This is a genomic window from Arthrobacter sp. 05T420, assembly GCF_056396305.1.
Genome location: NZ_JBFTLG010000013.1, coordinates 1 through 57,671, shown reverse-complemented (window position 1 = coordinate 57,671; position 57,671 = coordinate 1). Strand labels below are relative to the sequence as shown.

The window sequence follows — 57,671 nt, the reverse complement described above, 5'->3', positions numbered from 1 at the left end:
ATTACAGGCTTGTTATTCAGCTACATGTAGTCGTAAACTGGGGACACAGGGCAGCGCTGACTGCACTGTTTCAGCACTGACTGATACAGCACTGACTGCGGATTGCGACAGGGGAGGAACCGACATGTATTGCCCGTTCTGCCGAAACCCTGATTCGCGCGTTGTGGACAGCCGGATCGCCGACGACGGCTCCGCCATCCGCCGCCGCCGTCAGTGCCCCGAATGCGGCCGTCGGTTCACCACCGTGGAAACCACCAGCCTGACCGTCATCAAGCGCTCCGGCGTCGGCGAGCCCTTCAGCCGCAGCAAGGTCATCAACGGCGTCCGCAAGGCCTGCCAGGGCCGTCCGGTCACCGAAGACGATCTGGCCCTGCTGGCGCAGGAAGTCGAGGAAACGATCCGGGGCTCAGGCGCCGCCGAGATCGACGCCCACGAAGTCGGGCTGGCAATCCTGGAGCCGCTGCAGCGCCTGGACGAGGTCGCCTACCTGCGGTTCGCGAGCGTCTACCAGGCCTTCGAATCGCTGGAGGACTTCGAATCGGCGATTTCCCTGCTTCGCCACGAGGCCGAGACCAAGGGCCGGGACGGCAAGAGCCCGGACAAACGCCCGCTTCAGGCGCCGTCGTAATTCATTTGATTCATCTGACCTAGTGACTGTTTCGTGACTAGATCCTAGGATCCACCACAGACTCCGGTGGTGGCAGCGGAGGGGAAGCCGCGGCCACCACCGGCTCCAAAAAATTGAGCTATCACTCCGGGTCGTTCCCAGCGTTCAGAACGACCCGGAGTGATAGCTCATTTGGCTTTTACAGCCCATGGGGCCTTATTTGGCCAGCTTGTGCTTCAGCGCAATCTCGATGGCCGCGCCCACGATCCCGGCGTCGTTCTTCAGCTCGGCCGGGACGATCGGAGTGCGGAGCTTCAGGTGCGGCAGGTACTCGTTGGCGCGCTTGGAGATGCCGCCGCCCACGATGAAGAGTTCGGGGGAGAACAGGAACTCCACGTGGGAGAAGTAGCGCTGCAGCAGCACGCTGTACTGTTCCCAGCTGAGGCCGTCGCGCTCACGTGCCACGGCCGAAGCCTTGGTCTCGGCGTCGAAGCCGTCGATCTCCAGGTGGCCGAGCTCGGCGTTGGGGACCAGCTTGCCGTCGAAGATGAAGGCTGAACCGATGCCGGTGCCAAGGGTGATGACCAGGACGGTGCCGTCGATCCCCTCGCCGGCGCCGAAGCGGGCCTCGGCGAGGCCGGCGGCGTCGGCGTCGTTGATGACCTCCACGGGGCGGCCCAGACGTGCCGTGAGCATGCCATCGATGTCGGCTTCCAGCCAGGACTTGTCCACGTTCGCGGCCGAGTGGACCACGCCGTGCTGAATGATGCCGGGGAAGGTGACTCCCACGGGGCTGCTGGCATCGGGGGCGTCAGGACGTGCCGTGAGCTCAGCGACAACCAGTGCGACGACTTCGGCCACTGACTCGGGGGTGGAGGGCTGCGGCGTGGGGAAGCGCACGCGGTCACCGATCAGCTTCCCCTTCTTCAGGTCCACGATCCCGCCCTTGATACCGGTCCCGCCGATGTCAATGCCGATCAGGGGTGCGTGCTTCTTCGACTTTTCGTCCTTCTTGGCCAATGTCGTTCCGTTCGTGGCAGGGGCGGGCTGTGGTGACCGGGCGGGCCGGCAGGTGAAAGAGCGGGAGGTTCAGGGAAACAGCGTGTGGAGCGGGCGGTCAGGGCAGCGTGAGGACCTCGGCCCCGGACTCCGTGACGAGCAGGGTGTGCTCGAACTGGGCAGTGCGCTTGCGGTCGCGGGTCACCACGGTCCATTCATCGGCCCACATGTCCCAGTCAACGGTGCCCAGGGTCAGCATTGGCTCGATCGTGAACACCATACCGGTTTCTATGGTGGTGTTGTATGCGGGCGCGGCGTCGTAGTGCGGAATGATCAGCCCGGTGTGGAAAGCTTCGCCGACGCCGTGGCCGGTAAAGTCACGGACCACGCCATAGCCGAAGCGTTTTGCATAGGACTCGATGGTCCGGCCGATCACGTTGATCTCGCGTCCCGGAGCTACGGCCCGGACGGCGCGGTTCAGCGATTCCCGGGTGCGCTCGACGAGGAGGCGGGATTCCTCGTCCACCTCGCCGACCAGGAAGGTGTAGTTGGTGTCGCCGTGAACGCCGCCGACGAAGGCCGTGATGTCGATGTTGAGGATGTCGCCGTCCTGGACCACCGTGCTGTCCGGGATCCCGTGGCAGATGACCTCGTTGAGGGACGAACACAGGGATTTCGGAAAGCCCCGGTAGCCGAGGGTGGACGGGTACGCGTTGTGGTCCAGCAGGAACTCGTGGCCCACCCGGTCCAGGACGTCGGTGGTGACGCCGGGTTCGATGTGCTTGCCGACCTCAACGATTGCCTGGGCAGCTATTTTGGAGGCGATCCGGATCTTTTCAATGATCTCTGCCGACTTGACCTCTGAGCCGGTGAACTTTGCCGGCGCCGGCTTGCCCACGTATTCCGGACGCGGGATGGACGGCGGTACGGGAAGTTGCGGGCTCACTGTCCCCGGGACAAGCGTGCCGATGGGTGCAGTTGAGGCTAGAGAAGGCATAGATTGATCATATAAGCCCCCGGGCTTTGCCCGGAAAACAGTGACCGGAAAACAGTGACCGGAAAACAGAGCCCGGAAAACAGAGCCCGGAAAACAGTGACCGGAAATTACCACCGGAAACAGCAGGAATAACCGCAGGTAATCAGCGGGACAAACAGTGGAGGAAGCCCGATGCCCGAATACTGGTACAACGTCAACACTCATGAGATTGAGGAAGACGCGATGTCCGACTGGAGTCAGCTGATCGGGCCGTACAAGACCCGTGAGGAAGCCGAACATGCGCTGGAAAAGGTCAAGGCGCGTAACGAGGCGTGGGACAAGGACGACGACGACTAGCCCGCTCCGCCTCTCGGGTCAGTGAGGGCATCCCGGGCAGTCGCAGACCGGACACCGGGCACAAGGACGGATTTTTCTCCGCCCGTCATTCTCACCCTGTGAGGGTGAGTGCCAGCCGGTTGCGGCCAGCCATACTGGGAAAATGCCGACCAGCGTTCTGCGCACCCGCGGCGCCCGAGTCACCGACCTGGCCAGGCTGGCCCTTGCCTGGGCTGCCTCGACGTTAGCCCTTATTGTCACCGGCGCGCTGCTGCCGGGCTTCTCGGCAACCAGCTGGTGGGCTTACGCCGCCGTCGCCGCGGTGGCCGGCGTCGTCGGTTTGATCCTCCGCCCCGCGCTGGTGGAGGTCTCCGCCAGGGTGGGCTGGCTGGCGGTGCTTCTGATTGCTTTCATAGGGCAGGCCCTGATCATGTACGTCGCCATCAGACTGGTGCCCGGCATCGAGTCAACAGCATGGACCGCTTTTGCCGCAACCTGGGTCAGTGCCGTTGTGGGCACGCTGATCTCGTGGGCCACCACGGCCGGAACTGATGACGGGCTCATCACCTCACTGGCCGGAAGGGCACGCCGGCACGAAACGGTGAGTGATCCAGAGATTGACGGCATCCTGTTCGTGCAGCTCGACGGTGTTCCCTTCCCGGTGTTGCAATGGGCGGTCCAGTCCGGGGCGGTGCCCCATATCCGGCGGTGGCTGACGTCGGGGGATTACCAGTTCCGTGAATGGACTCCGCAGCTGCCCTGCACCACGCCAGCCAGCCAGCTGGGCATTCTGCACGGCACCGTAGACGGGATCCCCGCCTTCCGCTGGTATGACCGTGAGCTCAAACGGGTCCTGGTGGCCAACCGTCCGGCGGACGCCCGGGTGATCGAGGAACGGCACAGCACCGGCCAAGGCCTGCTCTGCGACGACGGCGTCTCCATTTCCAACTTATTCACCGGTGACGCCCCCCGATCGCTCTTGACGATGAGCCGGGTGGAGGCCCGGCGCGGCTCCACCGAAACCCGCCGCGCGTTCGCCTGGTTTTTCGCTTCGCCGAATGGATTCATGCGCAGCTTCACACGGACAGTCGGGGAGATCCTCAAAGAGCGCTGGCAGGCCCGGAGGCAGGTTAAACGGGACCTCAACCCGCGGGTGCATCGAGACTGGACCTTCGCCCTGCTCCGAGCAGTCACCAACGGCCTGCTGCGGGACCTAAACACGGCTTTGGTGGCGGAGGAACTGCGTCGCGGCACGAAGAGCATCTATGTCGACTACGTCGACTACGACGAGATCGCCCACCACGCCGGCATGTTCCGGCCCGAATCGCTCGCAGCCCTGGATGGCCTGGACCGCACGCTCGGATCCCTGGCCGAGCTCGCCGGGACCGCGCCCCGCCGGTATCGGCTGGTGGTGCTCTCGGACCACGGCCAGTCCCAGGGCACCCCGTTCGCCGACCGGTACGGCCAGGCGCTCGGCGAGCTGTGCGCGGAACTCATGAACGAACACGTTCAGAACGTGGACGCGTCCGTCGAAGGGCTCGGCCGCGCGGACTCCATCGCCGGTGACATCGCGGCCGGCGGGGTGACCGGGAAGCTGGCCGGCCGTGCCGACGAGGTGCTGACCAAGGCGCAGGAGACGGCAGCAGGGCCGACCTCTGGCTCAGGCGGCGACGGCGAGGATCCTGTGGTCGTGTTGGGCTCCGGCAACCTGGGCCTGGTCTACGTGCGGGGCGACCGGCGCCTGACTCTCCAAGCCCTCGAGAGCCAGTGGCCAGCCCTGATCCCCGGCCTGGCGGGCCATCCCGGCGTCGGCTTTGTCGCGGGCATCGATGAAGACGGACGGGCGTGGGCGATCGGAAGCGGCGGGCGCCTCGACATCGCCAGTGGCGCGGTCGAAGGCACCGATCCGTTGGCCGGCTTCGGGTCCCACGCGGCGCGAGTGCTCGGCCGCGCGCTGCTGCACCCCGAGGCACCGGATCTGTACGTCAACAGCACGGTCGATCCCGTGACCGACGACGTCTCAGCGTTCGAAGGCCTCGTCGGATCCCACGGGGGCCTCGGCGGTTGGCAGGACCGCGCCGTGCTGATCGGCCCGGCCGATCTCATGGTGGGGCTGCCCGAGCGGATCGAAGGCGCCGGAGAGCTCCACCGGGTGCTGGTGACGATGCTCGAGTCCTGCGGCCAGCGCACCACGACGGCGTCCCGGGGTTGAATGACTGGGTTGAATTAGCGGGATTGCCTGACTGGGCTGAAGACCGGTTCAGTGGCTCACGCGGGCGTCACCCAGGACTGGCCGGGAGCGAGGACCACCGCCGTGCAGCCAGGAGCCTGCTCCGCTATCGCGTCCGCAAACCGCTGTCCGGGCTGCTCGAGCCAGCCCCGGGCAAAGTGTGTGAAGAACGGAGGGTGCAGCGTTCCCCAGTGCACCGGGAGGGCGAATCGCGCGCCGCTCATCGCGACAGCCCGGACGGCGCTCTCCGGCGACAGGTGCCCCTTCGAGAGCCGCGGTCCCCACCCCCAGACCGGTACCAGGGCGACATCGATCGGCCCTCCCGCCATGGCGGGAATCGCGGCCATCTCCGGATACAGCCCCGTGTCCCCGGCGATCCAGACGATGCCCGATGGGCCCCGCACGAGCTGGCCATTGGCGTCGTTGGGGCGGTGTGGCATGGGGCGGCTGCGATGCTTGGCCGGGACCTGGCGAATCTGGACCCCGTTGCCCACCGGGGTCCAGTCGTCGCCCAGCGGAACTGTGTGCGTCAGCTTTCGGCGGCGCAGCCAAGCCACGTTTGCCGGAGCGCTCATCAGCGCCGCCCCGCGCAGCATGCGCAGGGAGCGCAACTCGGCGTGGTCGTGGTGCAGGTGGGAGAGGAGCACCACGTCCGGCCGGCTCCACGACGCCGGCTCCGGCCGCGGTGCCAGGCGACGCAGCAGCCCGGCATGGGGACGAAGCAGCGGATCGGTCAGGACCCGCACCCCGTCGAGATCCAGAACCACCGTGGAGTGACCAAGCCAGGTGATTCTCATGCCGGGCGTTACCGTCGCATCAAGCCAGCGTCAGGCCAAGGCCTTGGCCTTAAGGGAATCAAACTCGGTCTGGTCGATGGCTCCGGAATCGAGCAACGCCTTGGCGTCGGCGATCTGGGCGGCCGGAGTGGATGTCGTGCCTGCGGCCTTCTTGATGTACTCCTGCTGGGCAGCCTGCTGCTCGGCTATCGCCTTCATCTGACGATCGGTCATGCTGCGGCCCCGGGCGATCAGGTAGATAAGGGCGCCGAGCCAGGGCACGAAGACCAGCAGTATTACCCAGCCGGCCTTGGCCCAGCCGCTGAGCGTGTGGTCGCTGAACATGTCAATCAGGCAGCGGAACCACACCATCAATGCGGCGATCCAGATGAAGAACCAGAAACTCCACAGGAGAACGTCCCAGAAGTTAGTCGTGTCCATCGCTACTCCTCCAATCGTGTCCGCCGGAGCCGGACCCTGCGCTTCGCGCATGAAACCGTCCGGGCCGGCGGAGCATCTGCTGAGGCCCTGATGCAGACCTTAAGGTCAGCCTGACCTCAGCGGACGCGCAACACATCGTCCGTAAAGGATGAGGTGTGGGCTCCGGCGGCGGGCTGATTCCCGGATCCGGGGGGACCGAGGCCCGCAGGTGCCGCTAGAAGGAGTGCTCCGGACCGGGGAACTGGCCGGAACGGACGTCCTCGCCGTATGCCTTCGCCGCGTCACTGAGCGAGGCCCGCAGGTCCGCGTACTGCTTCACGAATTTCGCCATCTTTCCGCCGCGCAGGCCCGCCATGTCCTGCCAGACCAGGACCTGTCCGGTGGTGGCGCTGCCGGCGCCGATGCCGACGGTGGGAACCTCGACGGCGGCATCCACGGCGGCCGCCGTGGCGGCCGGGACCATTTCCATCAATACGCAGAAGGCGCCGGCGTCGGCCAGCGCGACGGCGTCGTCGATCAACCGCTGGGCGTCATCGCCGCGGCCCTGGACGCGGTAACCGCCGAGGGCGTGCTCGCTCTGCGGGGTGAAGCCGATGTGAGCCATGACCGGGATGCCGGCCTGGACCATGGCGCGGACGGTCTCGGCGTAGAACTTACCGCCTTCGATCTTGACCGCGTGGGCCAGCCCCTCCTTGAGGAACCGCACGCCGGTGGCCACCGCCTGCTGGGCGGAGACCTCATAGCTGCCGAACGGCAGGTCGGCGACCACTAGGGCCCGCCGGGCGGAGCGGGCGACGGCCCGGCACAGCGGTAGGAGCTCGTCCACCGTCACGGGAAGGCTGGTCTCGTTGCCGAAGACGTTATTGGAGGCCGAATCGCCCACCAGCAGCACCTCGATGCCGGCCTGGTCGAAAATCTCGGCGGTGTACTGGTCATAGGCGGTGAGCATGGCGAAGCGCTCACCACGGACCTTGGCCTGGTGGAGGTGATGCGTGCGGATCCTGGCCGCCGGTTTCCGGGACGCGTCCGCCGATCCCGCACTGGTGCCCGTGGTTCCGGAGGGGACGGCCGCGGAAGCAGCTGCCGGGCCGTTGCCGTAGGGCGCCGCAAGTTCGGCGGGCGTGCTGGAATCAGAGCTGTTGCTGGTGGCCATGCCACGAGCGTAGTGCGATACGGGTCGACACAGCTACCGGGGGACATCCCGGCTGTCAGTGAATCACGTCACATGCATGGTCCAGGGGGCGGCGCAGCGCCGCCGCACGCAGCGAAATCGGCGGCCGTTGTGTTAACGGTGTGTTACGCGGGGGTCCGGCTTCAGCAATCGTTGGCAATGCTTAGTAAAGTGAACGGTGAGCAGCCGCGGGGCCCATGAATGGCGGGCCTGGGGCGGATGGAAGAACCGGAAAGAGGCCAGTATGGACCGCCAGCAAGAGTTTGTCCTGCGGACGATCGAAGAGCGCGATGTGCGGTTTGTGCGCCTTTGGTTCACCGACGTCGTGGGATCGCTCAAGTCCGTGGCCCTGGCCCCGGCCGAGGTGGAAGGCGCCTTTGAGGAAGGACTCGGATTCGACGGGTCATCGATTGAGGGCCTTGCCCGCGTCTTTGAATCCGACATGCTCGCCCAGCCGGATCCGGCCACGTTCCAGATCCTGCCGTGGCGCGGGGAGACTGAGGCCACCTCCCGGATGTTCTGCGACATCCTGACACCCGACGGCGAACCCTCCGCAGCGGACCCGCGCAACGTCCTCAAGCGCACGCTGGCCAAGGCCGCGGACATGGGCTTCACCTGCTACACCCATCCCGAGATCGAGTTCTACCTGCTCAAGTCCCAGCAGCCGGGCCCCGACGGATCGCCCATCCCTGTGGACGAGGGCGGCTACTTTGACCACGTCCCGGGCGGCGTGGCCCAGGACTTCCGCCGGACCGCCGTGACCATGCTCGAATCCGTCGGCATCTCCGTGGAGTTCAGCCACCACGAGGCCGGGCCGGGCCAGAACGAGATCGACCTGCGCTACGCGGACGCCCTGCAGACCGCGGACAACATCATGACGTTCCGGACGGTCATCAAGGAAGTCGCTCTGCAACAGGGCACGTATGCCACCTTCATGCCCAAGCCCTTCACCGCCCACCCGGGTTCGGGCATGCACACGCACTTCTCGCTCTTTGAAGGGGACACCAACGCCTTCTACGAGGCCGGTGCAGAGTTCCAGCTTTCCGAGACGGCGCGCCAGTTCATTGCCGGCATCCTCAAGCACGCACCCGAATTCACGGCGGTGACCAACCAGTTCGTGAACTCCTACAAGCGGCTCTGGGGCGGGGGAGAGGCGCCGAGCTACCTGAGCTGGGGCCACAACAACCGCTCCGCGCTGGTCCGCGTCCCGCTGTATAAGCCCGGCAAGGGCCAGTCCGCGCGGATCGAATACCGCGGCATCGACTCCGCCGCCAACCCCTACCTGGCCTACGCCGTGCTCCTCGGCGCCGGCCTTAAGGGCATCGAGGAGGGCTACCAGCTCCCCGCAGCGGCAGAGGACGACATCTGGTCGCTGAGCTCGGCGGAACGCCGCGCCATGGGCCACGACCCGCTGCCGGCGAGCCTGCACGACGCCATCCGGACCATGGAGGATTCCGAACTCATGCCGCAGATCCTGGGCGAGCAGGTGTTCGAGCACTTCCTGCGCAACAAGCGCGCAGAATGGCAGGACTACCGCCTCCAGGTGACGCCGTACGAGCTGCAACGCAATCTCGGCATTCTGTAGGCTGCCCCAATGAGCCTGGCACGACGCCTCATTGCCGCCGGCTTCAGCGATCTCGACAAGGGCGAGCGGTTTCTGGCGGCCCGGGAACTGGAGGGGCTCGACCAGGATGCCCTGTTCGCGGGGCTGCAGCTGGCGGCGAACCCGGACACGGCCCTGCAGTCCCTGGTCCGGCTGATCGAGAAGCACCCGGAGCTGCGCAAGCTTGCCGTCGCGGACCCGGAAAGCAGCGAACCGCTGTACAGGGTCCTGGGGGCGTCCGAGGCGCTCGGGGAATTCCTCATCCGCCACCCCGAGCACCTCGACGCCTTCGAGGTGCGGATCAGCCCCGAACCGCTGGCCGCGGACGCCGTGACCCTCCGGGCCCGGCTGCTGCAGTCGGTGCGGGCCGACCCCAAGGCGGCCCGGCCGGTGGCGGCCCTTAGCGGACAGGACGCCTACGCCGCCCTGCGGACCGCCTACCGGCGCGGGCTCGTGGAACTCGCCATCAAGGACCTGTGCGCAGCCGATCCGCTGGACTTCATGCCGGCTGCGGGTGCGGAACTGGCAGATCTCGCTGGCGCCGCCCTTGAGGCGGCCCTCGCCGTGTCCCGGGCGGAGGCAGCGGAGAAGTTCGACGCCGCGGAGGTGGCCGACGTCGGTCTCGCCGTGATCGGCATGGGCAAGTGCGGTGCCCGCGAACTGAACTACATCTCCGACGTCGACGTCATCTACGTGATTGATTCCGGCGCGCTGGAGGACACCCGGGCCACCACCATCGGCACGGTCCTGGCTTCCGGGATCTCGCGGGCGATCATGTCCACGAGCCGCGAACCCGGGCTGTGGGAAGTGGATGCAAACCTCCGGCCCGAGGGAAAGTCCGGGCCGCTGGTCCGTACCCTCGCCTCGCACGAAAACTATTACGCGCGCTGGGCCGAGAGCTGGGAATTCCAGGCCCTCCTGAAAGCCCGGACCATTGCCGGCGACCCCGAGCTGGGCGCCCGTTACGAAGCGGCCGTGACGCCCCTCATTTGGTCCTCGGCCGGCCGGGAAGGCTTCGTCGAATCCGTCCGCGCCATGCGCCGCCGCGTCACCGAGCACATTCCAGCCGAGGAGGAACAGCGGCAGATCAAGCTGGGCCGCGGAGGACTTCGCGACGTCGAATTCACCGTCCAGCTGCTCCAACTCGTGCACGGCAAGTCCGATGAATCGCTGCGCTGCCGGGACACCACCTCGGCCATCGCCGCGCTCTCCGCCGGCGGCTACATCGGCCGCTCGGACGCCGCCGAGTTCGACCGCGACTACCGCTACCTGCGCCTGCTCGAACACCGGATCCAGCTGTTCCAGCTGCGCCGGACCCACCTCATGCCCGTGAACGAAGCGTCGTTGCGCTCCCTGGCCAAGGCTGTCCTGGGACCGTTCTCGGCCGAGCGGCCCAAGCCGGACGCCCTGGTGGCCGCCTGGCGCAAGACCAAGCGCTCCGTGCGGGAACTCCACGAACGCATTTTCTACCGCCCGCTGCTCAACACCGTCGCCACCCTGAGCAGCGAAGAGGCGCGCCTGACGCCGGAAGCCGCCCAAGGCCGCCTCGCGGCGCTCGGCTACCTCGATCCCCCCGGGGCCATGCGGCACATCGAGGCCCTCACGGCCGGCGTCAGCCGGCGCGCCGCACTCCAGCGCCAGCTCCTGCCCATTTTGCTGGACTGGCTCGCGGACGGCGTGGACCCCGACGCCGGGCTGCTCGCCTTCCGGCGCGTCAGCGAGGCCCTTGGCACGACGCACTGGTACCTGGGCATGCTCCGGGATTCGACGGCCGCGGCCGAGCGGCTCTGCCACGTTCTCGCCAACTCCCGGCTGATCGCGGACCTGCTGGAGGTTTCGCCCGAGTCCGTGGCTTGGCTGGGCACGGACAAGGAACTGGTGCCGCTCAGCTTCGAATCCCAATGGCTTGAGATCACCTCGAAGATGTCCCGGCACGCGGATCCGGAGAGCGCCATGCGGCTGATCCGGCTGATCCGGCGCAGGGAAATCCTGCGGGTGGCCATTGCGGACAGTGAGGGCCTGCTGGACCAGGACCAGGTGGGGGCAGCCCTCGCCGACACGGACCGCGCGGCCGTCCTGGGGGCGCTGCGCGTGGCGGAGACGATCATCACCGCCGAGGAGCCGCTGAAGACGCACGTGCTGGTGGTCGCGATGGGCCGCCAGGGCGGCCGTGAGATCGGCTACGGCTCGGACGCCGACGTCATGTACGTCCACCGCGGGCTCCCCGGCGTGCCGGAAGAGGAGGCACAGGCGCAGGCCGTGCAGATCGTAGGCAAGCTCTCCAGCCTGCTGACCCAGCCGCTCAAGCCGGCGATCCTCGCCGAACGGGTGCTGGCGGTGGACGCGGACCTGCGTCCCGAGGGCAAGAGCGGACCCATGGTGCGCACCCTGGAGTCCTATGCCGAGTACTACCGCCGTTGGTCCCTCGTCTGGGAAGCCCAGGCGCTGCTGCGGGCGCGCCCGATGGCCGGCGACGATGTCCTGGCCGAGGATTTTGTGGCGCTGATCGATACCGTCCGGTACCCGGAGTCGCTGTCTGACCAGGACGTGCGGGAAGTCCGGCGGGTCAAGGCCAGGGTCGAGGCGGAGCGCCTGCCGCGCGGGGCCGATCCCGCCCGGCACCTGAAGCTTGGCCGGGGCGGGCTGAGCGACGTCGAATGGCTGGCCCAGCTGCTCCAGCTTCAGCACGCCGGCACGCACCCGGAGCTGCGGACCACGTCCACTGTGGAGGCCCTCGAGGCTGCTGCTGCTTTGGACCTCATAGACGCGGGGGACACTGTGGTCCTGCTCCGGGCCTGGCGGCTGGCGAGCCGGATCCGGTCGGCCAACGTCATCTGGACCGGCCGATCCTCGGACCTGCTGCCCTCGTCCCGCCGCGACCTCGAGGCGGTGGCCCGCTGGTGCGGGTACGGTCAGGGCAACGCCGCGGCGCTCGAAGAGGACTACCTCCGGCTGAGCCGGCGGGCCCGGGCAGTTTTCGAGCGGGTCTTTTACGGCCAGTAATGCGCGCCGGCCGGCACTCGGCTGCCGAAAAGCGCTACTGACACGATTGCCGCGCGGTGCTACCTTGGGCGGATGGCCAGGCAACTGTTTGTGAACCTTCCCGTCCGGAATCTCGATAAGACCGTTGAGTTCTTCACGGCGCTGGGATTCTCCTTCAACCCCGACTTCACCGATGAGAACGCCACCTGCATGATCGTCAATGACGGCGCGTACGTGATGCTGCTCGTCGAGTCCTACTTCAAGACCTTCACCTCCAAGTCGATCGCCGCGACGGCGGACACCGCCGAGGCCATCATGTCCTTTTCGCTGGAGAGCCGCGAAGCCGTGGACGGGGTCATCCGAACGGCCCTGACCTCCGGCGGCACGGCGTCGGAGGAGGCCCAGGACTACGGCTTCATGTACACGCACAGCTTCCAGGACCCGGACGGCCACCTCTGGGAAGTCTTCTGGATGGACCCGGCCGGTCCGCCCAAGGACGCCGCCCTGTAGCTGCTTCACTCTCGGCGGCCTGCCCCGCCGGCGCGGGTACGCTGGCTACATGGCTGGACATGTGTGGCTGCTGCCCTTGAAGAACCTCGATGACGACGCCCGGGCCATCAAGCTGGGGGAGATCGCGCTGCTGGAGCTCGGTGAGGGGCAGCAGAGGTTCGTTGGCGAGCCGCTGCGAATGATGCTGATCGCGCTCGAGGAAGAGTCCCGGCACCCGTTCGCCGTGGATGAGAACGGCACCGCCGTCGGCGTGCTGACGCTCCAGGCCGGTGCCGCAACCCTGGCTGGCTGGCCCGACGACGACTCCGTCTGGCTGCTGCGGGGCTTCCTGATCGACCGGCGGCAGCAGGGCCAGGGCCTCGGCACCCTCGCTGCGGAGGCCGCAGTGCGGGAGGCCGCCAAACTGACGGCGGGCCTCGGCAGCGGCCAGGTCGGAGTCGTTCTCTCCGTCAACGAACTTAACCCCGGCGGCCTGGCCGCCTACAGCAAGGCCGGTTTCGAGGACCGCGGCCGCTACGAAGGCGGCGACGCCGGCCCGCAGCGCATCATGTACCGGGCATTCTGATCCAGGAGTCCTGGGCCGCGCTGGTATCTCACCAGCCCTAAGGGGCCTTGCGGGCGACAAGCCGGACCAGCGAGGCACGCAGCGGCCGGATCACCCAGACCAGACCAGCCGCGATGAGGACGCCGGCAATCCACAGGACCAGTGGCAGCGGGATTGCGGGGCTAGTGCTGGCCGCCTGTGCCGTGGTGGCGGCAGGCCCGGGTGTGGATGAAGGAGCCGGGCTGGCCGTGGCAGCCGGTGCCGTGTCGACGGGCGTGGCGTCTACGGGGGCAGCTGCTTTGACCGGGCCGGCAGCGTCGGCGACCGGCGACTCGGCCCGCACTGCAGCCTGCGGCTGCACGAAACCACCAGAGGCCCGCGCAGGAACGACGGAGGGCGCGGGGACATTGCGCGTGGTCGGCCGGACCGTGTCGGCGTGGCCGATGGGGGCCTGTTCATTTTGGGCCGGCGCCGGTGCGGGAGCCTGTTTCACGGATGCCGAGGCCGGTTTCGACGGGGCGGGAGCGGGAGCGGGCTTGTTCGGGGCCGGGGCTGGGGCCTGGTTCTCGGATGCCGGGGCCGGTTTGTTCGGGGTCGGGGCGGGAGCCGGTTTGTTCGGTGATGGTGACGGTGAGGGAGTGGCGGTCGGTGACGGTGAGGGCGTGGGATCCGGTGAGGGTGTGGGCTGACCGCCGGCATTCACCTCGCCGTCGACGATTTCGTTGTAAAGCGCGGTTTGGGTGTTCAGCCAGTAGCCGGGCGCTGCTGCGGTGACCTGTGCCCAGATCTTATGGCCTCTGTCGGCTGCTACAACACGGTAGGTACTTTGGATTGCTCCGGTGATCGGTTGGCCGTCCCGCAACCACCGGTATCCGACGGAAATCGGCTCACCGTCGGCAAAAAAGTCGAGTCCGCGTACCACACTGAGAGTGTTGCCGACCTCGTTTCCTCCGTCCAACCACATTTCGTCCGGGGCCTGGATGTACCCGGGGGTGACGGCCGGGGCGGTGTTCGACTTGGATAGGCTGCCTTGATCTGGCCAGCTGCCGGTCACCTTAAGGGTAACCACCTTGCCCAAGTCGGCTGTCCTGATTTTGTAGGTGTCGGAGGTGGCTCCCTCGATGTCCACACCGTCGGCCTGCCACTGTAACGCCAGATTATCGACCGACCAGGTGCCCAACTCGTTCAGTTCCAAGGTGAAACCGACCCTCGACCAGCCCCATACGACCGGGGCTTCGCCGGTGACGACGATGTCCGGCAAGGATCTGTACACGGCCGTGTTGGTTGCACTGACCTTGGGCGACGGGAGGGTGGTCGTCACGCCATCCTTCAGCCCGTCGGCGGAGCCTGTGACGCGCAGTGCCAGCGACCGCCCCTCATCTGACTCCGTGATGTCGTAGGTCTCGCCCTCGGCGCCGGGAATGATGACATCGTCTCGGAGCCACTGGTACTTCAGCGTTTGTGCCCGCTCCCAACTGCCGGAATACGACGTGAGCGTCTGTCCCGCCTTGAGGATGCCAGTGAAGGTCGGCTGCCCCCACGCCCGGACCAGGGTGCGGCCAGTGGCCCCCTCGCTGTAGTCCCGGCACGTCCTCCCGCTTCCATCATCCCAGCAGGCAGAAGTGGCCTCTGCCGGAGCCGCGAAAGCGATAGCAGACAAGATTACGGCAGCACCCGCGGCCGAAGCCGCGCGCGCAAGAGTTCCCATTAACATTTCCCCCAAAGAATGCCCTCGCCGTGTGCGGGAAGGGACCAAGGCAAATGATACAAGACAGTCACATCGGCTATGGTCCACCTCGATCAATGCGGAGAAAGTACTGCCGTACGACGCAGCCGCGATGACGGCTCCGGAACGGCAAAGAGTCCGCCAGGGCGACCTACATAAAGCCGAAAATCACAGCTAACCATGACTACCAGCCGGACTGGCGCCAATAGGAAATGGGCTAGAAGCGCCGGTGGGACCCGCCAAAGGATCGGTGACGCATCGGTACTTGACTGGATCGCTGGTCTTCGGCCCGGTCGCGGTAGTAAAGAAAGGTCAGGAAGGCCGCCATTAGAATGATCGCAGCCACGCCTATTCCTACGATCAACAGAACAACATCCCCGGAAACCTCGGGCGTGTCCAGGGACGCCATTGGGTTCATAGTTTTATGCAACTCCGAAACCTGTCCAGGCACAAGCAGTTTCTGATGGGGGCTTTGCTGACGTAGTCACGACGAACTACGCGACCTCTCTTTTGGCCATGCGGAGATGGGTTATAGATCCGACTGATCGACCGCTCAATCCGCAAATAAGTGCCGGGCAAACGAAAACGGCCCTCCTACCGGGATCGGTAGGAGGGCCGTTTCTGTATCTACGTTCTTGCTGACTGTCTGCGGACCATGCCCGGTTCAGCCGCGTGATCTAACTAGACGCCGTAGTAGAGCTCGAACTCGTACGGGTTCGGGCGCAGTGAGAGCGGACGGATCTCGTTCTCGTACTTGTATTCGATCCAGGTGTCGATCAGGTCCTGGGTGAAGACGCCGCCGGCCTGCAGGAACTCGTTGTCCTCGGCCAGTGCATCCAGGGCCTCCTCGAGGGTGCCCGGAGCCTTGGGGATGTCCTTGGCTTCTTCGGCAGGGAGCTCGTAGAGGTCCTTGTCGATCGGAGCCGGGGGTTCGATCCGGTTGCGGATGCCGTCGATGCCGGCCATCAGCTGGGCGGCGAACGCCAGGTACGGGTTAGAGGAGGGGTCCGGCGCGCGGAACTCGATGCGCTTGGCCTTCGGGTTGGAGCCCGTGATCGGGATACGGATACCGGCGGAGCGGTTGCCCTGCGAGTAGACCATGTTGACCGGAGCTTCGAAGCCCTTGACCAGGCGGCGGTAGGAGTTCACCGTCGGGTTGGTGAAGGCCAGGACGGCGGAGGAGTGCTTCAGCAGACCGCCGATGTACCAGCGGGCCATGTCGGACAGGCCGGCGTAGCCCTTCTCGTCGTAGAACAGCGGCTCGCCACCGTTCCACAGCGACTGGTGGCAGTGCATGCCCGAGCCGTTGTCGCCGAAGACCGGCTTCGGCATGAAGGTCACGGACTTGCCCCAGGCGTCGGCGGTGTTCTTGATGACGTACTTGAACTTCTGCAGGTCATCAGCCGCGTGGGTCAGGGTGGTGAACTTGTAGTTGATCTCAGCCTGGCCGGCGGAGCCGACTTCGTGGTGGCTGCGCTCGACCTCAAGGCCGGCCTCATCCAGGGCAACACACATGGCGTCACGCAGGTCGGCCTGCTTGTCGGTGGGGGAAACCGGGAAGTAACCGCCCTTGATGGGGGTCTTGTAGCCGAGGTTTCCGCCCTCTTCCTCGCGGCCGGTGTTCCAGTGTGCTTCCTCGGAGTCGATCTTGTAGAAGCTGCCCTGGGGTGAGGACTGGTACTGGACGTTGTCGAAGACGAAGAACTCGGCCTCGGGGGCGAAGAACGCGGTGTCGGCGATGCCGGTGGAAGCCAAGTAGGCCTCTGCCTTCTCGGCCACGCCGCGGGGATCGCGGTGGTACGGGTCACCGGTACGCGGGTTCACGATCGAGAAGTTCAGCGCAAGGGTCTTCTCCATGCGGAACGTATCGAGGAACGCCGTCGTGACGTCCGGGATGAGCTGCATGTCAGACTCGGCGATGCCCTGGAAGCCGCGGATCGAAGATCCGTCGAACAGCTGGCCGTTGACGAAGAAGTCGGCGTCAACGCTCTTGGCGGGCACGTTGAAGTGCTGCTGAACGCCAGGGAGATCGGTGAAGCGGATATCGACGAATTTGATGTCTTCGTCCTTGATGAACTTGAGGACTTCGTCCGCAGTCTTGAACATCTATGCTCCTTACGCATATGAAAAATCTGGCCGTCAGGCACATTGGTCCAGCGCAGTCCAACAAGCGGGGAAGCAAAAAAGTTCCCCCGCTTCGCAGTCGCTAGCAACTGTTACCACCCTAAGGACATGGGATTTCCCCGCAGTGTCCGCATTGTTTCAGAGAGGTTACAGAATGCCCTGACACGTAAACGCTAGTCGCCGGTCCACACTGTGGCCTATACGGTCCACAGTGTGACACCCTACCGCCCACACTGTGGACATGCGAGAGCCGATAAGATTGGAGGGTGGTTGATCGCAAAGACATCGGTTCATGGCTCACCGGGCCGGACACATCCGGCATCTCCAGATACCCGGGGGAGCGGCTAGGACTGCCCGACGCCGGGCCGGGATCGATCGCCCGTGCCGGCCGGCGCATTCTCGCGATCTGCATTGACTGGGGCATTGCGCTGTTGATCAGCAATTTCGCCTTCGCCGGCGATTCTTGGGCCACCCTCGCCGTGTTCGCCATCGAGCAGATCCTGCTGATCGGCACCCTCGGCTACAGCATCGGTCACCGGATCGCGGGGATCCACGTGGTCCGGCTGGGCGGAGGCCCGGCGGGCCCGCTCGCGGCCCTCGTGCGGACGCTGCTGCTGTGCCTGGTCATCCCTGCCGTCATCTTCGACCCGGACCAGCGCGGCCTCCACGACAAGGCCATGAATACCGTGCTCGTCCGGATGTAGCTTTCATTCGGGTCCCGACGGCGGATCCCCGCCAGTTGACGGAGGCCCGACGGCGGACTGTGCAGGCCCAGCATGGTCAGCGACGGCCAGACCCTGCCTGATCTCCGTCAGACCCCAGTGGAAACCGTGTCGTCGTCGTGGTCCGAAGTGCCTGCAACTTCGCTCTGATCGCTTCCCTGTGTCGCAGCACCGGCGCCTGTGGCATTGAGGTGACCGCGGCGCCCGGCCCAGCGTTCAAACCAGACGGTCGCGAAGGGGAAGATGGCGGACAGGCCCGAGAGCAAGGCAACCCGGAATGGCCAGCGAAGCTTCGCCCACAAGCTCAACGCCGCGATCGTATAGCCGATGAAGAATGCCCCGTGGATGGGACCGGCAATTTCTACGCCGAGTTCCGTCGTTTTGGTCACCCATTTGAGCACCATGCCGAACAGCAACGCCGCCCAGCTGAACGCTTCGGCGATTGCCAGCCCCCGGAAAATACGAATCATCAAGGCGGTCGGTGGGAATGTCATGGGCTTCTCCTGGTTCCTGGCATCCATAGGTAGATGTCCGGCGGTAATGGAAACGCCCCGGCTGGCGGCCTGAAGTGGCCGTGAACCGGGGCGTTTCTGCGTTACTGGTTGCTGCGCTATTGGGTGGCGCTGCGGGCAGAGCCTAGCGTCCGCGGGCCGCCTTGCGGTCCGGGCGTGCCTTGTAGGGATCGATGCCCTTCGGGATGGGCAGGCGACCGCCGAGCGAGGAAATGCGCTTGGACACGGCGCTGACCTCGGTCTTGGTCAGCTCGCCCTTGAGCTTGTTCATCTTCCTGGCGATCTGGCTGAGCGGCACCTGGCCCTCGCCGCGGCCGCTCTCGATCACGTGGATGGTGACGTTGGGGAGGATGCGGGCAAGACGCTTGCGCTCGGCGTCAACCAGCGGCTTGACCCGGTTGCTGGGGCCTTCGCTGACGAGCACGACGCCGGGACGGCCGATGGCGCGGAAGACGGCGTCCTGCGTGCGCGGGTTCACGGCAACGGGCTGGTCCTCGGTGATCCAGCCGCGCTTGAGCGTGCCCAGTGCGGCACCCGAAGCGCCCGGCTGGTCCTCGATCTGCGCGAACGCGGCACGCTCGGCGCGGCGGGACAGGATCAGCGTGGCCGCAAGGGCACCCAGTGCGATGCCGATGATCAGGCCGGTGATCCAGTTTTCGAGCAGGAACCCGACCAGGAGGCTGACTGCAACAACACCCAGGAAGGCCAGCAACATCAGCCACGGAACCATGGGATCGTGGCGGCGAGTCATCTGGAAGACTTCGCCGATCTGCTTCAGCCGGCTCGGCTTCTTGGCCTTTGCTGCCTTGGGCTTGCGGGAGAAAAGTCCGCGCTTCGGAGCATCGGAAGCCGGGCTGGAGTTGCTGGGATCAGGGGAATTCGCCATAGTGCCTTAATTCTACGTGATGGACAGCCAAGGGCCGGCACCGGATGACTCCGGTGCCGGCCCTTGGCTGGAAGGGGTTAGAACGGAATTCAGGAATGCGCTGCGAGCAGCGAGCTGGCTTCCTGGCGGGTGCTGCCGGAGCTTTCGATGTGTGCGAGTTCGGCCGGGATTTCCCAGCCCTTCTTGCGCATCGCGGTGGCCCAGAGCCGGCCGGCGCGGTACGAGGAGCGCACCAGGGGCCCGGACATGACGCCGAGGAAGCCGATCTCGTCCGCCTCGTTCTGCAGGTCCACGAATTCCTGCGGCTTGACCCAGCGGTCCACCGGCAGGTGCCGCTCGGAGGGGCGGAGGTACTGGGTGATGGTGATCAGGTCGCAGCCGGCCTCGTGCAGGTCCCGCAGCGCCTCGGAGATTTCCTCGCGGGTCTCGCCCATGCCCAGGATCAGGTTGGACTTGGTCACCATGCCGAGCTTGCGGCCCTGGGTGATGACGTCCAGGGAGCGGTCGTAGCGGAACGCCGGGCGGATCCGCTTGAAGATCCGGGGCACGGTTTCGACGTTGTGGGCGAAGACCTCGGGCTTGGAGTCGCAGATCGCCTCGATGTGCTCGGGCTTGCCGGAGAAATCGGGGATCAGCAGTTCGACGCCGGTGCCCGGGTTCAGCTCGTGGATCTTGCGGACCGTCTCGGCGTACAGCCAGACGCCCTCGTCAGCGAGGTCGTCGCGGGCCACACCGGTCACGGTGGCGTAGCGCAGGGCCATGGCCTGGACCGAGCGGGCCACCTTGGTGGGCTCGAACATGTCCACGGGCGAGGGCTTGCCGGTGTCGATCTGGCAGAAATCGCAGCGCCGGGTGCATTCGGAGCCGCCGATCAGGAAGGTCGCTTCCTTGTCTTCCCAGCATTCGAAGATGTTCGGGCAGCCGGCCTCTTCACACACCGTGTGGAGGCCTTCCTTCTTGACGAGGTTTTTGAGCTGGACGAACTCCGGGCCCATCTGGACCTTGGCCTTGATCCATTCCGGCTTACGTTCCACCGGTGTGGCCGCGTTTCGCTGCTCAATGCGCAGCATCTTCCGGCCTTCTGGTGCCAGTGTCACAGTAGAGCTCCTTCTGGGGTAGCAACTAGGGCTTGTTCATTGTTGCGCAGTTCTTCGGTGATCCGCGACACGAGGTCCGCGGGGGTGACGTCCCTGCCAAGTTCTTGGGCGATGGTGGTGACTCCGGCGTCACTAATACCGCAGGCAATGATTTGGCCGTAGGGGGCGAGATCGTTGTTGCAGTTGATCGCGAAGCCGTGCATGGTGACGCCCTCGTTGACGCGGATGCCGATGGCCGCGATCTTGCGGTCCGGGCCTTTGGCGTCCTGTTCGATCCAGACGCCCGCGCGGCCCTTGATGCGGACGGCGTCAATGCCGTAGTCCGCCAGGACGGCGATGATCACGGCTTCCAGGCGTTCCACGTAGTCGCGGATGCCGGCCTTGTTCTTCAGCTTGATGATCGGGTAGCCCACCAGCTGGCCGGGGCCGTGCCACGTGAGCTTGCCGCCGCGGTCCACGGCCACAACGGGAGTTCCGTCGAAGGGCCGTTCGTGGTCTTCGGTGCGCTTGCCGGCGGTGTAGACCGCGGAGTGTTCGAGCAGCAGTACAGTGCTGGGCGCGGTGCCCGCGAGGACTTTTTCATGCAATTCGCGCTGGATGTCCCAGCCGCGCGTGTAATCGATGAAGTCCGGGGCGAGACCCAGCTGTTTGAACTCAAGAGTCATGGCATCAAGCTTAGACCCAGCCGCACCTAGCGCCCGTTTGTGTGCTTAAGCTCTCATGCCTGTGGATAACTTCTGCACGATTCAGCGCGATGGGCTATTTCTTGGGTATGGAAGATCTCCCTGCCGTGGGCAGCGCCGCCCCCGAGGTTCCCGGTTACGACGTCGGACGCCTGCTGGGGCGCGGGGGCACTGCCGCCGTGTGGCTGGTGACCGACAGGTCAACGGGCCGGGAATTCGCCCTCAAGTGCTTCGACCCCGGGGGAGAGGCCGGGGAAAACGACGGCGGAACCCCGGACCGGGACGCTGAAGAGGCCATGCGCCGGGAAGTTCGGATCCTCTCGGCGCTGGACCACGACCACCTGCTCCGGGCCCACACCGTGCAGCGCCTCCGCGGGCCGCGGTCCGGTCCGAACGATCAGGAGGCCCTGGGCCTGGTGCTGGAGTATGCGCCGGGGGGATCGGTTGCGGACCTGGTCACGGGCCGTGGCCGGCTTGGTGCGGGCGAGACCGTCACAGTCCTGACGCCCATTGCCCAGGCACTTCAGTACCTGCACTCGCATGGCTTCACCCACGGCGATGTCTCGCCGGGCAACGTGTTGTTCACGGCGAACGGGAAACCGTTGCTGGCCGATGTGGGCGTAGCCCGGATGGTGGGCGAGGCCGGAGCAGCGCACGCCGCCGGGACCGAGGGCTTTTCCGATCCGGCGCCGGTGGATGCCGTCAGGGCGGGCCTCCAGCCGGAGCGGGACGTCTATTCATTGGCGGCACTGGGCTGGTATTGCCTGACGGGACGGGCCCCGGTCCCGGGTGCAGGGCGGCCGCCGTTGCCACTTCTGGTGCCGGAGGTCCCGGCGGCGCTGGCCGCCGCGCTGGAGTCTGGGCTCAACGAAGACCGGCGGAATCGGCCCTCGGCCGCCGAACTGGCCGCCGCGATTTATCGCAGCACGGTGGCGGAGCCGGTGGACCTATCTGTCACTGCCCACCCGAGCGTGGCACCGCACTTGCTGACCCGCCGCACGGTGCCCCGTAGCGCCGGGGAGCGGCGGTCCGAGCGGCTCCGCGGGTGGTTGCGCCGGCCCTTCGTGGGCCGCGCGCCCCTGCCGGGACGTGCTGCCATTGCGGCACCCGCCGCCGCCCCTGGCCCGTTCAACGACGCGGCCTCGGACACCAGCGAAGACTCCCTCGCGGACTCAGGTTCTTGCGACCGCATAGGCTCCTTCGCCGAGGAGGGACTTTTGCCGGATGCGGGCCCCGCGGCAGGCACCGCCGTGGCCGAAACGGTCCTTGCGGCGCCGGCGGGGGCGCATGCCAGGACGTCCCCCGTCTCGACCGCGAGGCACGCCGCCGCCGGGCCGACTGCGCGGCACTCCGCCGCCGGGCCCAGCACCGGGCCCGTGGCCGGTCGCAGCACTGACAACACGGTGCTGCGGGTAGCGGAGGAGCCCCGTCGAGAGACTGCGCGAGGCGCCCGCGCCGGGGCCCGGCCCCGCATCCGGCACGGCGACGCGTTCGGCGCCGGGCGCCGTCGGGGCCGCCGGAAGCTGTGGGCCGGCGCGGCAGTCGCGGTGATGCTGGTGGCCGGTCTCTGTGCCGCCTGGCTGCGTCCGGGCGGGGGCCTCGCGGAACTTTTTGCCGCATCGGCGCAGCCCACATCGACGCCGCCCGCATCGACGCCGCCCGCGGCAGCACCCGGTGTCGCCAACACCGGTATGGATGGCTCCTCCCGCGGCGCGGGGCCTGGCAATCGAGGGACGGGCAGCGAGGGGCCCGGCAGCGGGACAGCCGGAACCACTGGCCCGGCCGCTGCCAGCATCCCAATCGAACTCCGGGAGCTTCTGGAGTCGGCAGACCCTGGCCAAGCGGTCCGGGGACTTGCCGCCCTCCGCTCGCTGGCCTTCAACTCCGGGGATGTGGATCTGCTGCAGGAAGTGAACGTCCCGGCATCGGCCGCGGCGGACGCGGATGCCAAGATCGGCGCCCGGCTGGCGGCGGCTGGACATGTCCTGTCCGGGTTCGAGACCACGCTGGCGCGGGTGCAGACGGTTGCGGACGGCGGCCCGGACCGGACAGTGGTGGCCGTCAGTGCCGTGTCCCCGCCGTATCAGGAACGCGATGGCGCCGGTCAGGTAGTGGCTGAGGCCCCAGCCGGGAAGGAGATCAAGCTGCGGCTTGTCCTCGTGAGCATTGACGGGCGGTGGCGGATTGCGCAGGTCCTCGCTGGGGATCCGGCGCCTGGCTAGAGGGGTCCGGCTAACTCCCTCCGGCTAGTCCCGGCCGGCCACCCACGCCGCGGCCTCGGCGAGTGACGGGTGCTGCCATTCAAAGCCGGCTTCGCTCAGCAGCGCCGGTTCCATCCGCTGGCTGGCGAGCAGCAGTTCTTCGGCCAGTTGGCCCATCACCAGCCGCAGGACCGGGGCGGGTACCCGCAGCACCGCCGGCCGGTGCAGCGCCCCGGCCAGCTGGGCGATCAGGGAGTTCACGTCCGCGGTTTCGGGGGCGCTGACGTTGACCGGCCCGGACACAGGTGCCGAGAGCAGGAAGGAAAAGGCGCCGGCCACATCGGGCAAGGTGATCCATGGCCAGTACTGCTGGCCGTTGCCGAGCGGGCCGCCGACGCCCAGGCGCAGCAGCGGCAGCAAACGGCCAAGCGCGCCGCCGGAGCGGCTCAGAACGACGCCGGTGCGGGGCGTGACCACGCGGACCCCGGCCGGCGCTTCATTCGCCGCGGCTTCCCAGTCGACGCAGATCCGGGCCAGGGTGCTGTTCCCGGCCGGCGCGTTCTCCCGAAGCACCGCCCCCCCGGCGTTGCCGTAATAACCGGAGGCCGACTGACTCAGGAACACCGCAGGCGGCGCGTCCTGCCGGGTCATCGCCGACGCCAGGGTCCGTGTCGCCCCCAGCCGGGAGCTGCGGAGTTCGTTGACACGTGCCTTGGTCCAGGGCCGGTCGCCGATTCCGGCGCCGGAGAGGTTGACCACCGCGTCCGCGCCCTTCAGGGCGGTGTCGTCGATCCGGCCGGCGGCCGGGTCCCACTGGAACTCGGCCGGGGACACGGGGGCCCGCCTGACCAGGGCCACGACGTCGTGCCCCTCGCTGCGCAGCGCGCTCGAAAGGGCAGTTCCGATCAGCCCGGAGGCCCCGGCAATAAGGATTCGCATGATCCATCTCACCATGCCCGGCACGGCCGCGAAACTCCCGGGCCGACACGACCGTTGTGGCTATGATCGAACGATGACCCCCTCGAGTTACTTCCGTTTCCCGCATGTCCACGGCGATCTGGTCACCTTCGTGGCCGAGGACGACGTATGGATTGCACCCGTGGGCGGGGGCCGTGCCTGGCGCGTATCGTCCCTGCAGTTGCCGGCCCGCAACCCCCGCTTCACCCCCGACGGTAAGCGCCTGGTCTGGACAGTCGTCCAGGGGACGGCCCCGGAGGTCGTCACAGCAAACGTCGACGGCGGCGGCTACCGCCAGTTGAGCTACTTCGGCCACAGCTCCACCCGGGTCAAGGGCTTCACGCCCGACGGCGACGTCCTGGTCACCAGCGCGTTCCGCCAGTCAGACAGCCGGCACACCCACGCCTACAGCCTCCCCGTGACCGGCGGCTGGGCGCAGGAACTCCCGTTCGGCCCGGTCGAATCGGTGGCCTTTGGCCCCGTCGTCGGGGACGAACGCCCCGTGGTGCTCGCCAGCGTCCTCTCGCGTGAGCCCGCCTGGTGGAAGCGTTACCGCGGCGGCGGCGCCGGCAAGCTGTGGATCGACGCCGACGGAAACGGTGAATTCGAGCGGCTCGCCCCCACGCTGGACGGAAACCTCACGGACCCCCTCTGGGTCAAGGGACGGATCGCGTTCCTGTCCGACCACGAGGGCTACGGCAACCTCTACTCGGTACTGCCGAACGGCAGCGACCTGCGGCGCCACACGGACCACGAGGACTTCTACGTCCGCCACGCCGCCACCGACGGGGAACGCGTCGTCTTTGAGTCGGCCGGGGAGCTCTGGCTGCTGCCCAGCCTCGATGCGGAGGCCGTCAAACTCGATATTTCGCTGGGGTCCGCCTCGCAGGCGCGCCGCGCCGCCCCGCTGAAGCCCTCGCGGCACCTCGGGGACGTCGTCCCGGACCGCACGGGCGCGTCCAGCGCCGTCGAATCCCACGGAACCGTCCACTGGCTGCGGCACAAGGACGGCCCGTCCCGCGTCATCGAAGCCACCCCGGGCGTCCGGGCACGGCTGGCCCGGCCCTTCGGTGAGGGCCGGATCGCCTACGTCGCCGACCACGACGGCGTGGAGGCCCTGTACCTGAAAGCCATCGCGGCGCCCCTGGCCGGCGTGTCGGTGACAGCCCCGCAGACACCGCAGGCCGCTGCGGAGTCCGCTCCCCAGTCCGGCCCGCAGTCCACAGCTGCGTCCGCCGAAGACGCCGGCATGCCGTTGCCGAAGCCTGTGTCCGCAGCCGCGCTGACCGGCTCCGGATCAACCCCCGCCGCGGCGGGCAGTGCCGTGTCGAGCCCGGTCACCGCAGTCCCGGCCCCCGCCGCTGCTGACGCATCCGTCTCCGGCCCCGAGGCCGGGCCGGCCGATGCGGGAACCGCCACGGCGGCGCCTGCATCCAGCGACGTCACCCGGATCGACTTCCCCAAGCCCAGCCGGGCCAGCGCCATCGAAGCCAGCCCCGACGGGCGCTGGCTCGCAGTAGGGACGTCCTTCGGTGACATTTACTTGGCCGACACCCTCACGGGCACGATTTCCCAACTGAGCAGCATCGGCGAGGGCAGCATTGAAGGATTCACCTGGTCCCCGGACTCCGCGTGGCTCGGCTGGTCCGAGCCGGTCACGTCCTTCGGGTCCCGCAGCCGGCTCCGGATCACCAGGATCGACGGCGGCAAGGACGCGGCGATCATTGACGTCACTGACGGCCGGTTCCGCGACGAATCCCCGTCGTTCACCCCGGACGGCAAATTCCTCGCCTTCCTCTCCAACCGCAGTTTCGATCCGGTCTACGACGGCCACTCCTTCGATCTGTCCTTCCCGAGCCCGATCAAGCCCTACCTCGTCGCCCTCGCCGCAGACACTCCATCGCCGTTCGGCCCGAGCGTCGATCTCGAGGACAACGCTGACGCCGCCTACGCGGACGCAGTGTCAGGCGCGGCCATAGACGCCGCGGGCGGGGGGCAGTCCGCCGCCCAGCCCGTGCCGTCCGTGCGGGTCGACGCCGACGGACTGGCCCATCGCGTCATCTCCGTTCCCGTGCAGCAAGGCAACTACTCCTCACTGGCCGCCGCTGCCGGGGCCCTGCTCTGGCTAGACAGCGAACTCGCCGGCACCACCGGCGAAGGCCGGGCCAGTCTCGAGGACAAGGGCGCCGCGCCAAGCCTGGTCCGCTACGACCTGGCCAAGCGCCGCGCCTCCACGATTGTCGAGGCGTTGGACAGCTACCGGCTCTCCGGAAACGGAGAAAAGATCGTGTTCATCCAGGACAAACAGATCCGGGTTGCCCCCGCCGGCGCCAAGGCCGACGAGGACTCCGGCCAGCTGGTCAAGGTGGACCTTGGCCGCATCCGGGTGCAGCTGGATCCGCTCAGCGTGTGGGGCCAGGCCTTCGACGAGGCATGGCGGCTGCAGCGCGACTTCTTCTGGACGGAGGACATGGCCGGCCAGGACTGGGAGTCCATCCACGCCCGCTACCGTCCGGTGGTGGAACGCCTCGGCTCCCATGATGACCTTGTGGACCTGCTCTGGGAGCTGCACGGCGAGCTGGGAACCTCCCACGCCTACGTCCGCCCCGTGGCCCTCACGGAGAACGGCAGCAACCCCCAGGGGCGCCTTGGCGCGGATCTGGAGTTCACCGGTGAGGGCTGGGAAATAACCCGCATCCTCGCGGGGGAGTCCTCCGACCCGCTGGCCACCTCGCCGCTGACCCGGCCCGGCGCCGACGCCAAGCCCGGCGACGTCCTGCTGGCGATCGACGGCGTCGAACTTACCCAAACCCGGACCCCGGCAGTGCAGCTCGTCGGTGCGGCCGGCCGCGCCGTGGAACTCACCCTGCGCAATGGTGCCGGCCACGGCGCGGCCGCAGGGGCCCAGCGCCGCGTGGCGGTCATCCCGGTCAAGGACGAGGAGCGCCTGCGCTACCAGGAATGGGTCGCCGGCAACCGGCGGACCGTCCGTGAAGCCTCGAATGGGACGTTCGGCTACCTGCACATCCCGGACATGATGGCCAACGGCTGGGCCCAGCTGCACCGCGACCTCGACACCGAAACCGCCCTGGACGGACTGATTGTCGATGTTCGGCGCAACCGCGGCGGCCACACCTCCCAGCTCGTGGCCGAGCTCATCGGGCGCAAGGTCACCGGCTGGAGCATGCCGCGCGGGGAAAGGCCGCGGACGTACCCGCACCACGCTCCCCGCGGACCGGTCATCATCCTCACCGATGAGTTCGCCGGCTCCGATGGCGACATCATCACCCAGGTCTCCAAGCTGCGGGGGATCGGGCCCGTCATTGGTACCCGCACCTGGGGCGGCGTTGTCGGAATCGATAACCGCTTCGCCTTGGCCGACGGCACCGGCGTCACCCAGCCGCGCTACGCCACCTGGTTCTCCGGTGGCGTTGGCTGGGGCGTGGAGAACTTCGGCGTCACCCCGGACATCGAGGTCACTTTCCCGCCGCACGCCTACGCCGCCGGCACCGACCCGCAGCTGGAGTACGGAATCGGGGCGTTGAAAGAAATGATCCAGGAACTGCCCACGGACCGTCCGCCGCTGCGCGAGGGCTACCGCCGGGTCCGGCCCGCAGCGCTGCCTGCGCGCCAGCAGGCCGGCCAGGCCTAGGTCCCGCCCGACGGCGAGGACCCTTATCAAAGGATCCACAAAAAGGCCCCCGCCCTCCTGGAGATTCCGGGAGGGCGGGGGCCTTCGCTGCACTAGGTCTTTGAACTGCGGGCCCTTGAACTGCGGCCAGGAGCCTGGCGGAGCTAGGAGGCCAGGGTGGCATCCAGGGTGATCTCGATGCCGGTCAGGGCGGCGGAGACGGGGCAGCCGACCTTGGCTTCCCCGGCCAGCCGCTGGAAGTCGTCCGCAGAAATGCCGGGGACCCGCGCGGCGACGGTGAGGTGGCTGCCGGTGATGCCGGTGCCGGGCTGGAACGTCACGTCGGCCTTGGTGTTGATCTCCTCGGCCGTGAAGCCGGCCTGCGCCAGGCCGTTGCTGAATGCCATCGAGAAGCAGGCGGAGTGTGCTGCCGCGATGAGCTCCTCGGGACTGGTCTTGCCTTCGGCGGCCTCGGCGCGCGCCTTCCAGGTGACGTCGAAGTTGCCCAGCCCGGAGCTGTCCAGGGTGGTGTTGCCGGCGCCTGTCATCAGGTCGCCATTCCATACTGTGTGTGCGGTGCGTGTTGTTGCCATGTCCACTCCTCGACGTCGATGTGAATCAGGCATCCGGCGAGATGCCGGAGCCTGCCGTGATCAATCCTAGGGATTCTGCGCGGCCTCCGCACGAGGGTTCCGCTGTCAGAGGATTGTGACCCCTGGCAGAGTCGTCCGTACAGTGTCGTCATGGAAATTACCGAAGATGCGCACGCGCCTGCGGTGCCGTCGGCCCGCATCGCCACGATCATGGTCAACGCCGTCGATGCCGAACGACTGGCGCAGTTCTGGGCCGCACTGCTGGGCAGGGCGGTGTCGTCCCGCTTCGAACAGTTCGTCTGGCTCCGGCCCGCCGGTCCAGGAGCCCCGCAGTTGGCCTTCCAGCAGGTCTCGGAGCCCACGGAGGGCCGGCGGCGCCTGCACCTGGACATTCAGGGGTCCGACCCCGCGGCGCTGCGCGCTCACGCCGAGTCCCTCGGTGCCCGGTTCGTGGCGGACAATGACATTGGTGACTTCCATTGGGATGTTATGCAGGATCCCGAGGGCAACGAATTCTGCATCGCCGGCGACTGACAAGCCGCTTAGCGACAGCGGCGCCGTCATCGGAATTATCGTGCGGAAATTAGTTCCAGAGCGTGGCGACTGCGATGTTGATCAGTGCCATCCCGCCGACCGCGTGTGCCAAGCCTTTGGGGACGGCAGCCCCGGAAGCAGCCTTCCGGTACCCGATCACAGCGGCAACGAGAACAACGATGGCGATCAGCAATTTTACGGCGATCTTGACGTAGTTGACCGGTTCGTGGGTGGCACCCAAGATCCCTACGAGCGCAAGCCCGGTGACCAGCTGCGCAATGGCACCATAGAGTTGCACCGGCAGGACGGTGGGCTTCTTGAAGGTGGCGAACCAGCCACCGACGATTGCGGCAGCGCCTAGGATGTGCAGGAAGACCAGGATGTCAATGGCGATTTTCATGGGGACAGTCTAGCCAGGGATTTCTACAGAACGTAGTAGGCCTCGCCGCGGCCCCGTGAACAGCTTGCGGGCCAACGGCAAACGGCGACGGCGGCACGGGCACTGCGGTGGTTTCCCACCGGCGCCCGCACCGCCGTCGCCGTCGGTTTGTTTTTAGACCCTAGAGCCCGAGGTCGGCTTCGAAGGCGCCTTCCTCAAGGCGTGCCTTCAGCGTCTGCAGGAAGCGTCCCGCGTCGGCGCCGTCCACCAGGCGGTGGTCGTACGTCAGGGAGAGGTACATCATCGAACGGATGGCCAGCGAGTCATCGCCGTTCTCGTCGGCGACCACGACGGCCCGCTTGACGATCGCGCCAGTACCAAGGATGGCAACCTGCGGCTGGTTGATGATTGGGGTGTCGAACAGGGCGCCCACGGAACCGATGTTGGTGATGCTGAAGGTTCCGCCGGAGAGCTCGTCCGGGCCGATCTTGCCGTTGCGGGTGCGGTCGGCGACGTCGGCGATCTTGCCGGCCAGGCCGGCCAGGTTCAGGTTGCCGGCGTCGGAGATGACCGGAACCAGCAGGCCCTTATCAGTGTCCACCGCAATCGCCAGGTGCTCGGCGTTGTGGTAGGTGATCTCCTGCTTGTCCTCGTCGTAGGAGGCGTTGACCTTCGGGTGCTGCTTCAGGGCCTCGGCAACAGCCTTGGCGATGAAGGGCAGGAAGGTCAGCTTGGAGCCGTTCTGGGCCTGGAAGGAGTTCTTGGCCTTGGCGCGCAGCTTGGCCACCTTGGTCATGTCGACCTCGTGGACCTGCGTCAGCTGGGTGGAGATGTCCAGCGACTCGCGCATGCGCCGGGCGATGACCTGGCGGATGCGCGGAGCCTTCTGCACGGTGCCGCGCAGCGAGGACGCTGCACCAGCGGCGGGTGCAGTTGCCGGTGCTGAGGCCGTTGCCGCGGTGGCGGGGGCCGGTGCGGCCTTCGCCTCGGCAGCTGCCAGCACGTCCTGCTTGCGGATGCGGCCGCCGACGCCGGTCCCGGTCAAGGCAGCAATGTCGACACCCTGCTGGTTGGCCAGCTTGCGGACCAGGGGAGTGACGTAGCCGGACTCTGCCGGTGCGGCAGCTTCCGTCCTCTCCGGTGCGGCGGGGGCAGCCGGAGCAGCCGGGGCAGCGGGGGCTTCTTGCTTCGGTGCTTCCGGGGCCGCGGGAGCTGCTGCCGGCGCGGGGGCTGCCGGAGCTTCCTGCTTCGGGGCTTCCGGTGCGGCGGCGGGCGCCGGTGCGGCGGGTGCTGCGGCGCCGGAACCGATGACGGCCAGGACGGAGCCGACCTCGGCGGTCTCGTCCTCGTTGACACGGATTTCCAGGAGGGTTCCGGCAACGGGGGACGGGATTTCGGTGTCAACCTTGTCGGTGGAGACCTCGAGCAGCGGCTCGTCGACCTCGACGGTGTCGCCGATGCTCTTCAGCCAGCGGGTAACGGTGCCCTCGGTGACGCTTTCGCCCAGGGCAGGCAGCGTGACGTCGTGGCCTTCGCCGGCGGGAGCAGAAGCAGGAGCTGCAGCCGGTTCTTCTGCAGCCGGGGCTGCGGGAGCCTCGGCCTCGGCCTCGGCGGCCGGGGCCTCTTCGGCGGGGGCGGCGGCCGGAGCCTCTGCAGCGGCCGGGGCGGCGTCACCCGAGCCGATGCGGACCAGCGGGGCGCCAACTTCAGCTGTCTCGTCTTCGGCGACGAGGATTTCCTCGATCACGCCGGCGATCGGAGAGGGGATTTCGGTGTCTACTTTGTCGGTGGAGACTTCGAGCAGCGGCTCGTCCACCTCTACCCGGTCACCGACCTGCTTGAGCCAGCGGGTGACGGTTCCTTCGGTGACGCTCTCACCGAGGGCGGGCAAGTTAACGGATTCAGACATGTCGTCCCCGTTCTCCTTATTGATCTTTGTGCGGATGATTGCTGCCTTGTTCGAGCTTAGTGCACCCGGCTTTTCCGGCCGGGTGCACTAAGCACGGAGTTCTTGCGGTGGTGCGGGCGGAGATGCCTAGCCGTGGAGGGGCTTGGCCGCCAGCGCCAGGTGCGCCTCGCCCAGGGCTTCGTTCTGGGTGGGGTGGGCGTGGACCAGCTGGGCCACGTCCTCCGGGTAGGCTTCCCAGTTCACGATCAGCGCGGCTTCACCGATCTGCTCGCCCATGCGGGCGCCGATCATGTGAACGCCCACTACGGGGCCGTCCTTCTGGCGGACCAGCTTGACCAGGCCGGACGTACCCAGGATGGAGCTCTTGCCGTTGCCGGCCAGGTTGTATTCCTGGGTCTGGACCTGGTCCTCGCCGAACTTCTCCTTGGCGGCCTTCTCGCTGTAGCCGACGGTGGCGATTTCGGGATCGGAGTACGTGACCTTGGGGATGTTGATGTCCTCGACGATGACCGGCTTCAGGCCGGCGATCTCTTCGGCGACGAAGATGCCCTGCTGGTAGCCGCGGTGTGCAAGCTGCACTCCGGGGACGATGTCGCCGATGGCGAAAATGTTGCCGACGCCGGTGTGCAGGCGCTCGTTGGTTATAACGAAGCCGCGGTCGATGGTGATTCCGGCCTCTTCGTAGCCGAGGTTCGCCGTGACGGGGCCGCGGCCGACAGCTACGAGCAGCAGGTCGGCTTCAAAGGTCTTGCCGTCCACGAGGGTGACCTTGACGCCGTCGTCGTTCTGCTCAACGCCCTGGAAGAAGACACCGGTGGAGAACTTGATGCCGCGCTTCTTGAAGGCGCGCTCAAAGGCCTTGACGATCGTGGCGTCCTCATTCGGAACCAGCGACGGCAGGCCCTCGACGATCGTGACGTCGACGCCGAACGACTTCCAGACCGAAGCGAACTCGACGCCGATCACGCCGCCGCCCAGGATGATCGCGCTCTTGGGGATGTAATCCATGGTGAGGGCTTCGTCGGAGGTGATGACCTTGCCGCCGATTTCCAGGCCAGGCAGCGTGCGGGAGTAGGAGCCGGTCGCGAGGACAATGTTCTTGCCCTTGTACGCGGTGCCGTTCACGACGACGGTGTCGGTGCCCTGAAGCTTGCCTTCACCCTCGATGACGGTGATGCCCTTCTTGCCCTTGATCAGACCCTGCAGGCCCTTGAACTTACCGGCAATGATGCCGTCCTTGTAAGCGTTGACGGCGGTGATGTCGATGCTGTCCAGGGTCACGTTGACGCCGTACTTGGCCGAGTCGCGGGCATGGTCGGCCAGTTCCGCGGAGTGCAGCAGGGCCTTCGTGGGGATACAGCCGTTGTGGAGGCATGTGCCGCCGAGCTTGCCCTTTTCGATGAGGCCGACGGTGAGGCCAAGCTGGACAGCACGCAGTGCGGTGGCGTAGCCGCCGCTGCCGCCGCCGAGTACCAGGATGTCGAATTCTTGCGCAGTTGCCTGATCGGCCACTAAAACGCTCCCTCGCGTGAACGATGACACGAGAGTACGCATCATCTGGTCTTGGAACCTGCCTGCTGTGATTGTGCCAGCCGGCCGGTTCCCTTTCATTTGTGACTACTACATTTGTGTCTGCTTCTGGGAAACAAGGTTTACCTTAGCGAACCACTAATACATGCTCCACCTTGCCATGGCGTTTGTGGAGCGCTTGTGTCCAGTGTCACGCGGCTTTGTGGCCGAGGAGGCATCGCCGCCCCGGCCACAGTGCCGCGATGCTGGCTAGACGGACTTGGCGAGGATGTCCTCGACGTAAGCCACCAGAGTCCGGACGGTACAGCCCGTGCCCTGCTTGTGGTTGTAGCCGTAGGGGCTGCCGTTATTAAACGACGGGCCGGCGATGTCGATGTGTGCCCACGGGATCTGTTCGCCGTCTTTGCCCTTGCCCACGAATTCGCGCAGGAAGACGGCCGCGGTCATCATGCCGCCGTGGCGTTCGCCGATGTTGGCAATGTCCGCGACCTGGGAGTCGAGGCTGGCCCGGAGCTCTTCCGGCAACGGCATCGGCCAGACGAGTTCGCCCGCCCGGTCGGCGGCGGTCTTGATGGCGCCGGTGAGTGAGTCGGAGCCCATCACCCCGGCGGTGCGGTCGCCCAGGGCGATCAGCTGGGCGCCGGTCAGCGTCGCGACGTCAATGATGGCGTCCGGGAATTCCTGGCTGGCGGCGACGATGCCGTCGGCCATGACCAGGCGGCCCTCGGCGTCCGTGTTGAGGACCTCGACGGTCTTGCCGCCGAACATCGTCAGGACGTCGGCCGGGCGCTGGGCAGCGCCGGAGGGCATGTTCTCGGCGATGCAGAGCCATGCGGTCGCCTTGACGGGCAGTCCGAGGCCCGCCAGGGCCAGGACGGTGTTCAGGACGACGGCGGCGCCCGCCATGTCGGACTTCATGTCGCCCATGCCCAGGGCCGGCTTGATGGAGATGCCGCCGGTGTCAAAGGTGATGCCCTTGCCCACGAGGGCGATTTTGGCCGTGGCCTTGGCCGGGGCGTACTCGACCTTCACGAGGCGGGGCTGCCGGGTGGAGCCCTTGCCGACGCCGAGGATGCCGCCGAAGCCCTCCTTCTCAAGGCGCTTCTCGTCCCAGACCGTCACCTTGACAGGCAGGCCCTTGGCCAGATCCCTGGCGGCGTCGGCGAAGGACTCGGGGTAGAGGTGGCTCGGCGGCTGGTTCACCAGGGTGCGGGTCGCGTTCACGGCCGTGCCGATCAGGGACGCCCGCTGCAGGACCGGCTGGAGCGCCTTGTCCGTGGCGAAGTCGGTGCGGATGACGACGTTCTTCACCGGATCCTTGAGCCCGTCCTTGGAGGTCCGGAACTCGGTGTAGGAATAGGCGCCCATCGCGGCGCCCTCGGCGACGGCCGCGACCTCGGCCAGGGTCGTCGTCGGAAGTGCCATAGTGACTGTGGTGACGCCGGCCAGCTGGCGGACGGCCGAGCCGGCGGCGCGGCGCAGTGCCTCCTCGGACAGCGGCTGCGTCACTGAGATTTTTTTCGCCGGCAGCTTGCCGACGCCGGCGAGGAGCAGGACGGTGGCCCCAGTCTCGGGCAGGCCGGGCAACCGGTGGGCCTGGTCCGGCGCGCCGGTAATGCCAAGAACGCTCAGTGATTCCGCCAGGGCCTCCGCGGCCTTGGCCGTCAACGGATTGTCGAGCAAAACGGGGCCGTCGGGGCCCTGTCCGACGCCGATGACGAGGGCATCGCTGGGGGATTTCCTCAAATCCCCTGCGACTGCACTAAGTTTGACTTCACTATTCTTGACCACGAGGACAGTCCTCAATTCTCTGTGATGGTTCTCGGTGATATTCGGCAGGAACTGCATGTTTGGCGCCCTGCCAGGGATCCCGGGGGCGCCGTCGGTCTGGGACGCAACCCGGTGTCTGCACTACAGGCCCTGGGGCCATGTCCGATCGTAGTCTCTCGGCAGTGCGGAAATTGAATCGAATGAGAGCTGGAGCACACCCCGGGCAGGAATTAGCCCGGGCCCCGAGGCGTTGTATTGATAGCGGCGCTGCCGTGCGGTGAGTGCCTCATGGGACTGGCCGGCAGGATCTGCCTGATTGCTCGGGTTCTGCTGGGCACCGTCCCGACGACGGACCGCACCCCGCTTCTCCCACCGCCGCCATCGTGAAAGGAACACGCCGTGATTGAACGGATTTCCGGCTCTTTGCTGGATCCCCAGTCGCTCTACATCCGTGATGCCGCGCTGTTCTCCAGCCCCGAACTGCGCGGACTCAACCTCGTCATGGGGTTCACCGGTTTCGCCGACGCCGGCCACGTGGTCCGGCAGATCACCGCTGAACTGCTGGACACGCTCGATGCCCAGATGATCGCGGAGTTCGACGCCGACCAGCTGATCGACTACCGCTCCCGTCGCCCGCAGATCAGCTTTGTCGAGGACCACCTGCAGGACTACCAGGCCCCAAGCCTGGCCCTCTACCGGCTGGTCGACGGGCTGGGCAGCCCGTTCCTGCTCCTTGCCGGGTTCGAGCCGGACCTGCAGTGGGAGCGCTTCGCACGCGCCGTCGTCGGCCTCGTCGAGGACCTTGACGTCAACCTCGTCACCTGGATCCATTCGATCCCGATGCCCGTGCCCCACACCCGGCCTGTCGGTGTAACGGTGCACGGCAACCGGCCGGAGCTGATCGAGGGAATCTCGGTGTGGAAGCCCACAGTGGAGGTCCCGGCCGCGGTGGGACACATCCTGGAGCTGCGCCTGACGGAGGCCGGCCGGAACGTCGCCGGCTATGTGATCCATGTGCCGCACTACCTGGCCGAAGCTGAGTACCCCACGGCCGCAGTGGCCGGTCTGGAGTACTTGGGAGCGGCGACGTCCCTTATGCTGCCGGCCGACCGCCTGCGCGAGGCAGGACGCGAGGTGGGCCGGCAGATTGCCGAACAGATCGAGGCCTCCGAGGAGGTCCAGCAGGTGGTTTCGCGGCTGGAGGCCCGGTACGACGAAAAAGCCGAGGGGACGGTCCGGAGGTCGCTGCTGGCAGATGAGAACGACCAACTTCCCAACGCCGATGCCCTTGGTGCTGCCGTCGAGGCGTACCTGGCCCGTAAAGAACCCGGCCAATAAATACTATTTATCATGAACCGGGCATAATGGGAGAGTGACCTCTCCCCGCGCCTGGCTGATCTGGATCGTCGGGATCTTTGCCTATCTCGTGGCGGTCAGCCAGCGCACCTCCTTCGGCGTGGTCGGCCTGGAGGCAACGGAACGCTTCCACGCCAGCGCGGCCCAGATCTCCTTTTTCACCGTGCTGCAGCTGCTGGTCTATGCCGCGCTGCAGATTCCCGTAGGCGTCCTCGTGGACCGGTTCGGCTCCCGCGCCATGCTGGCCGGCGGCGGTGTCCTGATGGGACTCGGCCAGCTTCAGTTGGCGTTTGCCGACAACATCCCCGGCGGAGTCCTAGGACGTGTACTGGTAGGCGCCGGGGACGCCATGACGTTTATCTCCGTGATCCGGCTAATCCCGCTCTGGTTCGCGTCGGGGCGTGTGCCGCTGCTGACCCAGCTCACGGGCATGTCCGGGCAGCTGGGCCAGCTGTTCAGCGTGGTGCCGTTCGCGATGATCCTGCACTCCGCGGGGTGGACTCCTGCTTTCCTGACACTCGCCGCGATGTCGGGCCTCGCCGTCGTGCTGGTCCTCCTCCTGCTGCAGGACCTGCCGCCCGGGCACCCGCCTCCCTCGCCCTCCCAGGGGCTACGCGCCACCGGCATTTCGCTGGCGCACGCCTGGCGGCAGCCCGGCACCCGGCTCGGACTCTGGAGCCACTTCACCGTCCAGTTCAGCGGCACGGTCTTTGCCATGACGTGGGGCTACCCGTTCCTGATTTCCGCACAGGGGCTGGATCGCGGCACCGTCTCGGCCCTCATGGCGCTGTACGTGGCCGCCGCAATTGCCGCCGGACCTTTGATGGGCAGATTTGTTGCCCGGCATCCGCTGCGGCGCTCCACCATGGTGCTGCTGATTTCGGGGTGCACCGCCGCCGCGTGGGCAGCGGTGCTGCTGTTGCCGGGACGCTCGCCGCTCTGGCTCCTGGCTGCCCTCGTGGTGACGCTGGCCGTCGGCGGTCCCGGCTCCATGATTGGCTTCGACTTCGCCCGGACCTTCAACCCGGCGCACCGGCTGGGCACCGCCACCGGGATTGTCAACGTGGGCGGCTTCATTGCCGCACTGGTCTCCATCTACCTGATTGGGCTGGTGCTTGACCTCCTGCACGCCAGCGGGTTCTCCCAGGGGGAGCTCTACGGCCTGGATTCGTTCCGGGTGGCGCTGAGCGTGCAGTTCCTGCTGCTTGCCGGGGGAGCCTGCGGCATCATGGTGACCCGGCGGAAAGTCCGGCGCCAGATGGCGGCCCAAGGGGTCATGGTTCCGCCGCTGCTCAAGGCCCTCGCTGCGCAGCGCAGGCTGGTCGCGGAGCGCCGCCGCACTCCCTGATCTCTTGTTTTGCAGGCCAGGGCGAGTCGATCTGAGGGGCCGCACGAAACCCGCGGAAGCTGTCGAAGCCTAGTTGCCTCCCCACGTCCGTCGTGGCGGACTGATCATCCGTAAGAGTGAAGTTGTTCATCATCCGGGTGGAACTCACCCGGAATCAGCCTTGGTGGTGTGGAAGCCCGCTTAGGGTGAAGGCATGTTCAAAACGATCCAGCCAGTGAGGCTCCTGGCAGCACCGGCTACGGCCGCGCTGCTGATGGGGACGCTCGTTGTCCTGGAGGAGCGCCATTTCGACCAGAACAGCGCCCTGCTGCTGGCACTCCTCACGGGTGTCGCCGTGGCGGAGGTCCTGCCGGCGGCAGCCCTGGGGCTGGTGTTCGTCGCCCTGGCCCTGCAGGGCCTCAAGGTCTTCCCAATGGTCTTTCTGTCCGGCGTGCTGAGCTACGCCGCCGTCCCGGTTGTCATCTTCTTCGCAGTGAGAGGTTGGAAAACCCGGAACCGGTGGATGGCACCCATGGCCGCTGTTTTATTTGCCGGTATCATCACGGTCAACTGGTTCGCCGACCGGACCTGGATCAACGTCATCTTCGCCAGCCAGATATACGGGAGGGGACTACTGCGAACCCTCACCTACGCTTTTCTGATCTTCGGGGCGTTCGCCGCCTTGAACCTCGCCGCCTGGGCGGTCGGTGTGGCGGTAGACACCGCCTCGAGGAGCCGCAGGGCGCAGCTCGCGGCGGAAACCCGACTGCGTGAAACGGCGACGGAACTTGCTGTCGAGCAGGAGCGCAACAGAATCGCCGGGGAGCTGCATGATGTCCTGGCACATTCGTTGACGGTCATCGTGGCGCAGGCCGACGGAATACGCCTCATCCACCGCGTGGAGCCGGAATCTGTCGAGGGAGCGTCCAGGGTCATCGCCGAATCAGCCAGGACCGCACTGGTCGAAACGCGGCGGCTGATCGAAGGCTTCTCCACTGACGTCAGCGACCAACCGGCGCACCAGGCTGAGGACCTGGCGATTCTTGCGGAAAGGTTGAACTCCAGCGGCATGCCGGTCCAGATAGAAACGACAGGCGACCCACAGGACATGACCCGCACGCAGCACCTAACGGTCTACCGGTTGGGGCAGGAGTGCCTGACAAATGCCTTCAAACACGGGGACCGGAGCCGGGGCGTGCGCCTGCACGTGGTCTGGAAAGACTCGTCCCTTGAACTCCGGATCCGCTCGTCGCTCGTCACCAGCCGCGCCGCGAGGCCGGAGACCACCCCACCGGGTCGCGGGATCGCAGGAATGAAAGCCCGCGCCGCAGCCGCGGGCGGCTGGATCGAAACTATCCAGGGCGATGAGACTTTCGAAGTGCTGGCGTTCCTTCCGTTGGCAGATCCCGGCCAGCAAGCAGCAGCGGACCCGAGCAGTCCCAGCCCCCGAATCTTGGCAGGAGCAAAGCCATGACTACTGCACCGATTCGGATTGCCCTGGCCGATGACCAGCCGCTGTTCAGTGCGGGACTCAAGATGATCCTGCGAAGCCAGGCGGATATGGATCTTGTCGGCGAAGCGGTCAACGGGGCAGCCGCCGTGGAACTCGTGCAGGAGACGTGCCCCGATGTGCTCTTGATGGACATTCGGATGCCTGTCATGGACGGAATCACGGCCACGAGGACGATCCTGGAAGCGCCCCGTCGGACTACCACCAAGATCATCGTTCTGACCACCATCCAGCACGACGAAGCCGTTGTCCGGGCCATCCAGGCCGGCGCCGCAGGCTTCCTGACCAAAGACACCACGCCCGACTTCCTGCTGGCCGCGATCCGAACGGTCCACTCGGGCCATTCGGTGATCGCGCCCGCCATTACAAACGAACTGCTCCGCGACTACACCACGCCCTCGGCCGGGAACGACGCCGTCCTGGCAGAGCTGTCCGGGCGGGAACGCGACGTGTTCCGGCTGACCGCCAAAGGGCTTGGTAATGCCGAGATCGCCGCGTCACTCGTACTCAGCGAGGCCACAGTGAAGTCCCATGTGGGCAGCATCCTGTCCAAACTCAAGCTGAAGAACCGCATCCAGCTGGTCGCCTTCGCCTACGAAAACAACGTACTGAACTAGCCCCACCGTCCACCCGCCGGGGCCTTCGCGCACAGCGAAGGCCAGCCACTGCACTGCCCAAAACAACCGAAGGAGCCACCATGAAAAAGAAGTTCTTCGGCGCTGCCGTCCTGATCCTCGGCACCGGCACCGCGCTGGTCGCGGCCACGATCCCGGCAGCGTCGGTTACCGCATCGCCGGAGCCGGTGCCAGGGATCGTCCGGCAGGCCGAGGCTTACGCCTCAGCGGATCCGATTGCCGAAAAAGGGATGCAGGAGGCTGTCCGGCTCTGCATGGCCAATGCCGGCTTCGATTACACGCCGCCCGGCTCCGCGACCACGCTGGACCTCAACGGGGCCATCGGTTTCAAACGGCTCACGGTCGAGGCTGCCAAAGCCAGCGGCTACGCCAGCACCGGTTCGCAAGGACCCCACGAGCCAGCCCCAGGGTCCACAGACGGCAAACTCTTCGCCGACCCGGACTTCACCCATGCCCTTAGCGGGCCCGGGCACGCCGCGCCAATGACCACCGTCGACGGGATGGGAACGACCTCCGGGGGATGCCGCGGCGAAGCCATGACACAGATCTATGGCAGCGCCGAAAACTACATGCTCGCCACCGGCATCGCCTATAACTGGTTCTTCCCGGCCAGCCTGTCCGCATCCGGCGACTCAGGAATCGACAACGCCGTCACTGCCTGGGCGGCCTGCATGAGGGAAACCCCCTACGCCTCCTTTGCGAACCCGCAGCAGGCAGCAAAGGCAGGAAAAGCCGCAGGCGGCCAGGAAGAGTTCAGAATCGCTGTGACCGACGCGGTCTGCCGAGAGAGGACCGGCTTCCACGCCGCCCTGGACAAGGTCCTCGACAAGTACCTGACAACCCGCATGCAGGAACTGGCACCACAGATCGCAAAGGTCAAAGAGATTCGCCGGATGGCCGACGCCAACGTGGCAGCGTTGAAGGGAACCGCAAAATAGTCGGCATTGGCACTTCAACAGTGCGGATTCCTGTCAGTATTCGCGGGTGGCAGGGCCCCGGCCCGTCGTGCCCGTGTCGCCTGATTGGGTGTGCTTCGATCGGCGGAACTGGCTCACTGTGGGCCTAGGAGACATGTTGGTCCGCACGCGGTTATCCACATAGCGCAGTCTGGGACTGCCGCGGGGACGCGGCCGCCGCGAAGCTGGGTTCATGACAGCTCCCGATCACTTGAGAATCACTGGCCCCGAAGACATCCTGGGCTTCATCCCGCACTCCCTCGGCTACTGGCCGGAAAACAGCCTCGTGGCCATGACCCTGCAAGGCAAGCGGCTCGGAGCCACGCTGCGGGTGGACCTCCCCGTGCCCGGAGGCGGCGGCGCCGCACACGGGGCCGGTGGTGCCGTCGGTGGGGGAGCGAGCGGCGGCGGCGGGGGCTCCGGTGCCGGCGGGCGCGGGAGGGCAGTCCCCAAGCGCGGCTCCGGCTCCGGCCGGAGGGATCCGCTAGCGGACTTCGCACGCAATGTCGTGGCCTACCTGCAGGCGGACGAAGCGGCCGACGGTTCGTTGCTGGCCTTTTTCACCGACGCCGATGCGGACAGCCGCCGCGGCGGCCAAGCGTGGGCCGCCCTGCTCAAGGAACTCGAGCTTGCCCTCGAGGCAGCCGGATTGCCCTTGAGGGATGCTTGGATGATCGGCGCTGAGTTCTGGCGCAACGCGTACTGCGATGATCCGGAGTGCTGCGGGACACCCGGCCGGCCGATCGAGGAGATCAGGAACAGCAGGCTCAACGCCGAGATGGTTTACCGCGGCAGCAGCGTCGGCGCCGTCCCCGGCGCGCAAGGGGCCAATCCGGCGCCGCTTCCTGTGGACCCCGCCGTCCGCGCGGCCGAGTGCGGCTGGGCGGAGCAATTCGCCCCGCGTCGGCGGGACCGGGCCCAATTTGACCAGGTCCTCGATGTTTGGACGATGGCCATGCAGGCCGCCACTGGCTTCGAGCATCCGTCTGGCCTCGCACCGGGCGCCCCGAGCAGCCAGGCTCCTCGGGCCAGCGCCCCGGATGCCGGGGCGCCCGACGCCGGCAACCACGCAGCAGGGATCCACCCCGCGGGGACGCCCGACGCCGGGAACCACCCCGCCGGGGCGCCCGAAGCCGGGAAACACCCCGCCGGGACGCCCGACACAGGGAACCGCCCAGCAGGGAACCTCGGTCCCCGTAAAACCGATCTCAATAGCTCCGATCCCAGGACCGCGGTCCTGCCACTTCAGCTCTCACCCGAACTGGCCGGCTACCTCCGGGCCAGTCTGTGCATTCCGTCATGGCGGGACGCTGTGCTCGTCATGGCGGCAGCCGGACGAACCGCGGCCGAATTCGGCGCCGAGGACTTCGGCATGTTCGACACAGAGGCCGGTCCCGGCGCCTTGACCGGCTCCATGTCCGGCTCCATGTCCGGCTCAGGTCTCAGACCGACGCCTCGTCCACTGTCAGGGCCAATTTCCGGTCGCACAGCCGGCCGCACATCCGGCCGCGCAGCTGGCCGTACAGCGGATGGCTCTTCCGATCGCCTGCCCGATCGCTTGTCCGGTCCGGCTTCTCGTTTCCCGTCGGTCAGGGGAACGCCGCTGCCGGAGACGCCGGCCGTCGGCGTGTTCGCTGCCGGCGCCGCGCCGGTTGTCGAAGCGGTCCCCGGTTACGGGGAAGTCTTGCTCGGACTGGCGCCATCGGTCCCGGATTGGGCCATGATGGTCGGGCTCGAGCGGGTCTTGGTGCGGCTCGGCGCTCTGGGCGACGGCGAGTCAACCGCGGCCGCCTTGACAGCACGCGGCTGGATCGAATGGTGCCGTGGCCGCGGCTCCTACGCCGACGCCCTGTACCGGCAGGCCTTGCAGGAGCACCCGGGGTACAGGCTCGCCGAACTGCTGGCAGAGCTTGGCCGGCGCGGTACCCTTTGCGGCTGGGCCGCCAGGCGTGAGGCCGCCTGGCAGAAATTTGCGCCTGACGCCGCATGAGTGACTGACGAGGCGCGGAAGCTGCGGCAATTGGTGGACCCGGCGTCCCGAAAGGCACTCAGGGAAAAAACCGTGAGACAATGGTTGCCGCGACCCGGTTGGGTCCGTGTATCAAGTGCCCTAAATGTTCCCTGGAAACAGGGAACATTAAGGCCATTCCAGCAGTTCTACTTAGTGGCTCTGCTGGTCGTGGTTGCACCTGATGTTGAACACGGACTTGACAGGGTCATAGTGGTGTTGCCCGTATGGTGATTCCGCAGACCGCAGCTAGAAAGGTTTTCAGTGACCCCGTCTTCCGCGAAGAAGGAACCCGCCGACCAGGCCGAATTGTCCCCTGAGGAGAAGAAGGCGGCGACCAACGCCAAGCGCGCCGCCACGCGCGCAGCCAACAAGGCTGTCAAGGACGCCGCTTCCGCCGAGGGTGGCGACACCGCAACCGGAGTCGCCAAGCCTGAGCCCAAGAAGCGCGGGCCTAAGCCCGGCGCCAAAGCCGCGGCAGAAGCCGCCGGCTCAGCCAGTACCTCTGACGATGACGCCGACAACGAAGAAGATCTCGACGACATCACACCCGACGCCGCCGAGCTCGGCGACGAAGTAGAAGGCGAAGAAGTCGCCGGCAAGGCCGCGGCCACCACCGGCACCGGCTTCGTGTACTCCGATGCCGACGACGACGACGCCCCCGTGCAGCAGGTCATGTCCGCCGGCGCTACCGCCGACCCCGTCAAGGACTACCTGAAGCAGATCGGCAAGGTCGCCCTGCTGAACGCCGAGCAGGAAGTGGACCTGGCCCTCCGCATCGAGGCCGGGCTCTTCGCCGAGGAGAAAATCGCCGCCGACGACGGCACCATGGATCCGAAGCTCAAGCGTGAGCTCGAGTTCGTCATCCACGACGGCAAGCGTGCCAAGAACCACCTGCTGGAGGCCAACCTCCGCCTCGTCGTCTCGCTGGCCAAGCGCTACACCGGCCGCGGCATGCTGTTCCTGGACCTGATCCAGGAAGGCAACCTGGGCCTGATCCGTGCGGTCGAGAAGTTCGACTACACCAAGGGCTTCAAGTTCTCCACCTACGCCACCTGGTGGATCCGCCAGGCGATCACCCGGGCCATGGCCGACCAGGCCCGCACCATCCGCATCCCGGTGCACATGGTGGAAGTCATCAACAAGCTGGCCCGCGTCCAGCGCCAGATGCTGCAGGACCTCGGCCGCGAACCCACGCCGGAGGAGCTGGCCCTCGAGCTGGACATGACTCCGGAAAAGGTCGTGGAGGTCCAGAAGTACGGCCGCGAGCCCATCTCGCTGCACACCCCGCTTGGCGAGGACGGCGACTCCGAGTTCGGCGACCTCATCGAGGACTCCGAAGCTGTGGTTCCCGCAGATGCCGTGAGCTTCACCCTGCTGCAGGAACAGCTGCACTCGGTGCTGGACACGTTGTCCGAGCGTGAAGCCGGTGTAGTCGCAATGCGGTTCGGCCTCACCGACGGTCAGCCGAAGACTTTAGACGAAATCGGCAAGGTCTACGGCGTGACGCGCGAGCGCATCCGGCAGATCGAATCCAAGACCATGTCCAAGCTGCGGCACCCGTCGCGCTCACAGGTCCTGCGCGACTACCTGGACTAAGCGCCCACAGGCCAGGCGAAGTTCGCAGCAACGCGGGGTCACCTCCCGCCCGTCCTCACCGGAGGAACGGGCAGGAAGTGGCCCCGCGTTGCAGTTAATGCCGCAGGTGCTCCTAGTTCCGCCACGCTGCTTCGCGCAGGTGGCCCACGGAAAAACATCCCTTAACGAATCAGGGCCCCTCCGATATGGAGGGACCCTGATGCAGTGGTCTCAAGTCGCCCGGCACCCTGTAAGGCGCCAAAGCGAAACCGGCGTTGCGGTCTAGTCGACCGGAACCGGGGCCTTCTGGTGAAGGCGGTCAGTCTCGTCATGCCAGTCTGAGCTGAGCGGCTTGAGTGTCGGCTCTACGGCGCGTGCGTGGTGGCCGCAGAAAAGAAGCTCACCGCCGGAGGCACCGAGAACAACTCGGACATATGCCTGTGCTCCGCAACGATCGCACCGGTCTGCGGCGGTCAGTGTGCGGTCCGCAACTGCTGTTGTCATGTTCGGCCTCCTTAGTAGATCGGTATACCCATATAACCAGCATTCGTGGCCAAACCATGGAACGGATGGCCAACTTTCGCTGTCCGCGTATCACGTCTCAATAACGGCGACTGGCCGGAGAGTCCCTGCGGGGAGTGGCAAACCGTCGATGGCCGCGAGTCCGACTAACCTAGGAAGAGCGTCAAATTCTGTGACTGCCCGCCTGCGCACGCAGCGGGGGCGGCCCCGATCCTTTAAGGAGTTCACGACCCGTGGCACCCAGTTCTGATTACACCGCCCGGCACCTCTCTGTGCTGGAGGGCCTCGAGGCCGTCCGTAAGCGCCCGGGCATGTACATCGGCTCCACGGACTCCCGGGGACTCATGCACTGCCTCTGGGAAATCATCGACAACTCCGTCGACGAGGCCCTGGCGGGGTTCGGCCACGACATCAAGATCATCCTGCATGCGGACAATTCGGTGGAGATCCACGACGACGGCCGTGGCGTTCCGGTGGACGTCGAACCGAAAACCGGGCTGACCGGCGTCGAGGTGGTTTTCACCAAACTGCACGCCGGTGGAAAGTTCGGTGGCGGGTCCTACACCGCTTCCGGCGGCCTGCACGGCGTGGGTGCCTCCGTGGTCAACGCGCTCTCGGCACGCCTGGACGTCGAAGTGGACCGCGGCGGCAAGACCTACAAGATGTCCTTCCGCCGGGGGGAGCCTGGCCGGTTCAAGGATCCGGGCACCAAGCCGGACCCCGCGACGCTCTTCGAACCCTTCATCGACGGCTCCGTGCTGGACGTCGTTGGGAAGGCCAAGCGCGGCGTGACCGGAACCCGGATCCGCTACTGGGCGGACCGGCAGATCTTCACCCCCGACGCCAAATTCTCCTACGATGACCTCGCCGCACGTGCCCGCCAGACCTCGTTCCTGGTCCCCGGACTGAAGCTCACGGTCCGGGATGAACGCAGGGTTGCCGGCACTCCCGGCGAATCCGGCCCTCATGAGGAGGTCTTCCACCACGACGGGGGCATCTCCGAGTTTGTCGACTTCCTCGCCGCGGACCCGGCCGTGACGGACATCTGGCGGCTCCACGGTGCCGGAAAATTCAAGGAAACCGTCCCCGTCATCGACGAAAAGGGCCACAGTCAGCTCGCGGAGGTCGAGCGCGACTGTGAGGTCGACGTCGCGCTGCGCTGGGGGATCGGCTACGACAGTACGGTCCGCACCTTCGTCAACATCATTTCCACGCCCAAGGGCGGCACCCACCAGTCCGGCTTCGAGCAGGCCCTGCTCAAGACGTTCCGCAAGGCCGTGGAGACCAACGCCCGCAAGCTCAAGGCCGGCAACGACAAGATCGAAAAAGACGACATCTTCGCCGGCCTGACCGCAGTCCTGACGGTGCGGCTGGCCGAACCGCAGTTCGAGGGCCAGACCAAGGAAATCCTGGGCACGTCGGCGGTGCGGGCCATCGTGGCCAAGGTGGTGGAACAGGAGATCAGCGCCAAGCTGACGTCCGCAAACCGCAACGATAAGGCGCAGTCCGCGCTGCTGCTGGAAAAAATCGTCAGCGAGATGAAGTCCCGCATTTCGGCGCGGGTTCACAAGGAAACCCAGCGCCGGAAGAACGCGCTGGAAACGTCCTCCATGCCCACCAAGCTCGCCGACTGCCGCACGGACGACGTCGGACGCTCCGAACTATTCATCGTGGAAGGTGACTCCGCACTCGGAACCGCCAAGCTGGCGAGGTCCTCCGACTTCCAGGCGCTCCTGCCGATCCGCGGCAAGATCCTCAACGTCCAGAAGGCCTCAGTGGGGGACATGCTCTCCAACGCCGAGTGCGCGGCCCTGATCCAGGTGGTGGGAGCCGGCTCCGGCCGCACGTTCGACATCAACGCCGCCCGGTACGGCAAAGTGATCCTGATGACCGACGCCGACGTCGACGGCGCCCACATCCGGACCCTGCTCCTGACGCTCTTCTTCCGCTACATGCGCCCGATGATCGACGAGGGACGCGTCTTCGCCGCCGTCCCGCCGCTGCACCGGGTAGAGGTGGTCAACGCCGGCCAGAAGGCCAACGAGATGATCTACACCTACTCCGAGGCCGAGCTCCACGTCCTGCTGGCGCGGCTCGCCAAAGAGGGCAAGCGCTACAAGGAACCGATCCAGCGCTACAAGGGCCTGGGTGAGATGGACGCAGAGCAGCTGGCCGAAACCACCATGGACCCGCGTCACCGGACCCTCCGCAAGGTCGGGATCGAGAACGCCAAGCAGGCCGAAGAGACCTTCGACCTCCTCATGGGCTCGGACGTGGCGCCGCGCAAGGACTTCATCATCGCAGGCGCCGCAAACCTGGACCGGGAGCGCATCGACGCCTGACGTCCCGCCGGTCGGCAGGGACCCGGCCCTAGCCGAGGAGGCCCGGGACGAGCAACAAGGCCGTCGGCACGGCCAGCAGCAGCGCGCAGCAGGCTAGGACGGCGGCCCGCAGCGGTTCCGCCAGCGGCGGCCGGGGCGAGAGCAGTCGGCTGACGCGGGACGCCGTGGTACCCGCCGAACCCGTGCCCCCGGTGGCGCCGGGCTGGCTGGGGTCGACGTCCGATAGGCCGGGCTCGCCGAACGCCAGGCGTGCCGCCGGGGCGGCCGGGGAGCCGCTGGCCACGATGGCAATCGCCTTGATCAGAGTCGCCTTGGTCTCCGTCTTGAGCGCGACGTCGTCGGCCAGCATTTCGATCAGGGAGTTGACCGATTCCTGCGCGAGCCGGGTGGTGGGTAGCCACGGCAGGGCTTGGCGCCACGCTGCGAATGCCCACAGCAGCAGGTGGTGGCGCTGGCTAAGGTGCGCGTTCTCGTGAATCAGCACAGCGCGGAGCTCGTCGGGCTCCAGGGCGGCCATGAGCCCGTCGGAGAGAACTGTCACGGACCGTGCGCCGCCGGGCAGGCAGTACGCCACGGGCGAGTCCACGTTCAGGACCATGGTCCGCGGGCCGTCGGAGGACGGTGAGGCCAGAAGGTCCAGCAGTTCGCGGTGGCGCCGGCGCTGGCGCTGGATCTTGTAGTAAGTCAGCAGCAGGGTGAAAACGAGGTGCGCCGTCAGCAGGGCGGCGGTCGAGAGCGCAAAGATGTGCCAAAAGCCCAGCTCAGTGGTGGGGGCATTGTTGAAGACCATCCCTGCCAGGGCCCGCAGGCCGGATACCAGGTTGTCCCCGACCGGCTCGAGCCCATAGACCAGCATGGCGCCGATCATGGACAGGCCGCCGGCGAGGGCGATCGCCTGCCACAGCAGCATTGCCGTGAAGGGGGAGCGGGCCGGCCACTGGGCACGGGAGAGGAGGATAGGCACCGGCCACGCCAATGCTATCGCCAGGACCGCCAGAAAATATGAGGTCCAGAACATCGGGCGCTAGCTGTGGCCCAAAAGCTTGCGCAGGGTTTCTGCTTCGTTGTCCGTGACGGAACCAATGAACCGGGCCAAGACTGCCTCGCGGTCCGGGGCGGAGCCGAGGACCTCGTGCATGAGCTCCGCAGTGTGGTCCGCGCGGCTCGAGACGGCCTGGTAGCGGTGCGGGCGGGTGCCGCGTTCGCGTTCCACAAGGCCCTTGCGCTCTAGGCGCGAGAGTACGGTCAGCACGGTGGTGACGGCGAGGTCCTTGCCCACGTGCCCAGCGGTACCGTCCTGGGGATGGGTGCTCTGTGCGAGGAGGTCCCGCAACGTGTTGGCCGTCGCAGCTTCTTGGCCTGCCCAGAGCAGATCCATCACTGCCCGTTCCAGTTCACCGAGACTTGCCATTGCGTACATCCTTCTATGACTGCCGCGCCGGCGTCGTGCTGGGAAAAAGCTGGTGCCTGCCGGTGCGGTGTATGTGAACACTTCAGTTACAAATTTACCGCGTTTTGCGCATTCTTTCTACATGAAGTAGAACACGGCCTTTCGGCGTGTCGGGCTGCCGCTTCGGGGCCCTGAGCTGGGGCCGTTCGGCCATTGCGGGCCGTGACGCGCCGTGGGAGCCTGAGTTACAGGGAAGCGCCGATGTGTTCTACACTCTGTAGAAGACACACTTCTACGCCGCGTAGAAGTTGCTCGAGCCTAGCCAAAAGTAGGGACTGCCTTGGACGCCTTGGAAATCGCACGCTGGCAATTCGGTATCACGACGGTCTACCACTTCATGATGGTGCCGCTCACGATCGGCCTCGGGCTGGTGGTGGCTGTGATCCAGACGTTCTGGTACCGCACTGGCAAGCCGGAATATCTGCGCATGACCAAGTTCTGGGGCAAGCTCTTCCTGATCAACTTCATCATGGGCGTCGCCACCGGAATCGTGCAGGAGTTCCAGTTCGGCATGGCCTGGAGTGAATACAGCCGCTTTGTCGGTGATGTGTTCGGCGCCCCGCTGGCCATGGAAGCGCTCCTGGCCTTCTTCGTCGAGTCAACGTTCCTGGGCCTGTGGATCTTTGGCTGGAAGCAACTCAAACCCGGCGTCCACTTGGCCTGCCTTTGGGTCGCCGTCATTGGCTCCGTCTTCTCGGCCTACTTCATCATTGTTGCCAATAGCTGGATGCAGCACCCTGTCGGTGTCCAAATGGTCAACGGCCGGCCCGTCATGACCGACGCATGGGCAGTCTTCACCAACAACACCGCGCTCGTCGCCGTCCCGCACACCCTTTTCGGTGCCCTCGCCGTCGCTGGGGGCTTCCTCCTCGGCATCGCCTGGTACCACCTCTGGCGTCGCCGCCACGACGGCATCGACACGATCGGGGCCGACGGCAAGGTAATTCCCGGCGAAGCCGCCGGCATCCTGGGCCGGGACCGCAGCGACCACACCGTCTGGATCCGCTCCCTGCGGATCGGCGCCGTCGTCGCCATGATTTCCTTCGCGGGCACCGCCGTCACCGGGGACCTGCAGGGCAAGCTCATGTTCGAGCAGCAGCCCATGAAGATGGCCGCCGCCGAGGCCGCCTGCCACGACGGCACCGGCTTCTCGGTCCTTAGTATCGGCAACGTCGGTTCCAAGAACTGCGACGACATCGTGGCCGTGATCGAGGTTCCCGGCATTCTGTCCTTCTTGGCCAAGGGTGACTTCACCACGGAGGTCAAGGGCGTCAACAGCCTGCTGGGCGAGTACCAGTCCAAGTACGGCACCACTTTGCCGAACAACCCCATCTACGGGGACCGCGCCGGTCAGCAAATCCAGTACGTGCCCGTCATGGAAGTCACGTACTGGGGCTTCCGGATGATGATCGGCTTCGGCGGTGTGGCCGCCCTCGCCGCCCTGCTGGCACTGTGGGCCACCCGCAAGGGAACCGTGCCGGCCTCCCGCGGACTCATGCGCCTGGCTGTGTTTGGCATTCTCGCACCGTTCGGGGCCAACGCCGCGGGCTGGATCTTCACCGAGATGGGCCGCCAGCCGTTCGTGGTGGCCCCGAATCCGGACCCCAGCGGAGTCGATCAGGTGTTTATGTTCACGGCCGCGGCCGTCTCGCCAGGGGTCTCGGCCGGGGAGATCCTGACCTCCCTCGTGGTCCTGACCAGCATCTATGCGGTGCTGCTGGTGGTGGAGGTCAAGCTCCTGGTCAAGTACATCCGCGGTGGCGTGGCCTCGGCCATGCCGGAACTGGTGCACGCCCCCGCCGACGAGAACGAGGACAAAACCCCGCGGGGCGGTCCGGGCAAACCCGACGACGACGTTCTGGCCTTCGCCTACTAGGCGCCGGCCCAGCAACCCACCTACCCAGCAACCCCACACGGAAAAGCGCAGAGGATTCTCAGCATGGAACTGCTACCCACCATCTGGTTCGTCGCCATCGCGGTGTTGTGGACGGGCTACCTCTTTCTTGAGGGCTTCGACCTTGGCGTCGGGATGCTGTTTAAGGTATTCGCCCGGGACAACACGGAGCGCCGCGTCCTGATCAACACGATCGGCCCGGTCTGGGACGGCAACGAGGTTTGGCTCCTGACCGCCGGCGGCGCCACGTTCGCGGCCTTCCCGCTGTGGTACGCCTCCCTGTTCTCTGCGCTGTACCTGCCGCTGCTGCTGGTCCTCGTGGCGCTCATCTTCCGTGCCGTCGCCTTCGAGTACCGCGGCAAGGTGGACAACCCCCGGTGGCGCGCCCGCTGGGACTGGGCCATCTCGGCAGGGTCGTTCGTCGCGGCCTTCGGCGTCGGCGCGGCACTGGCCCTGACCACCACGGGACTGCCGCTGGATGCCAACGGTGACCGCGAGGGCGGCCCGTTCGCCTGGTTCAGCGGCTACGCACTGCTCGGCGGGTTCGCCGTCGTCGGGTTCTCCCTCCTGCACGGGCTGGGGTTCCTGGCGCTGAAGACCGACGGCGAAGTCCGCCACCGGGCGCGGGCCTGGTTCGTCCGGTTGCTGCCCGTGCTGCTGCTGCCCATGGCCGGCTGGGCGGTGAGCCTCCAGCTGCTCAGCGGCGAAGCCTGGACCATCGCCGCCGTCGTGGCCGCCGTCGTCGCGGCAGTCCTGTCATGGAATTTCGCCCGCAAGGGTGCCGAGGGCCGTGCCTTCATGTCGCTGGGGGTGTTCCTCCTGCTCGGCAGCGCGTCCATCTTCGGTGCAGCCTTCCCCGTGGTGCTTCCGTCCACACTGAATCCCGCGTTCAACCTGACAATCTCCAACGCCTCGTCCTCGGACTACACCCTGGGCCTGATGAGCATTGTGGCCTGCATCGGGCTGCCGCTGGTCCTGGCCTACCAGGCCTGGACGTACTGGGTATTCCGGCGCCGGGTGAGCGCGGCGCACATCCCGGAGGCGCACAGCTTCCTTCCCGCGATCGCCGCCAAAGCCCTGGCACCGAAGGACTGACTTCGCTGATGAGACCGTTCCCTTCCGGCCCTGCGACCCGTTCCGCGCTCTACCTGCTGGGCCTGCTGGCCGCCCTGAAGGCGCTGTCCCTGGTGCTGATGGCCCAGGCTGTGGCATCAATGCTCGCCGGGCTCGCGGCGCATGACCCCGCATGGGCAGACCAACTGGTTCTGGGCGTGGCCGGGGCCGTGCTGCGGTCACTGACCGTGTGGGCCCAGACGGTGGCCTCGCGCCGGGCGGCGCTCGGGATGAAGGAGGAATTGCGTAGTCAACTTCTCGAGCAGGCACTTAGGAACGGAACGCGCGCGTCCGGGCCCGCCGACGGCGGCCTCGCCGTCCTGGCCACCCGGGGGCTGGATGCCCTGGACAACTACTACACCCAGTACCTGCCGGCGCTGGTGAACTGTGCGGCCATCCCGCTGCTGCTGGGGGCCCGCATCCTGTTCGCCGACTGGATCAGCGCCGTGGTGATCGTGCTGACGGTGCCGCTGGTGCCGCTGTTCATGGTCCTGATCGGGCGGTACACAGAGGAACGCGTCAGGGAAGCCCAGTCCGCACTGGCACGGCTCTCCGGCCACATGATCGAGCTCGCCAAAGGTTTGCCCGTGCTCGTCGGCCTGGGCCGGGCCGCCGCCCAGCGCCAGGCACTCGAGGACATGTCCGAGGAATACCGTTCCCGGACCATGGGGACTTTGCGCACGGCCTTCCTCTCCGCCCTGGCCCTGGAACTCATCTCAACCATTTCCGTGGCGGTGGTTGCCGTGTTCATCGGCGTCCGCCTGGTTCACGGCGACATGGCGCTGGAGGCAGGGCTGCTTGCGCTCATTCTGGCTCCCGACTGCTACCTGCCGCTCCGCGAGCTTGGCACCGCGCACCACGCCAGCGACGACGGCCGGGCAGCGCTCGCCGAAACCAATGAGGTCCTCGCGGACCCGGGAGCCACGCCGCTGACCCCGGCGCCGGCCGCCGGACCCGCTGGTGGCCCGCCTGAGGTCACCGTGGACGGGCTGACCGTTCGGTTCGGCGGTCGCACGGACGCCGCCGTCGGCCCACTGAGCTTCACCGCCGCCGCCGGCCGGATCACGGCACTCGACGGGGCCAGCGGCGCCGGCAAGAGCACCGTGCTCGGCGTCCTAGCGGGGACCATTGGGGCGGGCACGGGAACCGTCGTGTCCGGACGCCTGGGAGGATTCACGACGGCGGACGTCGCGTGGGTGCCACAGCACCCCGTCATGGTGGCGTCCACGGTGCTGGACGAGATCCGCCTGTACCTCGGCGTTCCCACCTACGGTGCGGACAGTGCTCCGGCCGGCGGTGCAGGCGACGCCGCGGCGGGCGGTGCAGGCGACGCCGCGGCGGGCACTGCCCGCGGCACGTCGGCCAGCACGTCGGCAAGCGCTGACAGCGACGCGGCGGCGCAACGGTGCCTCGCAGCCGTGGGCGCGGAGCACTTGGCCGCCAAGCACCCGGCCGAGCTGAGCCCGGGGGAGCTGAGGCGGGTGGCCCTGGCCCGCGGGCTGGCGCGGATCGAAGCCGGCGCCAGCGTGCTGCTCCTGGATGAACCCACGGCCCACTTGGACCGGGCATCGGCCACATTGGTCAATCGGGCCCTCGCCGGGCTCCGCGGACAGGTCACTGTTCTGCTCGTCGCACACGACCTGCAGACCCGTGAGCTTGCCGACACACTCGTCGCGGTGGCCCCGCGCGGAAGCGGGCACGGGATCGAACATTCGGACGCCGTCACGCCTTGGCCGGCATCTGACCGGGCAGATGTGGACGTCCAAGCCGCGGCAATCCGGCAGCCTTCTGTTGCGGGTGCCGCGCCGCCGAGCCCGAGCGTGACACCGATCCCGACGCCGGGCCGCCCGGAGGCTGGCGCCGCGCCTGCCGTGACCGTCGGCTCGGCCGGCTCGGCGGGCTCAGCTGGCTCAGTCGGCTCGGCCGGCTTGGTGGGCTCAGCGGGCTCAGTCGGCTCGGCCGGCTCGGCCGGCTCAGTCACCTCCCACTTGCGTCGCCTGCTGGCCCCTGTAATGGGTCGGTTTGCCGCCGCTGGGGCCGTAGGCACTTTGGCGGCGCTCTTCGCCGTCGCCCTCGCCGGGCTGTCCGGCTGGCTGATCATCCGCGCCAGCGAGCAGCCGCCCATCCTCTTCCTGCTCACTGCGATCGTCGGCGTGCGGTTCTTCGGCGTCGGCCGGGCGTGCCTGCGGTACGCCGAACGGCTGCTGTTGCATGACGCCGTGTTTGCCGCACTGACCCGGCTCCGTGGCCGGTTGTGGGAGTCGCTGAGCCGACGGGCACTGTCATTGCGCCGGCTGCTGCAGGGCGGCAACGTCCTGGGCACGGTGGTGGACGACGTCGACACTGTCCGCGAGCTCCTGCCCCGCGTCGTGCTGCCGCCCGTGACTGCCCTAGCTGTCGCCGCGGCCGCAGTGTGCGGGACCGGATTGCTGCTTCCCGCGGCGCTGCCCGCTGTGGGCGTAGCAGCGCTGCTGAGCATTGTGGTTGCCCCTGCACTGGCGTTGGCCGCCGACCGCATGTCTGCCGGCACCGAACAAAGACTCCGCTCCGGCGTGCTCCGTCACGTGGCCGCCGCCCTGGACGCCCGCGCAGAACTCCACGCGAACGGCGTGAGCGCCCCCGTGCTAGGCGCGATAGGCCGGGCAGACCGGGCCGCGACTGCTGCCTCACAGCGCTCAGCCTGGGCGGAAGGACTGGGCCAGGCCTTGACTGTCCTGGCCTGCGCCGGAGCCGCCCTGGCCAGCGCATTGCTGGCCGCCCCGCTCGCTCTGAGCGGCGCGGTCGAACCAGCGACGGTCGCCGTCGTCGTCCTTGTTCAGCTTGCCCTGGTGGACCCGTACGGGGCGATCACCACGGCTGTGCGGCAGTACCCGGCGTTGCGCGCCGTCATGCGGCGGATCAGCGAGGCAGGCGTCCTGGAGCCGGGGACCAATGGTGAATCGCAGTGCGACGACGCCGCTGCCGGAGGCTTGGTGTCCGTGGCCTCACGGCCCGACGGCGGGCCAGGGATCGAACTGGTGGACCTCGCTGTTGCCTGGCCGGGCGGCGGCACCGTCTTTACCGGACTCACGGCCGAGGCCGGGCCCGGGCGCTGGGTGGCTGTCACCGGTGCCTCCGGCTCTGGCAAGTCGACCCTGCTGGCCGCGATCCTTGGGTTCCTACCGGCGGCCAGCGGACACCTGTACCTGAGCGGACGCGCCGCCTGGTGCCCGCAGGAGGCACACTTGTTCGACTCCACCATCCGCGGCAACCTCCTCCTGGCGCGGCCGGAGCAGGACCCCGTGCCGGAACCCGCACCCGCCCGCACGGACGCTGCCGCGACCGGGTCCGGGGATGCGGCGCGGGCCGGCAAGGCCGCTGTGGCCGGAGGCGACGAGCAGATGCGCGCTGCACTCGACGCCGTCGGACTCGGTCCGCTGCTGGCCCGGCTTGAGGACGGACTGGACACCCGGATCGGCCCGGGTGGGGCATTCCTCAGCGGCGGGGAGCGTACGCGCTTGGCCGTTGCGCGCACGCTCATGACCGGGGCCGATGTCATCTTGCTCGACGAACCTACGGCGCACCTCGATGCGGAATCAGGCAGGCTCATGCTCGTCGAACTGCGGGACGGGCTGCGCGACCGGACCGTTGTCCTTGTCACCCACAACCCGAACGATATCGACGCCGCGGACACCAGACTTGACCTGGACGCCGCGGCTGCCTCGGGCGCCGCGGGCGAGGGGCCGGCGCCGGCGGCCGTGCTGGCGCGGGGGTAGCCCTCCTATTAGCCTGTTGCCATGAACCAAAACGGCGAGTTCCAGCCCCGGCCCGCACTCGATCCCCGGCTCTCCTGGCGGGCAGCGGAGCCCCGGGACCTCGACGTCTGGGCCGGTCTGATCGCCCGGACCGCCGCCGTCGAGCAGCCCGTCTGGTTTGAGCGCCGGGCAGATCTGGAACAGATCATGGACTCGAAGAACAACCCCGTGGCGTCGAACAGCATCCTGGGATTCGACGCGGAGGGCGTTGCCCGGGCGTACGGCCGGATCACCAAGAACCGCGACGGTGACAAGGCGAACGGCTCCGGCTGCGTTGACCCTGAGTGGCAGGGGAGCGGGATCGGCACCGGGCTGCTGGGCTGGATGGAACAACGGACCAGGGACCGCTTCGCAGAGGACGCACTGGCGGCGGAGAATGCCAACGAGGCCGGCGGCGCGCGGACCGCGGTCCCGCGCCCCAGGCTGCGGCTCTACATGGAGCAGCAGCACCAGCACCAGGCTGCGTTGTTCGCCGGCTCCGGCTTTCGCATTGTCCGCTATTACAACGAGATGCATCGGCCGCTGAACCAGGCTGTGCCCGAGGCCGGTCTGGACTCCGGGCTGGAGTTCGTGACTTTTGGACCGGCCCTGCATGAGCCGGTGCGGCTGGCACACAACGCGGCGTTCCGGGACCACTGGGGCAGCGAACCCCGCGACGAGGAGGCCTGGGGCTTTGTGGTGAATGACCCGCAGGCCCGGCCGGACCTGAGCGGCGTCGTACTGGACCGTTCCACCGGCGCGGTGGCCGGCTACCAGCTGGCCACCCACGACGCCGACGCCGCCCTGAGCCGGGGATTCCGCGAGGGGTACACGGTGCTGCTCGGAGTCCGGCGGGAATTCCGCGGCCGGGGCATCGCTCAGGTGCTCCTGGCCGATGCCCTGCGCCGCTTCGCCGCCGCGGGCATGGACGTGGCCTCGCTGGACGTCGATTCGGAGAACCCGACCGGAGCCCTCGCGCTCTACCTAAAAATGGGCTATACAGCGGTAAACCGGAGCATGGCGTGGGACAAGGATCTCCAACCGGCGGCGCCGTAGGCGGCCGGGACAGCCTTACTTAGCAGACCGTTGACTTGCCGGCGTGCCAGCTGTGTGGCTGCGGCCAGGCGCTAGCCGTCCGGGGGCGAACCGTCTGGGTGCTAGCCGTCCACATCGTGGAGGTGATGGACGACGTCGTGCAGGAAGTACTGCGCGAAGGTCAGGACAGTAAACACGGAGCCGTTGCTCCGGGTCCCCTTGCGGTCCCAATCCTCTTCCGGGACTCGAGCGAAGGACGCGGCGATCTGCTCGCCCTCGGCGGTTAACTCGGCGGCGACCTCGGCTGGGTCGGCGTTAGCGTAGTCCTTCTCGATCGCCGCTTTGTCCTGGTCCCAGTCATCGAACCGGGCATCGTCTTCGGTCAGCATGAGGGACAGACGGTGATCGAACAAGGTGAAGACGTCCCGGACGTGGCAGCCGTACTCGAGGACGGACCACGTGGCCTCATTGGGGCGTTCCGCCGCGTCCGGCCGTCGCAGGGCCGCCCGCCACCGCGGGAGCATGCTGGTGACCATCCCCGGCGCCGTGGCCGGAGTCGCAGCGGAGGCATCGAAACCGCACTCTGGGCAGGGCCGTGACAGGACCCAGGTCCAGTCCTTGGTATCCGGATTGATAGGCATTCCAGCAGTGTAGGTGCATTTGTCCCGCCGGGCATCCCAACTCTTTGCGGCAGCCAGAGGGTTGCGCAGTTGCGACCCTGGGTGGCCTGCAGTGGAACACGAAGGGCACACCGGCCGGGTGGGCAGGCAAGACGGTAATGGGACTCGTCAAACAGGCTCCTAGGAGCTCACGTCTACGTGGCCGCCGCGTTCACCGCAGTCGACTTGCCGCGGATCTTGCTGGCGACAAACCCGCGGTCGGGGCGGTATCGCCGTCGTTGCCAGGTACTCACTAACCAGGGCTCACTATTAGTGTCGGACCCCCTGAGTAGATTCAGGTCATGGAAGCCGTCAGGGATTTCATTGCTTGCGAGGACACGGACCGGGGCGCAGCCCAGGTCCGGCAATCCGGTGTGGACGCGGCGGCCGGCTTGGACGGGGTTGCTGCCGCGCTGGCTGCGCTGCAGGCGGTGAGTGTGACGGCGGTGGAGGACGCGGGATCGTGGGGATTCCGGGCCGCGTCGGACTTCGCCGGACGCGTGGAGGAGATCTCACGGATTATGGAGTATCTGCAGCTGGTCGGGGCCGCGGCCGTGGACCGGACGAGGAAGCAGTCCGCCGCCGGCGCCGGCGTTGCCGCTGGGGCGGCCACCTCGTGGACCACGGGCTGGCGCGAGAGCCCCGCCGGCTGGCAGACCGGCGGATCCGGAGCCGCCGGGCTTGCCGGCACCACCGCGGCGGCCGCGGCGGCGACCGCATCCGCCACGGCGGCGGCTGACGAGACCGCGGCTGGTGCGTCCGGGTCGACGGCGGCGGCTGATGCGTCGGCCGTGCCGGCGTCGGTTCTGGATGACGGATACCGGAACACCGCGGAATTTCTGCGGGCGCGGCTGCGGATCGGCGCCGCGGAGGCACGGCGCCGGCTCTCCCTCGCCGAGTCCCTGCTGCCCCGGGAGGGACTCGCCGGCCGGCCGGTGCCGCCCGTGCACCGGGAGCTCGCCGCGGCCGTCGCGGCCGGCGAGGTCGCCTCCCGGGCCGCGACCGTCATCGCCGTCGCACTCGAGCGGGTCCGGCCGCTCTGCGACCCGGACGCCGCGGCCCGGATGGAACACGCCCTGACCCG

At 67.2% G+C, this 57,671-nt stretch carries 44 protein-coding genes and 1 pseudogene; 24 read left to right on the top strand and 21 right to left on the bottom strand.

The annotated features are described in order from the left end of the window. Nucleotides 1-124 precede the first annotated feature (124 nt). The gene (nrdR, locus tag AC1DEM_RS13635) at nucleotides 125-628 is read left to right on the top strand and encodes a transcriptional regulator NrdR (protein WP_277526903.1); all 504 of its coding nucleotides are present in this window, start codon (nucleotides 125-127) and stop codon (nucleotides 626-628) included. A 195-nt stretch (nucleotides 629-823) separates the two neighbouring features. Here the strand turns inward: nrdR and ppgK are convergent, their stop codons facing one another. Together ppgK and map are read right to left on the bottom strand one after the other, a co-directional pair. Continuing rightward, nucleotides 824-1,627, bottom strand: a complete 804-nt coding sequence (gene ppgK, locus AC1DEM_RS13630) for a polyphosphate--glucose phosphotransferase (RefSeq protein WP_476884866.1) — start codon at nucleotides 1,625-1,627, stop codon at nucleotides 824-826. 97 nt (nucleotides 1,628-1,724) lie between these two features. After that, nucleotides 1,725-2,603: a type I methionyl aminopeptidase gene (map, locus tag AC1DEM_RS13625; protein WP_476884865.1), complete on the bottom strand. Its 879-nt coding sequence runs from the start codon at nucleotides 2,601-2,603 to the stop codon at nucleotides 1,725-1,727. 171 nt (nucleotides 2,604-2,774) lie between these two features. Here map and AC1DEM_RS13620 point away from each other — a divergent pair, with 171 nt between their 5' ends. Then, a complete protein-coding gene (locus AC1DEM_RS13620; protein WP_476884864.1) occupies nucleotides 2,775-2,939 on the top strand; it encodes an SPOR domain-containing protein in 165 nt (54 codons plus the stop codon). 142 nt (nucleotides 2,940-3,081) lie between these two features. Further along, on the top strand, nucleotides 3,082-5,130 hold the full coding sequence (locus AC1DEM_RS13615; protein WP_476884863.1) for an alkaline phosphatase family protein: 2,049 nt from the start codon (nucleotides 3,082-3,084) through the stop codon (nucleotides 5,128-5,130). A gap of 56 nt (nucleotides 5,131-5,186) precedes the next feature. On the opposite strand, the gene AC1DEM_RS13610 is transcribed toward AC1DEM_RS13615, so the two are convergent. The 3 genes from AC1DEM_RS13610 to panB form a co-directional block, all read right to left on the bottom strand. Then, on the bottom strand, nucleotides 5,187-5,945 hold the full coding sequence (locus AC1DEM_RS13610; RefSeq protein WP_476884862.1) for an MBL fold metallo-hydrolase: 759 nt from the start codon (nucleotides 5,943-5,945) through the stop codon (nucleotides 5,187-5,189). Between the two features lie 30 nt (nucleotides 5,946-5,975). Further along, nucleotides 5,976-6,365 (bottom strand): SHOCT domain-containing protein, encoded by a 390-nt coding sequence (locus AC1DEM_RS13605; RefSeq protein WP_476884861.1) that lies wholly within the window; start codon nucleotides 6,363-6,365, stop codon nucleotides 5,976-5,978. A 214-nt stretch (nucleotides 6,366-6,579) separates the two neighbouring features. Continuing rightward, the gene (panB, locus tag AC1DEM_RS13600; protein ID WP_476884860.1) at nucleotides 6,580-7,518 is read right to left on the bottom strand and encodes a 3-methyl-2-oxobutanoate hydroxymethyltransferase; all 939 of its coding nucleotides are present in this window, start codon (nucleotides 7,516-7,518) and stop codon (nucleotides 6,580-6,582) included. Nucleotides 7,519-7,780: 262 nt separating this feature from the next. Here panB and glnA (AC1DEM_RS13595) point away from each other — a divergent pair, with 262 nt between their 5' ends. From glnA (AC1DEM_RS13595) to AC1DEM_RS13580, 4 genes are all read left to right on the top strand, one after another. Then, the gene (glnA, locus tag AC1DEM_RS13595) at nucleotides 7,781-9,121 is read left to right on the top strand and encodes a type I glutamate--ammonia ligase (RefSeq protein WP_277526911.1); all 1,341 of its coding nucleotides are present in this window, start codon (nucleotides 7,781-7,783) and stop codon (nucleotides 9,119-9,121) included. 9 nt (nucleotides 9,122-9,130) lie between these two features. Continuing rightward, nucleotides 9,131-12,142 (top strand): bifunctional [glutamine synthetase] adenylyltransferase/[glutamine synthetase]-adenylyl-L-tyrosine phosphorylase, encoded by a 3,012-nt coding sequence (locus AC1DEM_RS13590; RefSeq protein WP_476884859.1) that lies wholly within the window; start codon nucleotides 9,131-9,133, stop codon nucleotides 12,140-12,142. A 72-nt stretch (nucleotides 12,143-12,214) separates the two neighbouring features. Further along, complete coding sequence (locus tag AC1DEM_RS13585; protein ID WP_476884858.1) at nucleotides 12,215-12,631, top strand: VOC family protein; 417 nt, start codon at nucleotides 12,215-12,217, stop codon at nucleotides 12,629-12,631. 49 nt (nucleotides 12,632-12,680) lie between these two features. After that, nucleotides 12,681-13,196: a GNAT family N-acetyltransferase gene (locus AC1DEM_RS13580; protein ID WP_476884857.1), complete on the top strand. Its 516-nt coding sequence runs from the start codon at nucleotides 12,681-12,683 to the stop codon at nucleotides 13,194-13,196. 37 nt (nucleotides 13,197-13,233) lie between these two features. On the opposite strand, the gene AC1DEM_RS13575 is transcribed toward AC1DEM_RS13580, so the two are convergent. Both AC1DEM_RS13575 and glnA (AC1DEM_RS13570) read right to left on the bottom strand, forming a co-directional pair. Next, entirely contained in the window at nucleotides 13,234-14,883 is a 1,650-nt protein-coding gene (locus tag AC1DEM_RS13575) for a hypothetical protein (protein WP_476884856.1), read from the bottom strand. A 699-nt stretch (nucleotides 14,884-15,582) separates the two neighbouring features. Beyond that, nucleotides 15,583-17,007: a type I glutamate--ammonia ligase gene (gene glnA, locus AC1DEM_RS13570; RefSeq protein WP_476884855.1), complete on the bottom strand. Its 1,425-nt coding sequence runs from the start codon at nucleotides 17,005-17,007 to the stop codon at nucleotides 15,583-15,585. A 284-nt stretch (nucleotides 17,008-17,291) separates the two neighbouring features. Here glnA (AC1DEM_RS13570) and AC1DEM_RS13565 point away from each other — a divergent pair, with 284 nt between their 5' ends. After that, nucleotides 17,292-17,729, top strand: a complete 438-nt coding sequence (locus AC1DEM_RS13565; RefSeq protein WP_476884854.1) for an RDD family protein — start codon at nucleotides 17,292-17,294, stop codon at nucleotides 17,727-17,729. Between the two features lie 107 nt (nucleotides 17,730-17,836). Here the strand turns inward: AC1DEM_RS13565 and AC1DEM_RS13560 are convergent, their stop codons facing one another. The 4 genes from AC1DEM_RS13560 to lipB all read right to left on the bottom strand — a co-directional run bounded on the left by AC1DEM_RS13560 (nucleotide 17,837) and on the right by lipB (nucleotide 20,907). Next, nucleotides 17,837-18,241: a DUF3817 domain-containing protein gene (locus tag AC1DEM_RS13560; protein ID WP_476884853.1), complete on the bottom strand. Its 405-nt coding sequence runs from the start codon at nucleotides 18,239-18,241 to the stop codon at nucleotides 17,837-17,839. A 142-nt stretch (nucleotides 18,242-18,383) separates the two neighbouring features. Beyond that, nucleotides 18,384-19,145, bottom strand: coding sequence for a DUF4191 domain-containing protein (locus AC1DEM_RS13555; RefSeq protein WP_377988149.1), 762 nt, complete (start codon nucleotides 19,143-19,145; stop codon nucleotides 18,384-18,386). A gap of 89 nt (nucleotides 19,146-19,234) precedes the next feature. After that, nucleotides 19,235-20,242 carry a lipoyl synthase gene (gene lipA, locus AC1DEM_RS13550; protein WP_476884852.1) on the bottom strand — a complete coding sequence of 336 codons (1,008 nt, stop codon included), beginning with the start codon at nucleotides 20,240-20,242 and terminating at the stop codon, nucleotides 19,235-19,237. Continuing rightward, complete coding sequence (gene lipB, locus AC1DEM_RS13545; RefSeq protein WP_377988148.1) at nucleotides 20,239-20,907, bottom strand: lipoyl(octanoyl) transferase LipB; 669 nt, start codon at nucleotides 20,905-20,907, stop codon at nucleotides 20,239-20,241. Before lipB ends, lipA begins: the two co-directional genes overlap by 4 nt. A 107-nt stretch (nucleotides 20,908-21,014) precedes the next feature. Between lipB and AC1DEM_RS13540 the strand changes: the two genes are divergently transcribed. Continuing rightward, nucleotides 21,015-23,147 (top strand): serine/threonine-protein kinase, encoded by a 2,133-nt coding sequence (locus tag AC1DEM_RS13540; protein WP_476884851.1) that lies wholly within the window; start codon nucleotides 21,015-21,017, stop codon nucleotides 23,145-23,147. Between the two features lie 24 nt (nucleotides 23,148-23,171). Here the strand turns inward: AC1DEM_RS13540 and AC1DEM_RS13535 are convergent, their stop codons facing one another. Beyond that, entirely contained in the window at nucleotides 23,172-24,065 is an 894-nt protein-coding gene (locus AC1DEM_RS13535) for a TIGR01777 family oxidoreductase (protein WP_476884850.1), read from the bottom strand. A 73-nt stretch (nucleotides 24,066-24,138) separates the two neighbouring features. Between AC1DEM_RS13535 and AC1DEM_RS13530 the strand changes: the two genes are divergently transcribed. Next, on the top strand, nucleotides 24,139-27,735 hold the full coding sequence (locus tag AC1DEM_RS13530) for a S41 family peptidase (RefSeq protein ID WP_476884849.1): 3,597 nt from the start codon (nucleotides 24,139-24,141) through the stop codon (nucleotides 27,733-27,735). A gap of 143 nt (nucleotides 27,736-27,878) precedes the next feature. Here the strand turns inward: AC1DEM_RS13530 and AC1DEM_RS13525 are convergent, their stop codons facing one another. Next, the gene (locus tag AC1DEM_RS13525) at nucleotides 27,879-28,307 is read right to left on the bottom strand and encodes an OsmC family protein (protein ID WP_090581955.1); all 429 of its coding nucleotides are present in this window, start codon (nucleotides 28,305-28,307) and stop codon (nucleotides 27,879-27,881) included. Nucleotides 28,308-28,457: 150 nt separating this feature from the next. Here AC1DEM_RS13525 and AC1DEM_RS13520 point away from each other — a divergent pair, with 150 nt between their 5' ends. After that, nucleotides 28,458-28,841 (top strand): VOC family protein, encoded by a 384-nt coding sequence (locus tag AC1DEM_RS13520; protein WP_476884848.1) that lies wholly within the window; start codon nucleotides 28,458-28,460, stop codon nucleotides 28,839-28,841. A gap of 49 nt (nucleotides 28,842-28,890) precedes the next feature. Here AC1DEM_RS13520 and AC1DEM_RS13515 read toward each other — a convergent pair whose 3' ends face one another. The 4 genes from AC1DEM_RS13515 to AC1DEM_RS13500 all read right to left on the bottom strand — a co-directional run bounded on the left by AC1DEM_RS13515 (nucleotide 28,891) and on the right by AC1DEM_RS13500 (nucleotide 34,450). Then, nucleotides 28,891-29,241, bottom strand: coding sequence for a hypothetical protein (locus tag AC1DEM_RS13515; RefSeq protein WP_223917119.1), 351 nt, complete (start codon nucleotides 29,239-29,241; stop codon nucleotides 28,891-28,893). A 160-nt stretch (nucleotides 29,242-29,401) separates the two neighbouring features. Next, nucleotides 29,402-31,129 carry a 2-oxoglutarate dehydrogenase, E2 component, dihydrolipoamide succinyltransferase gene (gene sucB, locus AC1DEM_RS13510; protein ID WP_476884847.1) on the bottom strand — a complete coding sequence of 576 codons (1,728 nt, stop codon included), beginning with the start codon at nucleotides 31,127-31,129 and terminating at the stop codon, nucleotides 29,402-29,404. 126 nt (nucleotides 31,130-31,255) lie between these two features. Next, the gene (gene lpdA, locus AC1DEM_RS13505) at nucleotides 31,256-32,641 is read right to left on the bottom strand and encodes a dihydrolipoyl dehydrogenase (RefSeq protein ID WP_476884846.1); all 1,386 of its coding nucleotides are present in this window, start codon (nucleotides 32,639-32,641) and stop codon (nucleotides 31,256-31,258) included. Between the two features lie 267 nt (nucleotides 32,642-32,908). After that, nucleotides 32,909-34,450 carry a leucyl aminopeptidase gene (locus AC1DEM_RS13500; protein ID WP_476884845.1) on the bottom strand — a complete coding sequence of 514 codons (1,542 nt, stop codon included), beginning with the start codon at nucleotides 34,448-34,450 and terminating at the stop codon, nucleotides 32,909-32,911. A gap of 378 nt (nucleotides 34,451-34,828) precedes the next feature. On the opposite strand from AC1DEM_RS13500, the gene AC1DEM_RS13495 reads away from it, so the two are divergent. The 7 genes from AC1DEM_RS13495 to AC1DEM_RS13465 all read left to right on the top strand — a co-directional run bounded on the left by AC1DEM_RS13495 (nucleotide 34,829) and on the right by AC1DEM_RS13465 (nucleotide 43,820). Next, the gene (locus tag AC1DEM_RS13495; protein WP_476884844.1) at nucleotides 34,829-35,767 is read left to right on the top strand and encodes a proteasome assembly chaperone family protein; all 939 of its coding nucleotides are present in this window, start codon (nucleotides 34,829-34,831) and stop codon (nucleotides 35,765-35,767) included. 34 nt (nucleotides 35,768-35,801) lie between these two features. Next, nucleotides 35,802-37,133 carry an MFS transporter gene (locus tag AC1DEM_RS13490; protein ID WP_476884843.1) on the top strand — a complete coding sequence of 444 codons (1,332 nt, stop codon included), beginning with the start codon at nucleotides 35,802-35,804 and terminating at the stop codon, nucleotides 37,131-37,133. 193 nt (nucleotides 37,134-37,326) lie between these two features. Next, nucleotides 37,327-38,586, top strand: coding sequence for a sensor histidine kinase (locus tag AC1DEM_RS13485; protein WP_476884842.1), 1,260 nt, complete (start codon nucleotides 37,327-37,329; stop codon nucleotides 38,584-38,586). Then, entirely contained in the window at nucleotides 38,583-39,239 is a 657-nt protein-coding gene (locus AC1DEM_RS13480; RefSeq protein WP_476884841.1) for a response regulator, read from the top strand. The genes AC1DEM_RS13485 and AC1DEM_RS13480 overlap by 4 nt, the downstream gene beginning before the upstream one ends. Nucleotides 39,240-39,319: 80 nt before the next feature. After that, on the top strand, nucleotides 39,320-40,195 hold the full coding sequence (locus tag AC1DEM_RS13475) for a hypothetical protein (protein WP_476884840.1): 876 nt from the start codon (nucleotides 39,320-39,322) through the stop codon (nucleotides 40,193-40,195). Between the two features lie 211 nt (nucleotides 40,196-40,406). Beyond that, on the top strand, nucleotides 40,407-42,203 hold the full coding sequence (locus tag AC1DEM_RS13470; RefSeq protein WP_476884839.1) for a DUF4192 family protein: 1,797 nt from the start codon (nucleotides 40,407-40,409) through the stop codon (nucleotides 42,201-42,203). 282 nt (nucleotides 42,204-42,485) lie between these two features. Then, complete coding sequence (locus AC1DEM_RS13465; protein ID WP_476884838.1) at nucleotides 42,486-43,820, top strand: RNA polymerase sigma factor; 1,335 nt, start codon at nucleotides 42,486-42,488, stop codon at nucleotides 43,818-43,820. Between the two features lie 261 nt (nucleotides 43,821-44,081). Here the strand turns inward: AC1DEM_RS13465 and AC1DEM_RS13460 are convergent, their stop codons facing one another. Further along, nucleotides 44,082-44,303 carry a DUF7455 domain-containing protein gene (locus AC1DEM_RS13460; protein WP_026266251.1) on the bottom strand — a complete coding sequence of 74 codons (222 nt, stop codon included), beginning with the start codon at nucleotides 44,301-44,303 and terminating at the stop codon, nucleotides 44,082-44,084. 251 nt (nucleotides 44,304-44,554) lie between these two features. Here AC1DEM_RS13460 and AC1DEM_RS13455 point away from each other — a divergent pair, with 251 nt between their 5' ends. Then, the gene (locus AC1DEM_RS13455; RefSeq protein WP_476884837.1) at nucleotides 44,555-46,663 is read left to right on the top strand and encodes a DNA gyrase/topoisomerase IV subunit B; all 2,109 of its coding nucleotides are present in this window, start codon (nucleotides 44,555-44,557) and stop codon (nucleotides 46,661-46,663) included. Between the two features lie 28 nt (nucleotides 46,664-46,691). Here the strand turns inward: AC1DEM_RS13455 and AC1DEM_RS13450 are convergent, their stop codons facing one another. Then, complete coding sequence (locus AC1DEM_RS13450) at nucleotides 46,692-47,681, bottom strand: M56 family metallopeptidase (RefSeq protein ID WP_476884836.1); 990 nt, start codon at nucleotides 47,679-47,681, stop codon at nucleotides 46,692-46,694. Between the two features lie 6 nt (nucleotides 47,682-47,687). Beyond that, nucleotides 47,688-48,074, bottom strand: coding sequence for a BlaI/MecI/CopY family transcriptional regulator (locus AC1DEM_RS13445; RefSeq protein ID WP_476884835.1), 387 nt, complete (start codon nucleotides 48,072-48,074; stop codon nucleotides 47,688-47,690). Nucleotides 48,075-48,393: 319 nt separating this feature from the next. Between AC1DEM_RS13445 and AC1DEM_RS13440 the strand changes: the two genes are divergently transcribed. The 4 genes from AC1DEM_RS13440 to AC1DEM_RS13425 all read left to right on the top strand — a co-directional run bounded on the left by AC1DEM_RS13440 (nucleotide 48,394) and on the right by AC1DEM_RS13425 (nucleotide 55,949). Next, a complete protein-coding gene (locus AC1DEM_RS13440) occupies nucleotides 48,394-49,989 on the top strand; it encodes a cytochrome ubiquinol oxidase subunit I (RefSeq protein ID WP_476884834.1) in 1,596 nt (531 codons plus the stop codon). 63 nt (nucleotides 49,990-50,052) lie between these two features. Continuing rightward, nucleotides 50,053-51,102 carry a cytochrome d ubiquinol oxidase subunit II gene (cydB, locus tag AC1DEM_RS13435; protein WP_476884833.1) on the top strand — a complete coding sequence of 350 codons (1,050 nt, stop codon included), beginning with the start codon at nucleotides 50,053-50,055 and terminating at the stop codon, nucleotides 51,100-51,102. Between the two features lie 8 nt (nucleotides 51,103-51,110). Further along, a complete protein-coding gene (gene cydC / locus AC1DEM_RS13430) occupies nucleotides 51,111-54,875 on the top strand; it encodes a thiol reductant ABC exporter subunit CydC (RefSeq protein ID WP_476884832.1) in 3,765 nt (1,254 codons plus the stop codon). A gap of 21 nt (nucleotides 54,876-54,896) precedes the next feature. Then, on the top strand, nucleotides 54,897-55,949 hold the full coding sequence (locus AC1DEM_RS13425; RefSeq protein ID WP_476884831.1) for a GNAT family N-acetyltransferase: 1,053 nt from the start codon (nucleotides 54,897-54,899) through the stop codon (nucleotides 55,947-55,949). Between the two features lie 101 nt (nucleotides 55,950-56,050). Here the strand turns inward: AC1DEM_RS13425 and AC1DEM_RS13420 are convergent, their stop codons facing one another. Next, complete coding sequence (locus tag AC1DEM_RS13420; protein WP_476884830.1) at nucleotides 56,051-56,569, bottom strand: DinB family protein; 519 nt, start codon at nucleotides 56,567-56,569, stop codon at nucleotides 56,051-56,053. A gap of 320 nt (nucleotides 56,570-56,889) precedes the next feature. On the opposite strand from AC1DEM_RS13420, the pseudogene AC1DEM_RS13415 reads away from it, so the two are divergent. Further along, nucleotides 56,890-57,671: pseudogene (locus AC1DEM_RS13415) on the top strand (HNH endonuclease signature motif containing protein); the annotation flags it as partial.

Coding starts and splice junctions, on each gene's coding strand:
- nrdR (WP_277526903.1), top strand. CDS start 125: ATGTATTGCCCGTTCTGCCGAAACCCTGATTCGCGCGTTGTGGACAGC.
- map (WP_476884865.1), bottom strand. CDS start 2,603: ATGCCTTCTCTAGCCTCAACTGCACCCATCGGCACGCTTGTCCCGGGG.
- AC1DEM_RS13620 (WP_476884864.1), top strand. CDS start 2,775: ATGCCCGAATACTGGTACAACGTCAACACTCATGAGATTGAGGAAGAC.
- AC1DEM_RS13615 (WP_476884863.1), top strand. CDS start 3,082: ATGCCGACCAGCGTTCTGCGCACCCGCGGCGCCCGAGTCACCGACCTG.
- AC1DEM_RS13610 (WP_476884862.1), bottom strand. CDS start 5,945: ATGAGAATCACCTGGCTTGGTCACTCCACGGTGGTTCTGGATCTCGAC.
- AC1DEM_RS13605 (WP_476884861.1), bottom strand. CDS start 6,365: ATGGACACGACTAACTTCTGGGACGTTCTCCTGTGGAGTTTCTGGTTC.
- panB (WP_476884860.1), bottom strand. CDS start 7,518: ATGGCCACCAGCAACAGCTCTGATTCCAGCACGCCCGCCGAACTTGCG.
- glnA (WP_277526911.1), top strand. CDS start 7,781: ATGGACCGCCAGCAAGAGTTTGTCCTGCGGACGATCGAAGAGCGCGAT.
- AC1DEM_RS13590 (WP_476884859.1), top strand. CDS start 9,131: ATGAGCCTGGCACGACGCCTCATTGCCGCCGGCTTCAGCGATCTCGAC.
- AC1DEM_RS13585 (WP_476884858.1), top strand. CDS start 12,215: ATGGCCAGGCAACTGTTTGTGAACCTTCCCGTCCGGAATCTCGATAAG.
- AC1DEM_RS13580 (WP_476884857.1), top strand. CDS start 12,681: ATGGCTGGACATGTGTGGCTGCTGCCCTTGAAGAACCTCGATGACGAC.
- AC1DEM_RS13575 (WP_476884856.1), bottom strand. CDS start 14,883: ATGGGAACTCTTGCGCGCGCGGCTTCGGCCGCGGGTGCTGCCGTAATC.
- glnA (WP_476884855.1), bottom strand. CDS start 17,007: ATGTTCAAGACTGCGGACGAAGTCCTCAAGTTCATCAAGGACGAAGAC.
- AC1DEM_RS13560 (WP_476884853.1), bottom strand. CDS start 18,241: ATGACATTCCCACCGACCGCCTTGATGATTCGTATTTTCCGGGGGCTG.
- AC1DEM_RS13555 (WP_377988149.1), bottom strand. CDS start 19,145: ATGGCGAATTCCCCTGATCCCAGCAACTCCAGCCCGGCTTCCGATGCT.
- lipB (WP_377988148.1), bottom strand. CDS start 20,907: ATGACTCTTGAGTTCAAACAGCTGGGTCTCGCCCCGGACTTCATCGAT.
- AC1DEM_RS13540 (WP_476884851.1), top strand. CDS start 21,015: ATGGAAGATCTCCCTGCCGTGGGCAGCGCCGCCCCCGAGGTTCCCGGT.
- AC1DEM_RS13535 (WP_476884850.1), bottom strand. CDS start 24,065: ATGCGAATCCTTATTGCCGGGGCCTCCGGGCTGATCGGAACTGCCCTT.
- AC1DEM_RS13530 (WP_476884849.1), top strand. CDS start 24,139: ATGACCCCCTCGAGTTACTTCCGTTTCCCGCATGTCCACGGCGATCTG.
- AC1DEM_RS13525 (WP_090581955.1), bottom strand. CDS start 28,307: ATGGCAACAACACGCACCGCACACACAGTATGGAATGGCGACCTGATG.
- AC1DEM_RS13520 (WP_476884848.1), top strand. CDS start 28,458: ATGGAAATTACCGAAGATGCGCACGCGCCTGCGGTGCCGTCGGCCCGC.
- AC1DEM_RS13515 (WP_223917119.1), bottom strand. CDS start 29,241: ATGAAAATCGCCATTGACATCCTGGTCTTCCTGCACATCCTAGGCGCT.
- sucB (WP_476884847.1), bottom strand. CDS start 31,129: ATGTCTGAATCCGTTAACTTGCCCGCCCTCGGTGAGAGCGTCACCGAA.
- AC1DEM_RS13485 (WP_476884842.1), top strand. CDS start 37,327: ATGTTCAAAACGATCCAGCCAGTGAGGCTCCTGGCAGCACCGGCTACG.
- AC1DEM_RS13480 (WP_476884841.1), top strand. CDS start 38,583: ATGACTACTGCACCGATTCGGATTGCCCTGGCCGATGACCAGCCGCTG.
- AC1DEM_RS13475 (WP_476884840.1), top strand. CDS start 39,320: ATGAAAAAGAAGTTCTTCGGCGCTGCCGTCCTGATCCTCGGCACCGGC.
- AC1DEM_RS13470 (WP_476884839.1), top strand. CDS start 40,407: ATGACAGCTCCCGATCACTTGAGAATCACTGGCCCCGAAGACATCCTG.
- AC1DEM_RS13460 (WP_026266251.1), bottom strand. CDS start 44,303: ATGACAACAGCAGTTGCGGACCGCACACTGACCGCCGCAGACCGGTGC.
- AC1DEM_RS13450 (WP_476884836.1), bottom strand. CDS start 47,681: ATGTTCTGGACCTCATATTTTCTGGCGGTCCTGGCGATAGCATTGGCG.
- AC1DEM_RS13445 (WP_476884835.1), bottom strand. CDS start 48,074: ATGGCAAGTCTCGGTGAACTGGAACGGGCAGTGATGGATCTGCTCTGG.
- cydB (WP_476884833.1), top strand. CDS start 50,053: ATGGAACTGCTACCCACCATCTGGTTCGTCGCCATCGCGGTGTTGTGG.
- cydC (WP_476884832.1), top strand. CDS start 51,111: ATGAGACCGTTCCCTTCCGGCCCTGCGACCCGTTCCGCGCTCTACCTG.
- AC1DEM_RS13425 (WP_476884831.1), top strand. CDS start 54,897: ATGAACCAAAACGGCGAGTTCCAGCCCCGGCCCGCACTCGATCCCCGG.
- AC1DEM_RS13420 (WP_476884830.1), bottom strand. CDS start 56,569: ATGCCTATCAATCCGGATACCAAGGACTGGACCTGGGTCCTGTCACGG.